The organism is Ruegeria sp. YTSA075 (assembly GCF_059610245.1).
Map to the genome: position 1 here is coordinate 1 of NZ_JBXWNG010000001.1, position 56,019 is coordinate 56,019.

The following is a 56,019-nucleotide window of genomic DNA, read 5'->3' on the forward strand; positions in this document are numbered from 1 at the left end:
GCCTGCTCGCAAACACCGTCACAGCAGCATGCCGCGCAAACAAACTGCCAGAACCCGAAGGCCTGACGGCCTGAGCCGGCGTACTGGGCCCACACCCGGAACCAGATTGCTTAAGACATGATTTACCGCGCCCGCATGACCACGGGCGTGGTATTTCTTTGAAAAGCTTCCCTTGTGAAGTATATAGTGATAAGTATTATTTTCCAGATGGTTACGAGGTACGTCTGCATCTTCGCCAATATGTTTAGTGTTGATACGGCGCGGTGCATTTGAAGATAAGTATGGATACCAAAGTCAGTGAACTCAGAACGGCACTTACCCCTCAGCGCATGTGTGCCGCGTTCATTTTTCTTCCGTTGCTGGCATATGCCTTCCCACCGTTCATGGATACGGGTTTTTCATTTGGATTGCGCCTGCTGTTCTGGGTCGGCGTGATGACAATCGCTTTGGGCGCGATTTGTGTGACCCGGAAGCTTTTGCGAGACAAGCTGATACTGGTGAAACTGCCGCTGCGCGACCTGGCTTTCGCGGCGGTGATCTTGGTGTTTCTGACACCGCTGCTGTGGCTGCTGGCTTGGTGTTTGTTCACCTATACCGGAAAGATGGTGCCCGAGGTTAAATCGGTTGCCGCTTATGGCGCACTGTTTGCCACGGGCCTTGTGCTTGTGCGTCGCGGTGATTTGCATGCTGGCAGCGGGGAACCTATGCCCCCGGAGTTGCCACGTCTGGTCAGGCGATTGCCTGAAGGATTTGAGGGGCAGATTTACCGGCTGACCGTACGGGATCACTATGTGGACGTTGTCACCTCAGACGGTGTCTTTTCGATCCGATCCCGGTTTACCGATGCGATTGCCGAGATGGAGCCTGTGCCGGGCCATTGCTCGCATCGCTCGCACTGGGTCACAGATGCCTCGATTTTGGGTGTTGAAAAGACGGGAGGTAAAACGCTTTTGCGTCTGGTCAATGGCGACCTGGTGCCGGTCAGCCGCAAATATAAGCCGAAGCTGGAAGAAGACGGGCTGATCTAACCCTCGCGTGGCATCGGGATCATCTGCGGGTTGGGCCCGGTTAGAATGGCCATCGCATCCTTTGCCATCAGATCTGACAGGGTGATGTCCGAGCTGCGTAAACCGCCCGTGTAGGTGCCATAGGCGGGCAGAATAAGCCGTTTCTGATCCAACAAGAAAGCCGGGCGCGAAATTGATCGCCCTCGGATAGACAGGCGTACCTTTGGGTGAAAATGGCCTGAGACTTCGCCCTTGGAATTTTCCTCAGCGATGTGTCGGAATACCAGTGGGCCTTTGGCCCATTCTGCCAGATGTGTCCCACCCAATTCGATAGGGCCGGGATCGTGGTTGCCTTCAATCCAGACCCATTCCCGACCGGCCTGCAGCGCTGCGATCTGCAGCTTCTCGGATTCTGCCAAGGTGGTTGAGGCAACCAGATCGTCGAAACTGTCACCCAGGCACAGAACGTTTTGTGCGCCTGTCGCATCCAGATCGGTCGATAGCCGATCCAGCGTATCCCGGCTGTCATAGGGAGGCAGGGTCAACCCGCCGCGCCGCGCCAGCCGTTCGGACTTGCCCAGATGCAGGTCTGAAACACACAGCATCCGCTGCTCCGCCCACCATAACGCACCCGAGGGAAGGGCGCGCAGCGCCTGTCCGCAAAACAAAAAGTCCAAACCGTTCATGGTACGTTCTTTGCTTGATTCCGCGCCACGCGCAAGAGGTTACAACTGGTTCAACCCGGCGGCTTCGAGAAGGCGCGCGCTTTCTTCAGCCAGCAATCGCTCCTCAGCTGCACCTTTGACCGGGATCTTCCCCACCTCCAGAAACAGCGGCGCGGCCAGTGGTGTGATGCGGTCCAGCCGCAGCAGATCAATCCGGTCGCCGATCCGCTCCACCATTGCCTCGATGCGCCCAAAATCAACCAGCCCGCGCATGGCCTCCTCTCGGGTGATCTGCATCAGCAGGTGGCCGGGGTCGTATTTCAGCAGCGTATCGTAGAGGATATCTGACGAAAACGTGGCCTGCCGTCCGCTTTTGCGTTGCCCGCCGGTGTTGCGTTCGATCAGGCCAGCGATTGTGGCCGAGGCACGAAAGGTGCGTTTCATGACGGCATTGCCGGCCAGCCATGTGTCCAAACCCTCTCGTAAAGCGTCGCGTTGGAACAGGGGGCTTGGATCGGTCACGGCATCCAAGCCCCAAATCAAGGTCGCGTAGTCCGTTGCGACAAAACCCAAGGGTGCGAGCCCGGTTTCTTCCATGCGTTTGGTTAGCAGCAAGCCCAAAGTCTGCTGGGCATTGCGTCCCGCGAAGCCGTAAACGCATAGGTGCTCTCGTCCGTCGCTTGGAAAGCTCTCAATCAGCAGGCGATCACGTTGGGGCAGTCGGGATATGTCCCTCTGCAAGGCCAACCAGTCTGCAGTGTGATGAGGCAACTGAGGCCAATCGGGTTGTGCGAACATGCGCAGGATGCGGTCGCTCAGCTGGGTGGAGGTGGCAAATTTCGTCCCTGCGAAGGTGGCAATTTTGGGTTTCTTATCGGCACGACGGCTGACCTCGACCACCATCTCACGCAACCCCTCATAGCGCACGATCTGGCCGCCGATCAGGAAGGTATCGCCAGGGGTGAGAGAGGCAGCAAACGCCTCTTCAACCTCGCCGAGGGGTTTGCCGCCTCGGTTACGCCTGAGCCGAACTTTCAGCGTATCCGTGTCCTGAATCGTGCCAAGGTTCATGCGGATGCGTGCCGCGGCGCGGGGGTCGCGTAACTGCCACAACCCGTCAGGGCGCTGTTGCAGTCTTTGCCACCGATCATAGGCGCGCAGGGCGTAGCCACCGGTAGCGCAGAAATCCAGACAGGCGTCGAATTCCGGGCGGGTCAGCTCGGCAAATGGCCCGGCCGAAGTCATCTCCGCGAACAGCGCATCGGCGTCGAACGGCCCTGCCGCCGCTGCGATCAGGATATGCTGGCACAACACGTCACGGGGGCCTGCGCCGCGTGGTTCTCCGTCCAGTTCATGGGCCTTGGCGGCCTCTAGCGCGGCGACGCATTCCACCACCTCGAACCGATTGGCGGGCACCAACAGGGCCTTGGACGGGGCGTTGTAGCGATGGTTTGCTCGCCCGATCCGCTGCACCAGCCGTTTGACATTCTTGGGGGCACCGATCTGGATAACCAGATCGACATCGCCCCAATCGATCCCTAGATCCAGAGAGCCGGTGCACACGATGGCGCGTAGGTCGCCCCTGACCATAGCTGCCTCGACCCGTTCACGCTGTTGGCGGTCCAGACTGCCATGGTGGATGCCGATGGGCAGGCCTTCATCATTGGCAAGCCATAGATTGTGAAAGAAAATCTCGGCCTGCGCGCGGGTGTTGTGAAAGATCAAAGTTATTTTGTGCTGGCGGATTTGGTCTAGCACCGCGGGGATTGCATAAGCCGCGCCGCCGCCGGACCACGGCGGCATGTCCTCGGTTTCCAACATCGCAATATCAGGATCAGGCCCGGGATCGGCCTGAATGATGCGGCAAGGGTCCGGATGCCGTGCCAGAAAGCGGGCGATGCCTTCGGGGTCTTCGACCGTTGCCGACAGACCCACGCGACGCAGGTTCGGGCACAAGGTCTGCAACCGCGCGAGTGCCAGCATCAACTGATCTCCACGCTTGCTTTCAGCGAGGGCATGGATTTCATCCACGACGACCCGTTGCACCCCTTCAAACATACGCGGCGCATCCTCGTAGGAGGTCAGCAGGGCCAGGCTTTCGGGCGTCGTCAGCAGAATATGCGGTGGGTCTGCCCGCTGGCGTTTCTTCTGGGTGGCCGAGGTGTCGCCAGTGCGATCCTCGATGCGGATTGGCAGGCCGATCTCCTCCACCGGCGCGCGCAGGTTGCGTTTGATGTCCGCTGCCAGAGCCTTCAACGGCGAGACATAGATCGTGTGCAACCCTTGGCGGCCGCCTTCCGCCAGTTCGGCCAGAGAGGGCAGAAACCCGGCCATCGTCTTGCCGCCCCCGGTGGGGGCAATCAGCAAGGTGGCCGCGTCCTGCGCCCGGTCGAACATGTGTTGCTGATGCGGGTGGATGGACCAACCTTTGGCTGAAAACCAATCGGTGATCCGGGCGGGAATCTGCGTCATGGCCGCAGACTAACCGCCCTTGTGTCAGAATGGCACAGCGTTATTTGACGATCTTCTCGTCCTTGACGAACATGTTGGCCCAAGCCCGGTCGATCAGATCGGGGCTCATCTGATAAGGGATGCCCTCGAATTCGCAGATCGAAATCATCTGGTCGATCAGGAAGATCGGCTGGTAGTTCGCATAGATGTTATCGATGGTCGGGTATTTGACCTTGAGCAGATGAACCAGCGCGGCCTCATCCAGTGGCATGCCGCGTTTGCGGGCGACCATGGCGAAGATTTTCAGGAAGTTTTCCTGGTTCGGACCATCGATCTTGATCTTGAAGAAGATCCGGCGCAGGGCGGCTTGGTCAAAGATTTCATTCGGGTGGAAGTTGGTCGAGAAGATAACCAGTGTATCAAACGGCACCTCGAATTTCTCACCCGATTGCAGGCCGAGGATATCCTTGTTTTCTTCCAGTGGAACAATCCAGCGGTTGACCAGCGCCTGTGGCGGTTCTGCCTGACGGCCAAGGTCGTCCACGATGAAGATGCCACCGGTTGATTTCAACTGCAGCGGGGCTTGATAGGTTCGCGCGGTGGGGTTGTAAACCAGATCCAGCATGCTGAGCGACAGTTCACCACCTGTCACCACGGTCGGACGTTCGCACTGAACATAGCGTGAATCGAACCGTTTGCGGCGGCGCAGGCTGTTAGGGTCATCGGCTTCCTGCTCGATTGCTGTGTGCACAATCGGGTCATAGACGGTGATCACCTGACCCGCATATTCGATGGCGTACGGGACATAGACATTGTCGCCCAATGCATCGCGGATACCGTTCGAGATCGAGGACTTACCGTTCCCCGGAGGACCATACATCAGGATTGAGCGCCCTGCGCTGACCGCGGGGCCCAGGTGATCCAGCAGGCTGTCGGGCAGAACCAGATGGCCCATCGCGCTGACCAATTGGTCACGGGTGACCTGAATGTTGCGGATAGACTGACGTTTGACTTGCTCGCGGTACACATCCAGCGGAACAGGCATGGCGCCGAAATACTCTGACTGGCTCAGCGCGTCCAGGGCACGGGCCTTGCCTGCGTCGGTCAGCTGATATCCCATCTCGTTACCGCTATTGGCGTTCAGGGTGCCCGTGGCTTCCAGCAGTTTCTGTTCGCGCGCGATGTCGATCAGTTCCTGTGTGACAGCGCCGGGCAGGCAGATCGCCTCGGCCACTTCGGATACGGTGCTGGCATTCTTGCGAAACACCGTTTTCAGCATAATGTCCCGCATCATCACCAGCGGAAGCTGCATTTCGCCCAATCCCTTAGGCGCAGGAGGGGCCATCACGGCGGAGGTTTGCATATTCATGCGCGGCGCTCGTCTATCCAGAAATCACACACATGCCCGCAGAGGGGCCACTTGCGGGAAATCTGGCCCAGCTTTGTGGCGGGACCAAGGCAGCGGCATGGCGCACAGATGATAGTTTACGATCCGTAAACAGTGCCCAAAATCAGATACATGACCAAAGCCCCGGCCAGGGCGAGGCCCATCGGGAACTTCTTGCCGCGATCCCAGCTTTCCCAATGGGGCGCGATGGTGCGTAATCTGGTATGGCGGGCCAGCCGGTGAGTGGCAACGGCGCCCAGTACCGTTGCCAGCAGTATCGCGATCAGAACACCCAGGTCCTGAATCCAGACAAAGGGCGACGCAGCAGCCAGAAACTTTGCATCACCCGCACCAAAAGCACCGATGGCATTCAAAAGAATGCCCGCTACCAGCACAATAGGCAGATGCAGCAACTGCCAGATATATGGGGAAAAGGCGACCGGGAAGGGACCAAGCGAGCCGCTGATTGCCTCGGTAGACCAAGGGGGTAGGGCGATCAGCCCAACCACCACATAGATCATCGCCAAGGCGACAACCGCATGGTTCTTGATTTTCATATCCCTCATGTCTGTAAAGGCGACATACAGGCAGATCGGCAGGATGAACGGCAAGAACCAGATCGCCGCGCGAATAGGAATTTCCATTTAGGTAGAACTCTCAAGCGCGCGCAGAGATCTGACGGCTTCGTCAAAATGCTGCGGATGGGTCGAGATCGCCTCGCGGAACAGGTTCTTCGCGGTATTGATGTCGCCCTGTTTGACGGCTGAGATACCCATTGTGTTCAACAACTGCGCGCGTTCGACCTGTGACATCGGCACAACAGGCAGGCTGTAATTCCCTTGTGCCGAACGGGCCAGAACCAGGTTATTCTTTGCCGTAAACAAAGAGCTGTCCTGCCGAACGGCGTCGGAAAACAGGCGTTCGGCTTCGGCATACTGGCCCCGGGTCAGTTTGGAGTAGCCCCAGTTGTTCATGACGCTGCCGGGGCGGGTCGTCAGACCCATGGCTGTTTCATAGAAATGATCGGCGCGTTTCCATTCTTTTCTGGAATCAGCCACAACAGCCTCAAGCCGATAGCGCTTGAAGGTTTCATAGGTTGGGGGAACCGAATCCAACACAGTTTTTGCCTGCGCCCAATCGCCATTTCGAACCAGCGCATCCGCATATTCGACCTTATCGGAACTGTTTGTTCCCTTCATGGTCGTCACCCGTTTCCAGGCAGCGCTTGCTTCGGTGGTACGTTTTGCCCGGCCCAGCGAAACGGCCAGTCCACGCTGAAGATCGATTCGGTTGGGGTTCTTGGCGGCGGCGCCCTGAAAATAGGTCACCGCTTCGTTGGGATCTGAGGCGTTCAGAAGAACGTCGTTCAGGTTGGTTTCGTCGATGACGTTCACTTCCTGAAATGTGCGTTCAACCCGTTCTTCGGCGGATTCTTTTTCACACGCGGCCAGAACAAGCCCGCTCAGAAGGAGTGACGGAATCAAGAATTGTTGGCGCATTTTTGCGTCCTTTACTGCTCTTGCCTCGGTTACTGGCGTTTGCGCAGCGTAAATTGCCCGTCGCCGCGCTGTTCCAGTGTATATTCTTCTTCTTGCGGAGCAGTATTAACAGGATTTTCCATTTTTGCGAGTGCTAAGCGCAGATTGTCTCGGATTGCGTCACTTTCGCCATTATCCAGGGCAAAGGCGCGTTGAAACACCTGAGCGGCTTCGGGGTATTTCTGCTGCTCCATCAGCAATACCCCCAGATTGTTCCATGCTATGGGCCATTCGGTATCGTCTTCGACTGCACGCCTTAGCAAAGGTTCTGCCTGGCCCAAACGCCGCAATCCGAGATTGGCAGTACCCAGCGAGGTCAGGACTTGTGGCGTCATCCCCTGGTCAAGTGCGGCGCGGCTAAAGCTTTGCAAGGCAAGCTCATACTCTCCGACGGCCATCAGTCTGTTGCCGGTTGCAATGTTGTCGCTGGTTTGTCCATTGGGATCGACACCTGGCGCGTCCAGCCCGTTGGGCCGACCGATATCATCGCAAGAAACCACCGTGGCTATGACCACGGTGGCTTGAAGCAGTCGGCGAAGTCCGGGCCGGACACACCTGGTATTTGTGTTCATTGGCGCTTTATCCGCGGCCAAAGCTCGAAATGACATTTGCAGAGGGGCCAATCAGAATGATCAACAATGGTGGAACCGTCAGCATCATTGTGACCAGAGTCATTTTCGTAGGCAACTTATTTGCGGCTTCTTCAGCGCGCATGACGCGTTTGTCGCGCATCTCACCGGCATAAACCCGCAGGGCTTCGGCAATCGATGTACCGAATGTGGCCGACTGGATCATCACCGTCACGAAAGAGCTGACATCCTGCACACCACAGCGGGTGCCGAAGTCGCGGAGAACAGTGTCTTTGTCTTTGCCGGCCTTCATTTCATAGGCGACAACTTCGAATTCCTGCGCGATATCCGGATAGGATGATTTCATCTCACCGGCAACGCGGACAATGGCCTGATCCAGAGATTGCCCGGCCTCGACACAGACCAACATCAGGTCAAGCGTGTCAGGGAAGCCGGCGGTGATCGCCTCCTGCCGTTCCGCGACGCGGCGTGTGATCCAGTATTTCGGGATCATATAGCCGATACCGCCGGGCAGCAGGACCCGGATAATCTGCTGCTGGCCGGTGTATTCCTGATCTCCTGCCAACACCGTGATCAACATGACGCCCAGAACAATACCCGAAATACCCAGGGCAAACTGGGCAAAGTGGAAGAAACGCACAGCATCCTTGGACTGATACCCCGCTTGCCGCAGCTTTAGCTGAACGGCCGAATACTCTTCCTGGTCCTTGGGTTCTAGAAAGGTGGCGAACTTCTCAAGCTGCTCGTTCTGGCTGCCGTGGCGCAGCCTGTCCTTCTTGCCTTTCTTCGCCGTTTTGGGTGCGGCTGTTGAACGCTGAAGTTTTTTCAGCGGATCCTCAGGCTGGTTCATCATCAACGAAACAGCAACGCCGATCAGAACAAGGCCCAGAATACCCACAACGATCAGGGGGCCAAACTCACCCAGGTTCTGGGTCAGCAGGTCATTGATATTGTTCAGAAACTCCATGAGACCGCCCTCAGACCTTAATGTTGGTGATGATTTTCATGACGATCAGGTTCAACGTCAGCAGGATACCAACGACAAAACAGGCCGGAATGAACCAGGGATGATCCAGGACGTCGTCATAGTAGCCGGGGTCCTTGACCAGAATAAACACCAGACAGGCGATCGGGAAACCAGACAGGAACTTGCCGGACCACTGCGCCTCGGCCGTGATGGCTTTCACCCGACGGAACAGCCGGAAACGAGCGCGGATAACCTGCGCCAGACCGGCCAGAATTTCCGCAAGGTTACCACCGGATTGCTGCTGAATGCCGACAGCAACAGCCAGGAACCGCAAATCCTGCATATCCAACCGTTCTGCCATGTCTTTCAGCGCCTCGCCGACATCGCGACCATAGGCGCATTCGTCGGCGATCACACCGAACTCGGTTCCCAGCGGGTCCTGAACTTCGTTCGAAACCACCTGAATTGTCGAGACAAACGGGTTGCCCACACGAAGGGACCGGACCATCAGCTCCACGGCATCGGGTAGCTGCTCTTCGATCAGGCTCATCCGTTTTTTGGCTTTGTGGTTAACCCATGCGTAGACGCCCCCAATGCCAATCGCGATTGAAATCGCGATGCGCAGGGTGATTTCTGTGGCAGTGCCAATGCTGAGCCCCATGAACGCGACAACAGAGACCAAGCACATGATCATGATCAGCTGCCGTGGCGAGAATGCAATCGCGGCCTTTTGCGCTTTGTCTGCAAGCAATGAATACAGAGGGATGCTCTGCGATTTCATATGCTGCTGCATTTCCTTACGCAGCTGTTCCAATACCTGTTCGCGGCCGGCACCTTTTTCTAGCATGTCCAGACGGCGATTAACCCGGTTGTTCAGGCTGATGGATTTGCCGAACGCGACAAGATAGATGCCCTCGACCAGGGCAAGGACCCCCACAAATATGGCGACATAGATGATCGCCTCCATAGGCACATTCATACTAAGCTCTCCTACACTGTGGTTGGGTCATAAATCGACGCGGGCAGGTCAAAACCCCACAAACGGAACCGTTCCGAATAGTGGCTGCGTACACCGGTTGCGGTGAAGTGGCCGATGATCTTGTTGTCAGGCGTCAATCCAACACGTTGAAACTTAAAGATTTCCTGCATCGAAATAACGTCGCCTTCCATGCCGGTGATCTCGGTGATCGAGGTCATGCGGCGCGAGCCGTCCTGCAGACGGCTGGCCTGAACGATCAGGTTCACAGCGGATGAGATCTGGCTGCGGACCGCTTTGATCGGCATTTCGATCCCCGCCATCGCGATCATGTTTTCCAGGCGCGAGATACCATCGCGGGCCGAGTTGGCGTGGATCGTGGTCATAGAACCATCATGGCCGGTGTTCATGGCCTGCAACATGTCGATCACCTCGGCGCCACGCGTCTCGCCCACGATGATACGGTCAGGACGCATACGCAGTGCGTTTTTCAGACAGTCGCGTGGGCTGACCTCACCTTTGCCTTCCACGTTGGGCGGGCGGCTTTCCATCCGGCCTACATGGGTTTGTTGCAGCTGAAGTTCCGCCGTATCCTCAATGGTCAGGATGCGCTCGGCATTGTCGATAAAGCTGGACAGGGCGTTCAATGTGGTTGTCTTACCGGAACCTGTACCGCCCGAAACGATCACGTTCAGTCGGGTCGACACCGCGGCCTGCAAATAGACGGCCATTTCTTCGGTAAACGCACCGAAATTGACCAGATCATCGATACCCAGTTTATCTTTCTTAAACTTACGAATCGACACCAATGAGCCGTCCACCGCAATTGGCGGCACCATGGCGTTGAAACGCGACCCATCGGCCAGACGGGCGTCAACATAGGGGTTGGATTCATCAACTCGACGACCCACAGCGGATACGATCTTGTCGATGATCCGCATCAGGTGTTTTTCGTCCTTGAACGTGATGTCACTGATTTCCAGCTTACCGGCGCGTTCCACAAAGATCTGTTGCGGGCCGTTTACCAGAATATCGTTGACAGTGTCGTCCTGAAGCAGCGTTTCCAAGGGGCCAAGGCCTGTAACCTCGTCATAAAGTTCTTTGTTCAGCTGTGTCCGGTCTTCCCGGTTCAGAACAATGCTACGCGCTTCGAGAACTTCGCTGGCGATCGCGCTGATCTCTGAGCGCAGCTCGGATTCGTCCGCGTTTTCCAGTGCGGAAAGATTCAGGTTTTCTAGCAGTTCGCGGTGCAGTTCGATCTTGATTTCGCTCAGCCGCTCTTTGCGTTTGCGATCGCGATCAACACCGACCGCTTCCGCCGCTGCCTTCTGAACCGGCTTACGGGCGATGGCGGTTTGAGTCGGGGTATCTACAGTCGCGGCGTCTGCAGGCGCTTTGGCCGGCGTTTGCACCGGCTGCGCTTCGGGCTGTTTTTTGTATCTTGAAAACACGACTGATCCCCCCTTGGGATGGTTTTATGCGGCCTCGGCGTCACTACTGCCCAGGCTATGAAGTGATTTCGCCAGCTTCGCGAATTCGCGGCGCAGTGGGTTCTTGGCTGCGGCGTTGGCCAATGGCAGGCCGTGATCGCCGCTTTGCATCACAGGTTTTCCGCCATCCGGCAGTTGCAGATCAATGGAAATGCCAAGACTTTCACCCATGCGTTTTACACGGCCTTTACCATTCAGATCGGTGAATTTGGGCGCACGGTTCAGCGCGAAACGCAGTTTTTCGAACGGCAATTCTTCGGCTTGCAGGGCGCGTTTCAGGCGCAATGCGTTTTGGGCAGATCGCATATCCAGCTCGATCATGGCAAAATACACATGGGATGCCTGCAAAACGGTTTCTGACCAGTGAACCAGCGTTTTCGGCATGTCCACGACGACGTAGTCGAAATGCTTGCGCGCCATATCTATGACCCGCTGAATGTCTTCTGGCGTAATCAGATCCAGCGGCACCATGTCGGCCGGCGCAGTCAAAACCTGCAGCTTTTCTTCATAGGTTTGAAGCGCTTGCGAGAAGACTTCATCATCCATGGCTGCTGTGTCAGACAGCATTTCGAACACGGTCTCGCGGCGTGGCAAATCAAGGTAGGTTGAGACTGTGCCGAATTGCAGATCCAGATCGATCAGGCAAACCGTCGGGGCCTCCTTGTCAGACACGTTAGAGAGTTCCCACGCAAGGTTCACGGCCATGGTTGTTGAGCCGACACCTCCGGCCAGGCCATGTACGACGAACATTGCACCTTCTTTGGCATCACCGCCGGCCAACGGAACAGCCGCTGCGTGTGCAGCGGCAACCGGGTCGGGCTGGTTCATGCGTTCGATGGCTTCCTGCAATTCGCCTTCGGGTAGGGGGTAGGGGACAAACTCGTCCGCCCCCTTTCGCAGAAGCTGATGCAAGGATGCGGGTGTGACATCCTCGGCGATCAATACTACTTTGATTTTCTTTTCTTTCGCTTGTGCGATGATTTCGCCCATCAGGGAAAGGTTGTCTTCGTCTTCGCCATCAATGGCCAAGGCCACGAATTGCAGTGAATCGGCTTCGGGTTGACCGAAAAACGCCAATGCCTCGGCAAAACCAAGATCACCCCATCGCTCACCCAGAGCGGCCTCCATATCTTCGATCAACAGATCGAAGTTCTGGACGTCCCGGCTTATCGTGCAGGCCAGAATACCGGTGTTATCGTCATGCGGCGTCGCGCTGGTCATACAAACTACCCTCGTTGAAAGAGGCCAGCATTTCTTGCGGACGAAGATCACGCCGATTGATTTGCTGTCGCCCCTATGCGGTCAATTCAGGCCGCAGGTCACCCAATTGTTGACAATGTCGCTGTGAAGTTGGGCAAGAATTTGGCGCAAAAGAACCAATTGTAGGGAAATGGGCGACGATGTCGCCCATTTCGGGTGTATTATCAACCGTCGGCAGAGGTGCTAGACGATTCTTCAATATAGCTGGGCCGCGTTGCGCTATCGATGTACTCGCGATAGATGATGTCGGCGTACTTGCCATCCAATAGCTGTGATCTGCCGTCAGCAAAGCCCGATACTTCGGTAACAGTGCGACGGTTCCGCCGGTCACGATCCGGCGTGTCAATCAGTGGCCGCGTTTTGCCAAACGAGACCACCGCTTCGAGCCTGGAGCGTGAAATTCCCTGCTGAACCAGATAGTTAACCGCTGCTTGCGCGCGGCGCAGACCAAGGCTCTGGTTGTAGCTGGTCGATCCGACGGCGTCCGTATGACCATAAACGCGGAACCTCGCTTCTGGGAATTGTTTGATCCAGTCAGCCTGACGCCGCAGAATGGCCTGCGCCGAGGCATCCAGTTGCGCGCTGTTGAAGGCAAAGTTGATCTGGACCGGTACGTCTGCAGCGAATCTGCGGCTCAGGATCTGAGCGAATGTCAGCTCGCCATTCATGACCTGAATATTGTTTAGCGTCGCGTTGCCATATGCGCCCTGGTCGAGCTCATATCCAGCCTCGCGCGTACAGGCCGAGATGGCAACCGTAAGACCCAAGGTGATAATCCATTTGTTCATTGGTCTATCCTCCTTATCAATCCAGGACGTAGCCGTAGGAGCTGCCAAAGTCCTGCTTGGCAACCTCGGATGCAGCACCCGCACCTTGGCGATTCGTGCGTGCGACACGGCCCGTGACGAACAGGTCAAAATCGCTGGGTGGTTTGACGCGATCAGTTGGCAACGCAAGGGCTTCGCCGCGTGTTGGGCTGACCAAATGCGCAGTCACGATGATGACAAGCTCGCTCTGTTCACGTTGATAGTCGGCGCTACGGAAAAGCGCGCCCAGGATCGGAACATCGCCCAACCATGGGATCTGGTTGTTTTGATCGGTGAAATTATCCTGGAGTAGACCGGCGATTGCAAAGCTCTCACCATCCCGCAGTTCAATCGTCGTCTTCGCCAGACGCGTGATAAAGCTGGGTACGATGTCGCCATTGATCGTGAAGTTCGAACTTGTATCGATGGCCGATACGGCTGTACCCATTTCCAGGTTGATCAGGTCACCGTCCACCACGCGTGGTGTGAACTTCATTTCAACACCGAACTGTTTAAACTCGATTGCAACGACGCCATCGTCCTGCGGAACTGGGATTGGAACCTCACCACCTGCAAGGAAGGCCGCTTCTTGTCCGGAAAGGGCGGACAGATTGGGCTCCGCCAGATTTCGCACCAAACCTTTTGTTTCCAGTGCCTGAAGCAAAACATTGACCTGTGCCGAACCCACACCGAAGCCGAACAGCAACGTTCCGTCTTGGACCGAAACAGGGGGAACAAGGTTCTGAGGGTTGAAACCACCTGAAACGTCGCCGGCTCCGAAGGAAAGAGATGAAGAAAGCTGTTTCGCAACCGAGCGGTTCATCTCGGCAAAGCGAACTTTTAACATGACTTGCTGAACACCCCCGACCGACATCAGGTTCGATACGCGTTCAGGTGCATAGCGTTCTGCCAATTCAAGCGCACGTGCCAGCTTGGCTGAGCTTGAAACTGTGCCCGACAATACAATGCCGTCATTGGCGGTGCGGACCTCAATCGGCTCGGATGGCAGAATCTGACGCAGACGCTCTTTAAATTCTGTAACATCAGGCGCAACACGAACGCGCACATTTGCCAACAGCATGCCTGCGCCATCAAACAGCGTCAGGGTGGTCATGCCCGGTGTCTTACCCAAAACATAGATAGTCCGGTCTGAAAGCGATGAGATATCCGCAATGCCTGCATTGGCAATGCTAAGCTCGGCAAACGGCTGTTCGCTCTCCACAACGATCGCGCGATTCATCGGAACATCCAGTGTTTCCACCGTGCCCTTCTTTACCACACGAAGGGTTTCGGCCCAGGCGGCATCGCCGACCGGGCCCATAACAAGCGACAACCCCAGCAGGGTTGCGCTGATCCAGGAACGTATTGTCATGTGACCTGCCTCTCCGATCACGCCTCGTTTTTTTGGGTCTGATGCCCGATGGATTACAGAGTGCGCGAAAACCGAATTTATTGCAATAATCAATGGTTTCTGGAATTTTGTTTATGTGGACAATGGGCAACAATGACAAGAAATAGGCCGCGCTTGATGCGCGGCCTGATCTGATAACGTTCTGAATTGACGTCAGTTTGTGCAGGGGATTTGCGTCTCGAACGTGTCGCCGCCTTTTCGGATGCGTGTGGTGCAGACCTGCTCTTTCGCCTTTTCAGGCGCAGGCGCGATTTCTTCGATGCCCAACAGCTTTCTTTGGTCAACTTCGATTGCAGATGCGACCGATTCATCCTGTACACCAACAAGTGCCAAAGACAACCGACCAGTGTTCTGGGCCTGGGCAAGCGCCGCGACTTGCTCGGGTGTTGCAGCAACTGTCACGGTTCGAGCAATTGTCGTTTGCGACACGTCTGAACCTGCAGTCTGATCGACAGCAATCAATTGGATATTCGATTGAATCAAGCGGGTGATGCCACCGGCTGACCCCTCGGCGGTGCCACTCGAACCAGTCCAGTAGATATCAACATTGTCGCCCGGACGCAGGAAACCCGACACGCCCGATGCCACGTCAACGCTGATAGCGAAGGCGCGCATGCCTTTTTCCAAACGCGAGGTCAGGCCAGCCTTTTCGCCCGGCTCTGTGACTTTAACCGCTAGAATCGCTTCGTCTTTTTCCATCGTGCGGAGGATAAAACGTTCCTGCGGTCCAATTTCCGGAAACAGGACTGCCATCTCGGTGAAGGTGCCTTCGGGAATCGCGTTTTCGGGCCAATCGACGGCGCGAACGTCTTCCGGTGTCAGAGCTTCGCCATACTTCAGTGGCCGATTCGACACGTAAACAGTTACCGTGGGGATGACCTCGACCTGAGCATTCGCCAATGCCTCGGCTGCCGCCTGCTTCTGACGGGCCAGCTCGTTCTGGTACTCAGCTATATAGTTGCGCGCCATATAGACAGCGCCCCCCGCCAGAGCCACCCCGACAATCAGAACAAGTCCGAATACCGCTCGCATATTTGTACCTCACTTTTTCGCCGGTCGACTGGTTAGCGACAGTATCACTAATTTTGAACAGCATAATTCCTACAGATCAATTGTGTCGAAATATGGGACAAATTAGTCAATCGCACGGGATTCTTAATACTGTTGCACGAGTAGTTCTCTAACTCCGGCCAGCGAAGGACAGACCTAAACGCAACAAAAAAACGCCCTGCGTAGCTTGCAATGGCGTTTTCTGTTCTGGGTGTAAATGACCGTTGCTAAGTTTGTTTTAGCCGCCGCCCGAGCCGCCGCCATCGCCGGAGCCACCACTTGAACTACCGCCCGAAGACGAACCGCCGCTGGAACTTCCACCAGAGGACGATCCGCCACCCGATGAGGAGCCACCAGCGGTGCCCGCAGCCGTGAAACCGCCAGCATTGTCATTGTCGCCCGTACTGACGGTTGCGGATGTAAGTGCGGTGTTTACGTTCCCGCCGTAGCTGTTGGTCGCAGATGCGATTGCCAGATACAGGGCTGATCCGATGCCAATAATTAAGGCCGTCAACACAACCCAATCAACCGTTACAGCGCCGCCTTCGTCGTGCGAAAACTGCCTGATAAACTTCAACATCTCACCCCTCCGAGCCCATAGCTTGCTACGACCCAGGCACTGAAGTGGGTCGCTTACTCTGTAGTTTCGAGATCATATTTGCGTGATCTGAATGGCGGAAATAGGGCCAAAAATAGCACTTGGTGCCATAGTTTGTGAAAGATTGACTAAAATCATACAGCTAATGGTGCGTGCAGGCAGCCATGTGCGAAATCCATTCCGCCATAGAAAGCTAGCATTTTTCCTCCCACTGCACAGCTCAATCCAGCCGAGCGCTTTGCAAATAAAAAACCGCGCCATGTGTGGCGCGGTTTCAAATCTTAAGACTAAGCGATTGCTTAGTTGGTCGCGGTACCAGCTGTGGTCACACCACCTGCGGCAGAGTTGTCGCCGGTCGAGATGGTTGCACCGTTCAGCGCGGTGTTCACGTCGCCAGCAAGGCCGGTCGCGCCAGCCGAAATCTGCTGGTATGCAACGGCTGCCAGGCCGATGACTGCTGCGGTCAGAACAACCCAGTCAACTGTTACTGCGCCGTCTTCGTCTTTGCGGAAGTTCTTGATGAACTTGATCATGTTACGTCCCTCCTAAAGGATCTAATAAAGTCTGTTGAACCTTGGCGTCTTTCAGAGCTTTCTCTCTCGGTCCGCTCCAGTCCGTCTCGGTATGGGCTTATGTTTGACGGGTACGCGTGGCAGGAATTGGGCCAAACCCATATTTTTTTCTGTTTGATTTAACTTTTTCGATACGAATTGATTAACAGCATGATAACAATAAGAAAAAATATGTGATCACTCCTGTTTCACCGTGCCGGGCGGTGCAAAAAAGCGCCAAATGAGGCGAAATTGCCCCAATTCGCTTTGTTTTTCTGGCCTTGCGAGGCGTTTTGCGGTTCAACTTCCGTAAAAAGAGAGCATGAGGCAGGCAAATGAATCTCCGGGACGCACTTAAATGCGCCGGTGTGTTGGCGTTCCTAACAGTTGGTGTTGCGCCTTTAGGGGCAACCGAACCCGAACCACGTGGTGTATATAAAAGGATAAAGGCGCCGAAACCCGGTGAGCGCCCGCGCGTGACCGTCCAGATTTCGCCGCAAGAGCATGCCTCAAGACCATCCGCGCCCAGCACAGGGGCCGAACTTGTCGTGCCTGAAGTCATCAAGAAAGCCAAAGTTCCGCCAGCCACGGCGCCGAATGTCGGGGTTAAAAGCAACCCCAAGGGCTCATACAAGGCCTTCTGGGATAGAATCTCGCCGGATTTGGCCCAGGCTCGGGCCGGGCGATTGGAAGACGCAATCCAAGCCCTATCGGCGACCAGTGTGAAATCGCCCAGGCTGCAGACGTTGCAGACCATCGCACAGCAACAGGGCGTGGATATTCTGCGCTCAACAGTCGGCACAAACGTCTCGCCCGCTTTGGTGCTTGCTGTGATTGCAGTCGAATCGGCCGGACGCGCCGATGCCGTCAGTTCAGCCGGTGCGCAGGGATTGATGCAGCTGATGCCCGCAACTGCGGCGCGCTTTGGTGTGAATGATAGTTTCCAGCCGGATCAAAACATCGCTGGTGGCGTTAAATACCTGAATTGGCTGATGGAAGAGTTCGGTAACGATCCGATTCTGGTGTTGGCTGGATATAATGCGGGTGAGGGGGCCGTTAAAAAACATAGCGGGGTGCCACCCTATGTTGAAACGCGCGACTACGTTCCCAAGGTTCTGGCCGCGTTTCAGATCGCGCGTGCGCTGTGCGCGACGCCGCCTGATCTGATCTCGGACGGTTGCGTGTTTCAAACCGCCAACTGAAAAAGGCCCGCCACTCAGTGCGGGCCTTTTGTTGAATACGATAACTTAGTCGACGATTTTGGCCTGAGTCGCAGCGCGCATGTCGTCTTCGCTGACACCATCCGCCAGTTCGACGATCTTCAAACCACCCTCGACAACGTCCAGAACGCCCAGGTTTGTGATGATGAGATCCACCACGCCTTTGCCGGTCAGCGGAAGGGTGCATTCTTTCAGAACCTTCGAGTCACCGTGTTTGTTGGTGTGATCCATCACCACGATGACACGCCCAACACCGGCCACCAGATCCATCGCACCGCCCATACCCTTGACCAGCTTGCCAGGGATCATCCAGTTGGCCAGATCGCCTTTCTCGTCCACTTCCATCGCGCCCAGGATCGCTGCAGCGATTTTGCCGCCGCGGATCATGGCAAAGGATGTCGCGCTGTCGAAGTAGGATGTGCGGGACAGTTCGGTGATCGTCTGCTTGCCTGCGTTGATCAGGTCGGGGTCTTCCTCACCTTCGAACGGGAAGGGGCCCATGCCCAGCATACCGTTTTCGGATTGCAGCGTGATGTCCTTGTCACCCACATAGTTCGCCACCAGCGTCGGAATACCGATGCCGAGGTTCACATACATGCCGTCTTCCAGTTCCTCTGCCGCGCGCGCGGCCATTTGGTTCCGATCCCAGGGCATTATGCATCCTCCTTCTTGCGAGTGGTGCGCTGTTCGATACGCTTTTCATGGCTACCTTGGATGATGCGATGCACATAGATGCCGGGCAGATGGATAGAATCCGGGTCCAGTGAACCGCGCGGAACAATCTCTTCCACTTCGGCCACACAAATCTTGCCGCAGGTGGCGGCAGGAACGTTGAAGTTGCGGGCGGTCTTGCGGAACACCAGATTGCCGGTGTCATCGGCCTTCCAGGCCTTCACGATGGCCAGATCGGCAAAGATACCCTCTTCAAGGATGTAGGTCTCACCATTGAAGTCTTTGTGCTCTTTCCCGTTAGCTATCACGGTACCGACGCCGGTTTTGGTGTAGAAACCGGGGATCCCAGCACCACCCGCGCGCATCCGTTCGGCCAGTGTGCCTTGGGGATTGAACTCCAGCTCCAGCTCTCCGCTCAGATATTGGCGCATGAATTCCGCGTTCTCACCGACATAAGAACTGATCATTTTTTTGACCTGTTTGGTCTGCAGCAGGATGCCGATTCCGAAATCATCCACACCGGCATTATTCGACGCAAAGCTCAGGTCTTTGACGCCCGAATCCTTGATTGCCTCAAGCAACAACTCAGGAATGCCGCACAGGCCGAATCCGCCCGCCGCAATCAGCATGCCATCCGACAGCACTCCGTCGAGCGCCTCAGCGGCATTGGCATAGACTTTCTTCATGGAAAACTCCCCCAATGACATGGTGATGGGCAGGTTGTGCCGCCACGTCATTGGGAAGTCAATGAAACCAAGGGGGTGGTGGTATTTCTACCTACCCGGCCGCCTTTTTGGTGGTTTTCTTGGTGGCAGCCTTCTTTTTGGGTGCCGCCTTTTTCTTGGTGCCTTTCTTGGCCGCGCGCTCGTTAACCAGTTCGATGGCCATTTCTTGCGTCACATCTTCGGGCTTGATGTCCTTGGGAATGGTCGCGTTGACCTTTTCCCACTTCACATAAGGGCCATAGCGCCCGTCCAGCACCTGCATCGCGCCGCCATCGGGGTGTTCGCCCAGCTCTTTCAACGGTTTTGCAGCGGCGCGGCGCCCGCGCCCCGGGTTGGCCCGTTTTTCGGCCAGCATCTCGACGGCACGGTTCATGCCGATTTCAAACACATCGTTGGGGTCTTTGAGGTTGGCGTAGACCGGTTTGGCCTCATCCGCTAGCTGATGCATCAGATAGGGCCCGAAGCGACCGAAGTTCGAACTGATCATGCCGCCCTCGGGGTGCGCACCGATCTGGCGGGGCAGGGACAACAGCGTCAGGGCCTTCTCGAGGTCCATGTCATCCTTGCTCCACCCACGTGGGAGCGAAGCACGGGGGGGCTTCTTGTTCTCAGGCGTCGGTTCGCCGCGTTGAACGTAAGGGCCAAACCGTCCGGATTTCAGCCAAATCTCGTCACCAGCATCCTCGCCCAGCAGGCGCTCGTCACCTTCAGCGCCTTCTCCGGCAATCGGACGGGTATAGGTGCATTCGGGATAGTTGCCGCATCCGACGAACCCGCCGGTGCGAGAGGTTTTCAGATGCAATTGCCCTGTCCCGCATTTCGGGCATATACGAGGATCTGACCCGTCTTCGCGTGGCGGATAGAGTTGAGGCGCAAGCGCTTCGTCCAGTTTGTCCAGCACTTCCGAGATCCGAAGTTCTGACGTCTCGCCAATCGCGGCCGAGAAATCACGCCAGAACTTGCCCAGTAGCTCTTTGTAATCGCGCCCGCCTGCGCTGACGTCGTCCAGCTCTTCTTCCAGATTGGCCGTGAACTCATAGCCGACATATTGGCGGAAGAAATTCAGCAAAAAGATCGTGACGATCCGGCCCTTTTCTTCGGGGATTAGCCGGTTCTTGTCTTTACGCACATATTCCCGGTCCTGAATCGTGGTCACGATCGAGGCATAGGTTGAAGGCCGCCCGATCCCCAACTCTTCCATCCGCTTGACCAATGTGGCCTCGGTATAGCGTGGCGGAGGTTGGGTGTGATGCTGCAGGGCCAGAACGGATTCGTTATCGGATAGGATGGCGGCCTTGTCTTCTGCCTTTGAGACCTGATCCTTCAGCGAAGATTTGGCAAATTTCGCCGGATCGCCCTGCATGATCTGTGGCAAGCGCTTTTCATCATCATCGGCCACGTCATCGCGGCCTTCTTCATAAACGCGCATGAAGCCATCGAACAGAACAACCTGACCAGTCGCGCGCAGGCCAACCTGCCCGTCGTCGCTGCCGATCTCAACCGTTGTCCGCTCAAGGCGCGCTGCTGCCATCTGGCACGCGATGGTCCGCTTCCAGATCAGATCATAAAGCTTGCGCTGATCTTCATCGGTGACCTTCAGCGCCTTGGCATCGCGCGTCATATCCGTGGGGCGGATACATTCGTGCGCTTCCTGCGCGTTCTTGGCCTTGTTCTTGTACATACGCGGGCGGTCTGGCACGTATTCGCTGCCATATCTGTCAGCAATCGTGTCGCGAGTGGCAGCCACGGCTTCGGGGGCCATGTCGATGCCGTCGGTCCGCATATAAGTAATGTAGCCCGCCTCATACAGCCGCTGCGCCACTTGCATCGCGTGACGCGCGCCCATGCCGAACTTGCGGCTGGCCTCTTGTTGCAGGGTCGAGGTCATGAAGGGCGCGCTGGGGTTGCGGGCGGCGGGCTTGGCTTCGACCGAGATCACGCTCAGCGCGCGGCTGGTGATCGCCTGAACCGCCAGTTCGGCCTGCGTGGCATTGGCCAGATCGTGTTTGTCCAGTTTCTTGCCCGCTAAGGTGACCAGACGGGCCTCATAGGTCTGGCCGCGTGGGGTTTCGAACAGCGCCCGAACTGACCAGTATTCCACCGGCTTGAAAGCTTCGATCTCCATCTCGCGTTCGACGATCAGGCGCAGACAGACAGATTGTACGCGGCCTGCGGATTTCGCACCGGGCAGCTTGCGCCACAGAACCGGAGACAGGTTGAACCCCACAAGGTAGTCCAGCGCGCGGCGGGCCAGATAGGCCTCGACCAGCGGCATGTCGACCTGGCGTGGGTTCTGCATCGCCTCGGTCACGGCCTCTTTGGTAATGGCATTGAAGGTGACGCGGCTGACCGGCGTGTCTTTCTTGATCGAGCGGCGCTTGGTCAACGCCTCTTGCAAGTGCCAACTGATCGCCTCGCCCTCGCGATCCGGGTCAGTCGCAAGAATCAGCGCGTTGTCTTCTTTCAGCGCATCAGCGATGGCTTTGACATGTTTGCGGCTGTCATTGCCCACTTCCCATGTCATCGAAAATTCATGGTCCGGATCGACCGATCCATCCTTTGGCGGCAGGTCACGAACATGCCCGTAAGAGGCCAAAACCGTGTAGTCCGGACCAAGATACTTATTGATCGTTTTGGCTTTGGCAGGAGATTCTACAACAACTACGGGCATTTAAGAGGAATCCTTGCTCGACAGACTTTGCGCGTTTTATGGCCGTGCAAGATGTGTGCGACAAGATCGAATTGTCAATGCGTTCCTTTGGCGCCAGGGCTGATGTGCCGAATCCCACCATTAAGCACGGATTGAAACAATAGGTTTAGCGGTCAACTGGCCAGTGACAACAGCCCGCCGGGCTGGCGTTGAATCCGTCCCTCCAGCTCCAGATCAACAAGGACCGGTCCGATTTCGCCTGCGCTTGCGGCGATGTCGCGGATCAGCTGGTCTTCGGCTATGGGCGACGGGCCCAGGCGCAGCAATACCTCATCATGCAAATCCGCTGGTTTGGCAGGGGCAGAGTCGATTGTCTCGCCTCCCGTTTCGTTTTGGGGGAACAGATTGGACTGATTTGGTGGCAGCGCGTCGATCACATCTTCTGCGGATCGGACCAGAGTCGCCCCGTCTCGGATCAGCGGGTTACATCCGGCGGCGCGTGCATCGAACGGGTGTCCGGGCACCGCCAGAACCTCGCGCCCTTGATCCAGAGCATCCCGCGCCGTGATCAGGCTGCCGGATTTCGCGGCGGCTTCGACGACAACCACGGCCTGAGCCAGCCCCGATATGATCCGGTTGCGGCGCGGGAAATGTCGCGCCTGTGGGGTTACGCCTATCGGCTGCTCGGACAGCCGCAGGCCCTTGATCGCAATAGTGTGGGCGAGTTCTGTGTTCTCGGCCGGGTAGATGACATCGACACCACCCGCCATGACGGCGATTGTCCCTGTCTCAAGCGACGCCATATGCGCTGCAGTATCAATGCCGCGCGCCAGGCCTGAAACGATGACATGATCCTTTTGCCCCAGCTCTTTCGCCAATCCGCGCGCCATCCGCGCGCCCAATGATGAACAGTTGCGGGCACCAACTATCGCGATGGCGGGTTTATGCAAAAGCGAAACATCGCCAATTGCCCAAAGGATCGGCGGGGCATCATTCAGATCATTCAACGCCTGTGGAAAATCGGCGGCCCCAAGGCACAAAAGCCGCGCTTTTGCGGCTTTTGCGGCCTTGAGCTCCGCCTCAATCACGCCGGGGGGGCAGATTTCATACCCTTCTATCCCGGCAGCGCGTGCCATTTCTGGCAGCGCGGCCAGCGCGTTCTGCGCCGAGCCATGTTCACGCAACAGCCGACGAAACGTCGCCGGACCAACCTTGCGTGAGCGCAACAGACGGAGCCAGGAAAACCGGTCCTCTTCCGTGGTGGGTGGGAGTGGGGGGTGATTGGAAGAAAGCTGCTCTTCGGTCATCCGATGCTCCGCCTGATTGCAAAACTGGTTTACGTCAGGGCGGGTTAACAGCCTGTAAATCGATGAAAATTAGCTGTGTTTCGTTTGTACCCATTGGTACTAAATTGCGTTATCCTCCTGATAACGAGACAAAAAACCCAAGCAGATTTTCTGGGCGCATTTGGCTGGCCGCCCTAGGTGCGCTGCCGCTCAGGCAGGCCGCATTAACCTAGAGCACCCCGGAAACTGATGATTCCGACTCAGGTGGCAGAGCCGCCAACGGTCAACCCGTCCATCAAGACGGTCGGCTGTCCGACACCGACAGGAACCCATTGGCCGTCTTTGCCGCAGGTGCCCATGCCCGGATCCAGTGCCATGTCATTGCCCAACCCTCGAATACGTTTCAGGGCCGAGGGGCCGTCGCCGATCAGGGTGGCGCCTTTTACCGGCGCGCCGATTTTGCCGTTTTCCACCCGGTAGGCCTCGGTGCAGGAAAAGACGAATTTCCCGTTGGTGATGTCCACCTGACCTCCGCCAAAGCCCACGGCCCAGATACCGTCTTTGATTGCCGCGACCAAAGCAGCCGGATCGCCCTGGCCGCCGAGCATGATGGTGTTTGTCATCCGAGGCATCGGCTTATGGGCATAGCTTTGGCGCCGCCCGTTACCGGTAGGCGTGACCCCCATCAGGCGGGCGTTCTGGCGATCCTGCATATAGCCTGTCAGAATGCCGTCTTCGATCAACACAGTGCGTGAACTTGGTGTGCCCTCATCATCCACACTGATCGAGCCGCGCCGATCTGCGATGGTGCCATCGTCCACAACGGTCACGCCCTTTGAGGCAATCTGCTGGCCCATCAACCCGGCAAAGGCCGAGCTGCCCTTGCGGTTAAAATCGCCTTCGAGCCCGTGTCCGATGGCTTCGTGCAGCAGGATGCCGGGCCAGCCGGGACCAAGCGCCACCTCCATCACTCCGGCAGGGGCGGGGATAGCCTCAAGGTTGACCAGCGCGATCCGCAAAGCCTCGCGGGCTTTGCCCTGCCAGTCGACAGGGTCGATCAGCCCACTCAGTCCCACGCGACCTCCGCCGCCGGCCGAGCCGTTTTCGCGGCGACCGTTCTGCTCGACGATGACCGAGATATTCACCCGAGTCATGGGGCGCACGTCGCGTACCAGCACGCCGTCCGGGCGCAAAATCTCGACCTCTTGCACGGTTGCCGCGATTGTGGCGCTAACCTGCACAACGCGCGGGTCCAAATCGCGGGCGAAGGCATCAATCTCACGCAGTGTTTCGATTTTTACTGGAAAGGAAGCGGATTCTATCGGGTCTTCATCTGTATAGAGCCGTGTGTTCGTGGCGCGCGGGGCCTCAGCCAGCGTCCCACCGCCGTCCCCGACCGCAAGGCGCGCGGTTTCGGCTGCCCGTTTCAGCGCCGGGACCGAGACATCGGTGGAATGCGCGTAGCCCGCGACATCGCCCTGGACCGCACGCAAGCCAAACCCCTCGGATGCGTCATAAGATGCGGTGCGCAACCGTCCGTCATCAAAAACAAGTGATTCTGATTTTCGACGCTCGACAAACAGCTCTCCATCCTCGGCCCCGGCGGTTGCCGATTGCAAAATTGCCAGCGCTTCATCCTGCGGAAGGGCGCTTTCAAACGGGCGAAACGGGGCCTGAGTCATGGGGTGGAACCTTTCGGGTTTGATCCAGATCAAAAATAGCGTCTGTTTGACGCAAGCATTTTGCTTTATCTACCAGCAGGAATATGGTTTTTAACGCGGCCAAAGACAACGGGAGAGGTGCGACCGATTCACACCTTTTCGCGAGAGACGCAAAGATCAAACGATCAGGACAGAACATGAAGAATGCTTTGATGCTTTCGGGGTTTATGACAGCCCTCTCCAGCCTTCCCGCCATGGCTCAGGACCTTGAGATCATTGGCAAGCCGGTCGATGGCGGCCTTGGGTTCCAGCCAGCAGCCACCAGCCTTGCTGAAGGTATCCACAAGTTGGACAACATGATTCTGGTGATCATCACCGCCATCTGTATCCTTGTGGCGGCGCTGCTGGTTTACTGCATTGTGCGCTACAATTCGCGCGTCAACCCGACCCCGGCGCGCTTTTCACACTATACCCCGGTCGAGATAGCATGGACCTTGGGTCCGATCGTGATTCTGGTCTTTATTGGTGCCTTCTCGCTACCGGTTCTGTTCAAGCAGCAGGAAATTCCCGAAGGGGACGTGGTGATCAAGGTTGTGGGCAACCAGTGGTACTGGACCTACGAATATGTCGACCATGATTTTGCCTTTGACAGCTATCTGCTGGGCCACCCGGCAACTTTGGACGAAGGTGCCCGCCCTGCAGATGCCGAAGTCACCCCGTTTGTTCTGGATGATGCCATGCGCGCTAAACTGGCCGATGCGGGCTATAGTGATGATGAGTGGCTGCTGGCCACCGACACCGCCGTGGTCGTTCCGGTTGGCAAGGTTGTTGTCATGCAGGTGACCGCCTCTGACGTGATCCATTCCTGGACCATTCCATCCTTCGGCGTGAAACAGGACGGTGTACCCGGACGTTTGGCCGAACTGTGGTTTGAAGCCGAAAAAGAAGGCATCTACTTTGGTCAGTGTTCGGAGCTCTGCGGCAAGGACCACGCCTATATGCCGATCACCGTAAAAGTGGTGAGCGAGGAGGCATATGAAGAGTGGCTGCAAGGTGCCATTGATGAGTATGCGGGGCTGCCGCAAGCCTATCAGGTGGCCTCTAACTGATAGCCATCCGGGTGGGATAAGCCCATCTGCCAAGAACGAGCAGGCTGCGCGGAAAATCGCGCAGTTTTCGCCCTAAAGGACCTGAAATGACCGACGCAAGCATCAATGCCAGCATTGCGACCGCTAAGGCGGACGAGGCCAGCTTTGGCGACTACTTCGCCCTGCTGAAGCCGCGTGTGATGTCGTTGGTTGTCTTCACGGCTCTGGTTGGCCTGCTGGCGGCGCCAACCCCGGTGCATCCCTTTGTGGGCTTCTGCGCGATTCTGTTCATCGCCATCGGTGGCGGCGCCTCCGGTGCGCTGAACATGTGGTGGGATGCGGATATCGACCGCGTCATGAAACGCACTAAGTCCCGACCCATCCCGTCGGGGAAAGTCGACGCAGGCGAAGCACTGGCGCTGGGGCTGACGCTGTCGGGCCTGTCGGTGATCATGCTGGGGCTGGCAACCAATTGGTTTGCAGGCGCGTTTCTGGCCTTCACCATCTTTTTCTATGTCGTCGTTTACACGATGTGGCTGAAGCGCACGACGCCGCAGAATATCGTCATCGGAGGCGCTGCGGGCGCGTTCCCGCCAGTGATTGGCTGGGTCGCCGCGACCGGCACCATGTCTATTGAACCCTGGCTGATGTTCGCGCTGACCTTCATGTGGACGCCACCGCATTTCTGGGCTCTGGCGCTGTTTATGCGTTCGGACTATGACGATGCGGGCGTGCCGATGCTGACCGTGACCCATGGCCGCAAATCGACCCGTTGGCATATCCTGGCCTATACCGTGCTGCTGGCCCTGCTGGCTATCGGCACAGCGTTCTCGGGCATCGGTGGACCGATTTACCTGACGGTTTCCATCATCCTCAACGCCTTGTTCCTGCGCGGCGCCTGGCAGATATCGCGTCGCAGTGAAGACGACGCCGAGGCGGATAACTTCAAGGTTGAACGCTCTTTCTTCAAGTTGTCGCTGCTCTATCTGTTCCTTCACTTCGGTGCCATTCTGGTTGAGGCATTGCTGAAGCCTTACGGTCTGGGAGGTTGGTCATGAGCCTGCGCAAAAGCCACGAATTGCATCAGCGCCGTTTTGGCCGCAATCTTGGCGTCGGCCTGACGCTGGCGGCCTTTATCGTGATCATCTTTGGCCTGACGGTTGTGAAAGTGTCCGGTACCGATTTCGGTATGGCCACGCAGGAGATACAGAACTGATGGCGATGTCTGGTCCTCAGAAAACGGTTTTGCAGACGGTCGGGGTTGTGATCCTGATGGGCAGCCTGGCCTGGGCTGCGGTACCGTTTTACGATTGGTTCTGCCGTGTCACCGGGTTTGGTGGCACGACGGGTGTGGCTGAGGCCGCCCCTGATGACATTCTGGACCGCACGATTACGGTGCGCTTCGACGCCTCCAAAGCCAAGGGTATGGCTTGGGAGTTCAAGCCCGTCGAACGTGAAATGGAAGTGCGCATCGGTGAGACCGGACTGGCCTTCTACGAGGCCTACAATCCAACCGATCGCCCGATTGCCGGGCAGGCATCCTACAATGTGGCGCCTTATTCGGCAGGTGGGTATTTCCAAAAGATCGCTTGTTTCTGCTTTGAGGAACAGGTGCTGCAACCTGGCGAACGGGTTGAGATGCCGGTTACCTTCTTCGTCGACCCTGAACTGGTCGAGGATCTGGAAGCGAAGTATGTGCATACGATCACTCTATCGTATACATTCTACGAAATTGACCTGCCCGAGGGTTATGCAACCCTGGACGTGCAGGCAGATACAAATACGAACTAACGCCTTTAGGTGAGGGACACTGATGGCACACGCAAAAGACCATGACTACCACATTCTAAACCCCTCGATCTGGCCGCTTGTCGGCGCGATTGGTGGGTTTGTGATGCTGTTCGGAGCCGTATTGTGGATGCACGGGGTAACCCCGTGGATGTTCTGGGCTGGCCTTGTAGCCGTTCTTTACACCATGTTTGCCTGGTGGTCCGAAGTGGTGGTCGAAAGCCGTCAGGGCGATCACACCCCAGTTGTGCGCATCGGCCTGCGCTATGGTTTCATCCTGTTCGTGATGTCCGAGGTGATGTTCTTCTTTGCCTGGTTCTGGTCGTTCTTCAAACATCGCATGTACCCGATGTATGACTATGCAGGAACCGAGTACATCCAGCCGGATATTCACGCCGTTGACCCGTTCCACCTGCCGCTGATCAACACTCTGGTCCTGTTGCTGTCGGGGTGTGCGATCACCTGGGCGCACCACGCGCTGGTGCATGACAATGACCGCAAGGCGCTGATCAATGGTCTCGCCATCGGTATTGTTCTGGGCATCGCCTTTACCGCGTTGCAGGCGTTTGAATACTATGAACTGCTGGCGCATGAAGACTGGAAGTTCGGTGGCGACCAATTCTATTCGAACTTCTTCATGGCGACCGGTTTCCACGGTTTCCACGTGATCATCGGAACCATCTTCCTGTCGGTCTGTCTGATCCGGGCGCTCAAGGGTGATTTTACACCTGAAAAGCATGTCGGGTTCGAGGCTGCGGCCTGGTACTGGCACTTCGTGGACGTCGTCTGGCTGTTCCTCTTCTTCGCCGTCTACATCTGGGGTCAGGCCCCGCTGATGTAATGCCGGTGAGGCTGTTCAATTGCAAAAGCCGCCCTTTGGGGCGGCTTTTTCTCTATTCGGGGCGCAAGATTGCGCCCCATACAATTGCGTGGTTGCATTTCGGTGCACGCGCCCCGTAACAAGACGCCGGTTCCTGCAACGAGCGATAGTCTGATATGCGCCGCACTTTGTTTCTGCTGATCTTCGGTCTCGCCGGGTTGGGCGTGCTGGTGTCGCTGGGCATTTGGCAGGTGCAGCGTCTGGCGTGGAAAGAGCGTGTTTTGTCCGTGATCGAAGCGCGCCTCTCTGCCGCCCCGATTGGCCTGCCGTCGCAGATTTCCGAAGGCGAACACAAATACCTGCCGGTCTCGGTTTCTGGAGAAATGGAGCCCGGCGAAATTCACGTTCTGGTTTCGGTCAAGCAAGTTGGGGCAGGGTACCGCATTGTCCAATCCTTCCGCACTGGGGACCGCACCGTTCTGGTGGATCGCGGCTTTGTGCCGACGACTGCCAAGCAGGCCGAGCGTCTGACGGGTCCGATGGAGGTGACAGGCAATCTGCACTGGCCCGACGAGATCGACAGCTATACGCCTGAACCGGATATCGAAGAAAACATCTGGTTTGCACGCGATGTGCCCGCTTTGGCCGCCGCGTTGGGCGCCGAGCCGGTGATGCTGATCGCGCGGTCGCAAACCGACCCGAATGTAACACCGCTGCCGGTCGATACGGCGGGCATCCCGAACGATCATCTGCAATACGCAATCACCTGGTTTGGTCTGGCGCTGGTCTGGGCCGCGATGACCGGGTACTTCCTGTGGCGCAGCCGTGCCAATTCTGAAAGTGACGAGCCATGAAATATATCTCGACCCGTGGGCAGGCGCCCGAACTGACCTTTGAAGAGGCGATGCTGACCGGGCTGGCCCGGGATGGTGGCCTGTACCTGCCTGCCGAGATTCCGGTGATGTCGCAGGATGAGATCGCAGCGCTTGCCGGGCAACCCTATGAAGAGATCGCCTTTCGCGTGATGTGGCCTTATGTCAACGGTTCGTTTGGCGAAGATGAGTTCAAGGCGATCATCGCCCGTGCCTATCAGGGCTTTGGCCACGATGCCCGTGCGCCGTTGAAACAGCTGAACGAGAATCATTTCCTGCTGGAACTTTTCCATGGGCCCACGCTGGCTTTCAAGGATTTCGCCATGCAGCTGATCGGGCAGCTGTTCCAGGTTGCGTTGAACCGGCGCGGGGAACGAGTGACCATTGTGGGCGCGACCAGTGGGGATACTGGCTCGGCTGCGATTGAGGCGTTCCGGGGGTTGGACGCCGTGGATGTCTTTATCTTGTTCCCCCATGGGCGCGTGTCCGAGGTGCAGCGCCGGCAGATGACCACGCCTTCGGACAGCAATGTTCATGCGTTGGCCGTGGATGGCGATTTTGACGATTGTCAGGCCGCGTTGAAGGATATGTTCAACGATTTCGATTTTCGCGATGGCGTGAAACTGGCTGGCGTGAATTCGATCAACTTTGCGCGGGTATTGGCGCAGATCGTCTATTATTTCTCGGCAGCTGTCAGCCTGGGCGCACCGCGTCGCAAGGTCAGTTTTACCGTGCCCACCGGCAATTTCGGCGACATCTTCGCGGGCTATCTGGCCAAGCGCATGGGCCTGCCCATCGACCGTCTGGTAGTGGCGACCAACCAGAATGACATCCTGCACCGCTGCCTGTCGGGTGAGGGGTATTTCAAGGGCGCTACCATCCCCTCGATCAGCCCGTCGATGGATATTCAGGTCAGCTCGAACTTTGAACGTGCGCTTTATTATGCCTATGGCGAGGATGGCGGCGCCATAGCGCAGTTGATGGACGAACTGAAGACCGGTGGTTTCAACGTTAGCCAGGGCGCGATGGAAGCACTGCGCGAGAGCTTCGATTCGGGCCGTGTGTCCGAGGACGAAACGCTGGAGACGATCAAAAATACGTTAGCTCACAGCTCCGAACTGGTCTGTCCACACACTGCTGTGGGTATCAAGGTTGCAGAGGAACATCGTGCTGCGGATGTGCCGATGATTACCTTAGCCACGGCCCACCCCGCGAAATTCCCCGCGGCGGTCGAGAAGGCGAGCGGGGAACATCCGCCTCTTCCATCCCGCATGTCTGATCTGTATGAACGTCCAGAACGGGTGACCCGGATTGCCAATGATCTGGGGGCCCTTGAGGATCATATCAAAGGGCATATCGCTGAGTGACTGTCAGACAAGATCAGCTGAAGAACGGCTTTCGTATCGTCAGTGAACATATGCCGGGGCTGCAATCGGCGGCCATCGGCATCTGGGTGACCGCCGGCGGGCGGCATGAGCGGATTGAGCAGAACGGGATTGCGCATTTCCTTGAACATATGGCGTTCAAGGGAACCGAGCGTCGTTCCGCGCTACAAATCGCTGAGGCGATTGAGGATGTGGGCGGGTATATCAACGCCTATACCTCGCGCGAGGTGACGGCCTATTACGCGCGTGTTCTGAAGGATGATGTGGCGCTGGCGATTGATGTGATCGGTGACATCGTTCTGAACCCGGTGTTTGATCCGCGTGAGATCGAGGTTGAACGTGGCGTTATCCTGCAAGAGATCGGGCAGGCCTATGACACGCCCGACGATGTGATTTTTGACTGGCTGCAAGAGCAGAGCTATCACAATCAGCCGCTTGGTCGGACGATCCTTGGCCCGACGGAACGTGTCAGCGCGTTTTCGCGCGAGGACCTATCGGGTTTTGTGGCCGAGCATTACGGGCCGGAACAGATGATCCTATCTGCGGCGGGTGCGGTGGATCACGATCTGCTGATGAAACTGGCCGCAGAAATGTTTGGTCATCTGCAACCACGAAGAGGTTTGATCCCAGAGGCAGCCCGGTTTACCGGCGGTGAGGCGCGGCAGGAAAAAGATCTGGAGCAGGCGCATTTTGCGCTGGCGCTGGAAAGCCCCGGCTATCGCGATGACGCGATCTATACGGCGCAGATTTATTCGACCGCCCTGGGCGGGGGCATGTCCTCGCGCCTGTTCCAGGAGGTGCGGGAAACGCGCGGGCTGTGTTACACGATTTTTGCCCAGACCGGGGCATATGCGGATACTGGTACGACGACGATCTATGCCGGTACTTCGGCGGACCAGGTGGGAGAGTTGGCAACCATCACCATCGACGAGATGAAGCGCGCGGCAGAGGATATGAGTGCTGAAGAGGTCGCCAGAGCGCGCGCGCAGATGAAAGCCGGGATGCTGATGGGTCTGGAAAGCCCCTCGAACCGGGCCGAGCGTCTGGCGCGGTTGGTTCAGATTTGGGGCCGGGTGCCCTCGCTTGAGGATACCGTTGCAAAGATCGATGCCGTCGGCACCGAGGATGTGCGGCTTTTTGCTGAGCAAATGGCGGCACATGCGCCAGCGGCTCTGGCGCTGTATGGTCCGGTCTCGGGCGCGCCCTCTTTGTCTGATCTGCAGGAGAGGCGTGCGGCGTGATGCTGTTGGGCAGACGCAAGCTGAAACTCGAAACCGAGCGGCTGAGCTTGCGACCGCCCGTGCATTCCGATTTCAGCGCCTGGACCGCGCTGCGCCGGGCATCGAAAGACTATCTGACGCCATGGGAGCCGATTTGGGCTAAGGATCACCTGAGCCGCAAGTCCTTTACCAACCGGGTCTATTGGGCTCAACGTTCTGTCGCCAGTGGAACTGCGATTCCGCTGTTTCTGTTTCGGCGCGAAGATGACGTGCTGATCGGAGCGATCACGCTGGACAATATCCGGCGCGGCCCGGCTCAGGCAGGAACACTTGGGTATTGGACCGGCCAGGCCTTTGCCCGCAACGGGTATATGCGCGAAGCGATTGGCGCGATTGTGCATCACGCCTTCACACGGCTGGATCTGAGCCGGATCGAGGCGGCTTGCTTGCCCGAAAACGCGGCCTCTCGGGGGTTGCTGGAAAGTTCCGGATTCAAATACGAAGGCGTTGCGCAATCGTATTTGCAGATTGATGGACGGTGGCGGACGCATGTTTTGTATGCCAGCTTACGTTCGGACCGGCGCGGCAAGACCGACGCGGGATAGGGGGCTCTGCCCCCATCGCGGCGGGCCGCGACTCCCCCGGGATATTTTTGGCCAGATGAAGCAGGCGATCGGTTGCGTGAGACCGGTGGTGTTTCGCGTGGATTAGACGGCTCAGCGAAAACGCATGACTTGGTGGCGTTCTGCGCTACAGTTAGGTCATGCGCTGGTTGGTTGCAGCATTGATGGTGGCTTCAGGTGGGGCGTTTGCGCAGGAGCGGCGGCCGAGCCACTGCATCGCCATAGCGGATGCCGCACCTGGGATCGCGTTTGTTCACAAGGCCGCCTGGCAGGATCCTGTGCCGGTGTATTCGGTGCGGATCAGCTATGTGGCGCATGCGTCGTTTTTGATTCAAACGCGGGGCGGCTTGAATGCTGTCACAGATTTCACGGGTTTCATTGGGAGCGCCGATCTGATTCCGGACGTTGTCACGATGAACCACGCGCATAGTACACATTGGACCGCAAACCCGGACCCTGCAATCCCACATGTCTTGCCGGGATGGGGTGAGTTTGGTGAAGGCATTGATCATCACCTTGATTTGGGTGAAATGCTGGTGCGGAATGTTTCTACCGATATTCGGTCTGCCTATGGCGGGGTTGAGGAGCGGGGGAATTCGATCTTTGTGTTCGAAGTTGAGGGCCTGTGCATCGGCCATTTGGGGCATCTGCATCATGTGCCATCAGACGCGCAATTCGCGGCCCTTGGGCGGCTGGATGTGGTCATGGCAGCTGTGGATGGGGGCACGACCATGCCTTTGCCGGATATGATCACGGTTCTGAAGCGGTTGGAAAGCTCGGTCATTATCCCGATGCATTGGTTTTCCGGTTTCTCGCTGGATCGGTTCCTGGTGGATATCCGGGGTGAATTCCCGGTTGTACGCGAGGGCGTCTCAGAGATCACCGTCTCACTGCGCTCGTTGCCGGATCGGCCAACCGTTGTGGTGCTTGAACCGGAATATCTGATTGACCTGGAATAAGGCTTGTGGGTGCAGCGCACGTTGGGCAAGTAAGAGTTATGACCCTGAACCCTGCTGATGACAGAATTGCTGACCTGATCCGGGCCTCTGTGGGCATTGATGTGCTGCGCCCGATCTCAGAACGGTATCTGGAAGAGCCGCGCGGTCGTTTTGCCGGGCAGGCGGGGCTGCTGGCGTTGCCGCGCACGGTTGAAGAGGTATCTGCGCTTATCCGCTTGGCGTCTGACGAGGCGGTTGCCGTTCTGCCGTATGGTGGAGGCACAGGTTTGGTTGGTGGGCAGGTGATGAGCGATGGTCCAGCGCCGCTGTTGGTGTCACTGGAACGCATGACCGCGATCCGAGATGTCTATCCCACAGAAAACGTCATGATCGTCGAAGCAGGCGCCATTCTGTCGGATGCTCAAGCCGCGGCTGAGGCGGTAGATCGGTTGTTTCCCTTGTCGCTGGCCGCGCAGGGCTCTTGCCGGATTGGTGGCAACCTTGCGACCAACGCCGGTGGCGTCAATGTGCTGCGCTATGGGAACGCCCGCGATCTTTGTCTCGGTCTTGAGGCCGTGCTACCAAATGGGGAGATCTGGCATGGTCTCAGCCGATTACGAAAGGACAACACGGGTTACGATCTGCGCAACCTTCTGATTGGGTCCGAAGGAACGTTGGGGATTATTACGGCGGCGTCACTGAAGCTGTATCCGCAACCTGCGGCAACTGGGACGGCGATGTTTCAGGTGGCCTCCCCTGCGGCTGCGATTGACCTGCTCGCCGTTGCGAGGGATCAGGTGGGCGAGACGGTCAGCACATTCGAGCTGATCCATCGGCAGGGGTTTGACTTTCTGGCTGAGGTTTTGCCGGATGTGCGTCAACCCTTTGAAACCACACCGGATTGGTCGGTTTTGATCGAATTGGGGTTGCCAAAGGGGCAGGATCCCGTTGAGGTGCTGGAGGCTCTGTTCAGTACCGCAAACGCAAGCGGCCTGGTCAATGGCGGGGTGGTGGCGCAAAGCGAAACGCAGCGCCTGGAACTTTGGGCCGTTCGTGAACGTATTCCCGAAGCCAATCGCCTGATTGGGTCGGTGTCCAGCCACGACATTTCTGTGCCGATCTCGGCAATCCCTGAGTTCATTCAGCACGGGGCCGAGATCATCAGCGCATTGGGACCGTTCCGTATCAATTGTTTTGGTCATCTGGGGGATGGCAATCTGCACTACAATGTTTTTCCACCCAAAGGGCAAAGCCGGTCGGACTTTGAAGACGATCGCGTGGTGGTCAAACAGGCCGTACACGAGCTTGTCCATGCTTTTGAGGGCTCGGTGAGTGCAGAACATGGGATCGGGCGTTTGAAGACAGATGATCTGGAACGGTTTTCCGACCCAACCAAACTGTCCACCATGCGCGCGATCAAGGCCGCCTTAGATCCTAAAGGGATCATGAACCCGGGCGCGGTTCTAAAGATGTGATCACGGCCCAGATAAGACCGGGCCGTGATCCGTAATTGCTTACGACTCCGGCAGGATCACCTTGTCGATGACATGGATGACGCCGTTTGACGTTTCAATGTCGGCCTGAACCACATTTGCGTCATTGACCATAACGCCCGAATCCAGATCGATGGTGATGTCGCCGCCTTGAACGGTGGCTGCAGTCATGTCGTCAGACAGATCGCCAGACATCACTTTGCCTGGAACAACGTGATAGGTCAGAACTGCCACCAGTTGGTCTTTGTTTTCTGGCTTCAGCAGGTCAGCAACCGTGCCCTCGGGCAGGGCTGCAAAGGCCTCATCTGTTGGGGCAAACACTGTGAACGGGCCTTCGCCTTTCAGCGTATCGACCAGTTCGGCGGCTTGCACAGCGGCAACGAGTGTTTCAAAGCCGCCAGCGGCGACAGCGGTGTCCACGATGTCTTTGCCGTGACCATCGGCCATGGCCGAGGTGCTGAAAAGGATTGTTGCAACACTTGCGGCGGCGAATTTGCGGAACATGACGTAGTCTCCCTAAGTTGGGATGCTCTCAGTAGCATCACACGGAATACGGTCATCAATGGAAACAGATCAAAGCAAACGCGCAAAGAATTGGCTTGAAAACAGCCTTGTCCGGGCTAAGCCCGCGCCCTTTCAGATTTCCACTCAAAAATATGTGATTTCTTTCGGGTCAGAGCCCGTCGAATTCGCACAGGACATGTACATCCATGCCCATCTCTTCCAGCACTTTTCGGCCGCCAAGTTCGGGCAGATCGATAATGAACGAGCATGAGACGATCTCGCCTCCCAACCGTTCGATCAACTTGATCCCGGCAGCAGCGGTGCCGCCGGTGGCCAGCAGATCGTCGACCACTAGGATTTTTTCACCCGGTTGGATGGCGTCATCGTGAATCTCTACGATGGCCTCGCCATATTCCAGCTTGTAGTCCTGACTGATTGTGGTGCCGGGCAGCTTGCCCTTTTTGCGAATGGGCACAAAGCCAACGCTCAGCTGATGCGCAATCGCGCCGCCCAGAATGAATCCGCGTGCTTCAAGACCGACGACTTTATCAATGCGTTCACCTGCATAAGGGTGCAGCATTTGGTCGATGGCCATGCGAAAGCCACGTGGGTCGGCAAACAGCGTTGTCACATCGCGGAACATGATCCCTTCATGTGGGAAATCGACAATGGTCCGGATGTAATCTTTGACCGTTTTGGTTCTGGACATGAGGCAACCCTTTGGCGACAAAACACCCGGCGGTGTTTGGCCTATCGGGGCCGACCATGCAAGATAAGACTGCGTGATTGTGCCTATTTGCGGCTTTTGGAAATGGCGTTTGGCAGGCTGTAGTAGCGGTACAATGAAGCCGGTAGCCACGACAGGTGTGGTTTGCGCCAATTGCGCTGATCTCTCAAAAGAAATGCCTGGGCGGTTTGAAGGTTCATTGCCATATTCCTTTTTTTGTTGTTAGGTGCACGATATCTACAACCTCTATGCTGTGTATATACATTGCATCGCACAGAGAATCAAGGTTTTGACGGGAATAAGACGCGTGGCGAAGAAAGACGGTAAAGGTTCTGTTAAGAAAAACAGTCAATTAGTGTTGCGTCTGGATAAGGATGAACGCGATGCGTTTGTTGAACTGTGCAAAGAGCTGGACACTTCGGCCGCACGCGAAATTCGCCGCTTCATTCGCGGTTTCATGAAAGAAAACGCCGAAGACTAGCCTAGGCTGGGCGGCGCAGGACAGCGGTCGCCAGCCCCATTCCGATCAACGAGACCCCACCGAAACGCGTCAAAGCGGTGATCACTCCTGCGCGTCCAACCATCATCCGCAACCGATCTGCCAGCAACGCATAGGCCAGCGCATTCAGTGCGGCGAGCCCGACAAATGTGGCGATCAGAATAGCGAATTGCGGGCTCAGCGGGTCTGTGGGGCGTATGAATTGCGGGACAAAAGCAATGAAGAATGCGATGGATTTCGGGTTCAGGGCCGTGACAGCGGCAGCGTGCCCAAAAACGCTGCGCGCGGTCACATCGCGGCCAGTTTCCGCAGGGGCCAACCCGGCGGACGGTGCGCTGCGCAGCAGCTTGATCCCAAGCCAAACCAGATAGGCTGCGCCGATCCACTTCAGAATGGAAAAGAGCGTGGCCGACGCCAGCACCAAAGCGCCCAAGCCCAATAGCGAGGCGGTCATGGCAATCAAATCGCCCAAAGCCACCCCGGTGGCCGAAGCCACTGCCACGCTGCGGCCTTTGGACAAAGCATAGCTGAGCACAAGCAGAACGGTCGGTCCTGGGATCAAAAGCAGGGCGGTGGATGCGGCAACGAAAGCCAGCCAAAGGTCGAGGGACATGGTCGTTTCTCACAGTTGTTGTCGCTGGTTAGGGGCAAAGATGCATGCGCTCAGGGCCTGTATTCAAGATCGCACCAGGACAATAGCGCCCTCGGATTCGATTTTTGGGCGCGAATGTGATAATATTGCTCTGTTTTTAAGAAAGGAATTAATATGAAATTGTTCTCTAAGGCGCTGATTTGCGCAGTGTTAACCTTTGTTCCAACCGTTTCTTTCGCTTCCTGCGGTGAGGGTAAATATGCTTGCGGCAGCGGTTTTTGCTGCCCGAGTTCATAGGTGATCTGATGACACGCAGACTTGCGGCTCGATTGTCCGTGTTTGTCTTGATTGCGTGCCTGTTTGTTGCCGGTTGGTTTGTATTCTTCATACTGTCTGATGTGCACAAGGGCGATGTGATCAAATATCACGGAATGAATGTACAGCTAACCGCAGCCCCGTTTGAAGCAGGAGACCTTGTTCGTGTTTCTGCGGATGGGCAGCGAATGACGCGGTTATGTCAGATGAATATCTCAACGGGGGATAAGAATACTTATTACAAAAACAGTGAATACGTTAACGGGCTGAAAGAAACGTTGCCTGGGTTTGTCAAACTGGTCGAACGTACGCACGCTCGCTTTTCTGGCGACGAGATTGAACCTGATTTGCAGGAGTTTGAAGGCAGTCAACGCATTCGGTTTACCGGTACTGTATCTCGCCTCGAAAGAGATGACGTGATGCCGCATACCGAGGATAGCTGTGCCTGCGAACTGGCCCGTGCGCTGATGGCCAGAGCCAAAGTGTGCATCGTGACGAACTCATTGATCGAAACTCAACTGCTCTCACACGAGCAGGCCCTTGTTCCGGGGCGTGAGCGCATCCAGCGTGTCACGATTGGAGTAAAGTTCCGTTCTGATGGGATTTCGGTTGGGGACTTCTCGCAACTCTCCCATTGCCGCGGAGTGAACCCCGAGGCGCGTCTCGATCCAAACCCAAAATGCCCGGACAGTTATGGGCAAACAATGGATGTGCGGGTTCGTGACTTCCTGAACGTGATCCGCGAGAAGGACTTGCTGACCGCAATGGCGTCGAACTAACGTGAGACAGGTGGCAGGGCCAGGGTCATAGAACCCGGCCTGCCACCGCATCCAGCTTGAACAGCAAGGCAGGATCACGCTTCTCTGGCGCTGTCAGGATCGCATATTCCAGCGCCCTGTCGCAGCCATGCGGGCAGGGCGCACGCCCAGCCCCTAACAAAGCGGGCAGGCCTTTGACCAAAGCGCGGCCTTTTTCGGCATTTCCGGTTAGGGTTGCGATGATGGCCGTCACATCGACCTCGCCATGGTCAGGATGCCAACTGTCATAGTCCGTAACCATCGCAATTGAGGCATAGCAGAGCTCGGCCTCACGAGCTAATTTCGCTTCAGGCATATTGGTCATGCCGATCACATCACAACCCCATTGTTCGCGATACATCTTGGATTCGGCAAGTGTTGAGAACTGTGGCCCCTCCATCGCCAGATAGGTACCGCCGCGGTGGATGGTGATGCCTGCGGACTTACCGGCGGCCTCACACGCATCGCTGAGCCTTGGGCACGTCGGGTGGGCAACGCTCACATGCGCCACGCAACCTGTGCCAAAGAAGCTTTTCTCGCGCGCAAACGTCCGGTCAATGAACTGATCAACGATCACGAAGTCACCGGGCGCCATCTGCTCACGAAACGATCCGCAGGCCGAGACCGAGATGACATCAGTCACCTTTAGACGCTTCAGTGCGTCAATATTCGCACGATAGGGCACCTCGGTTGGCGAATGCACGTGCCCACGTCCGTGACGAGGCAGAAAGGCCATCTCGACGCCGTCCAGCGACCCGGTCAGGATCTGATCCGATGGGGCGCCCCATGGGGTGTCAACCGATACCCATTCTGCGTTTTCCAGCCCATCGATGTCATAAATGCCTGATCCCCCGATGACGGCGATTTTGGTTTGGGTCACGTTTGGCCTCCGCTGCGAAAATCTGATACCCGATTTCTGCGGGGCGGCGGGCGAATTGGCAAGTGCAGTCAACCGTTTGTGTGCGACATCGAGCAAACCTTACCTAGCTATGCGTCAAGCGCATATCGGATTCCCGCTGATGTGGTATCTCAACCGGACCTTAACCGGTAGAAGGCCCCTTTCGCGCGAACATAATGATCCACAGGACCGTCCCATGCCCCGAGCCATGCTGGCAAGCTTTGCCAACCGTATAGCCAAACCTGATCTGCGTTGGGTACCGGATGAGGGGTTGACCGTCTCGCGCCTGCGGATCGAGCTGTTGTCAGGTCTGACCGTTGCGCTGGCTCTGGTTCCCGAAGCGGTGGCCTTTGCCTTTGTTGCGGGAGTTCACCCACTGGTCGGCCTCTACGCGGCCTTTTTGGTTGGCCTGATCACCGCCCTGATCGGTGGTCGCCCCGGTATGATCTCGGGTGCAACGGGGGCTTTGGCTGTCGTCATGGTGGCCTTGGTCGCGCAGCATGGGGTCGAGTATCTGTTCGCGACCGTTGTTCTGATGGGCATCTTGCAGGTCATCGCTGGTGCCATGCACTGGGGCCGCTTCATTCGCCTTGTGCCGCATCCGGTGATGCTGGGCTTTGTGAACGGTCTGGCGATTGTGATCTTTCTGGCCCAGATGGGCCAGTTCAAAGTACCCGGCACCATGGAAAACACCGGCCACGGGATGAGCGGCGGTGAATGGCTGTCGGGGATGCAGCTTTATACCATGCTGGGTCTTGTGGCGCTGACCATGGCGGTGATCTGGGCGATGCCGCGTGTCACGCGCATCATCCCCGCGCCTCTGGCAGGCATCCTGGTTGTTGCGGCGCTTGTGATCGGTTTCGGTCTGGATGTTCCGCGCGTTGGCGATCTGGCGTCAATTGAGGGCGGTCTGCCTGCCTTTCACATTCCGATGGTTCCGCTGAACTGGGAAACCTTTGAGATCATCCTGCCCTATGCGGTCATTCTGGCGGCCATCGGTCTGATCGAATCCCTGCTGACCCTGAACCTTGTGGGCGAGATCACGGGCAAACGCGGCGGGGCCTCGCAGGAGTGTATCGCCCAGGGCGCATCAAATATCGTAACTGGCTTTTTCGGCGGCATGGGCGGCTGCGCGATGATAGGGCAATCGATGATCAACGTGAAATCCGGCGGTCGTACGCGGATTGCCGGGATCGCGGCGGCTTTGTTCCTGCTGATCTTTATTCTATTTGCCTCGCCGCTGATCGAACAAATCCCGCTGGCTGCGCTGGTTGGCGTGATGTTCATGGTGGTGATTGGCACCTTCGCCTGGAACTCATTCAAGATCATGCGAAAGGTGCCGTTGACGGATGCCTTTGTCATCGTGCTGGTCACGGTTGTGACGGTAATGGAAGACCTTGCGGTTGCGGTCGTTGTCGGCGTGATCGTCTCGGCGCTGGCCTATGCCTGGAACAACGCAAAGCGCATCCATGCTGTTACCCGCGACTCGGAGACTGAAAAAGGGGCCAAGGTTTATGAAATCCAAGGCCCGTTGTTTTTCGGATCATCTGACGGTTTCGTTGAACTGTTCGATGTGTCAAACGACCCCGATATCGTGGTTGTGGATTTCGCCGAGAGCCGGGTGGTGGATCAATCCGCTCTGCAGGCCATCGAAAACATCGCTGGCAAGTACGAAGCTGCCGGCAAACGCGTCATGCTGCGCCATCTCAGCCGCGACTGCCACAGGCTGCTCAATAAGGCGGGTCACCTGATGGTCGATAGCGACGATGACCCGGACTATGGTCTGGCCGTGGATTACTCTGTCCGAACCGGAATTCTGGGCGGGCACTGATCCAAAAAGGCGGCCATTGTGGCCGCCTTTTTCTTAACGCGCGATACGTTCCAACGCATCAACATCGCCTGATACTAGCGCATCTTCGGCACGCGCGATCTGCTCGGCGGGCCAATTCCACCACTCCAAGGCAAGCAGCCGCTCGATGATGTCGGACGGAAACCTGAACTTCCGAACCTCGGCAGGGTTACCCGTTGCGATGCCATATGGCGGGATCGTCCCGCGCACCACCGATCCGGCACCGATGATTGCCCCGTCCCCGATCCTCGCACCCGGCAGGATCAGGGCACCGTAACCGATCCAGACATCATTGCCGATTACGGTGTCTCGCGTGTCTGGCTGATACTCCAACAGCTTCTCTGGATCAAAAACCGGGAAGGGATAGCACGTCACCCCATCCATCGCATGGTTGGCAGATGACGTTATGAAGCGGGTGCCATGGGCGATTTGACAGAATTTTCCGATCACGAGTCGTTCGCGCGAAAACGGAAATAGAAACGGAGCCAGGCGGGCGGCCCAATCCGTTGGCGCGTCGAAATCCGAGGCATAGCTGTAGTCACCTGCAACAATGCAAGGATGATCGATAGCCTGGTTCAGGAACACAGTCCCCGGATGTTCGGTTCCATTGGGCAGGGTCACCGGGTATCGGCGTGAGGCGTGGGGCAGGGGCATTATTCATCGGGCCTAGATAGGCTGAACACCTCGGATACCACGGAATAGTCGCGGTATCCAAGTCGTGCCAGGGGTTGAAACGAGGTCACGTCGAACTTGCCATCCTTCATACAGTCATCGCGCAAATGCACGCCGATAACCTCGCCGAAAACAACTCGGTTTGCTTCGCCTGGCAGGGTGACGATCTGGGTCAGTTTGCATTCAAGCGCCGCGGGGACATTGGCGACCCGCGCACAGGGGATGGTTTCGCATTCTTCCGGCGTGAGGCCCGCATGGTGAAACTCATCCGTGTCTTTCGGTAGTGCGGCAGAGCTTGCGTTCATGGCATCCTGATGGGCCTGAGCCACAATGTTCACGCAGAACACACCGGTTGCTTCGATATTGGCAACGCTGTCTTTGGTACCATCCTGATCCGGCTTAGACGCCGTTGAGGCGAACATAACCTGCGGCGGGGTATAGGCGACGGCGTTGAAGAAGGAATAAGGGGCCAGATTGTTGATACCATCAGCACTGCGCGTTGAAATCCACCCGATCGGGCGCGGGGTGACGATGGCGTTGAAAGGATTATGCGGCAGTCCGTGGCCGTCTTCGGGGCGATAGAACATCTGATCTCCAAGCGTTTGCCCAAGGCGTATCGAAGTGCTAGGGCGAATGCCAGCAAGGAAAAGAGGGCAGGCGTGCAGCAATTCGGGATCAGGCCGGAAGAGCCGGACGATTGGTGGGAGGTTGAAGCCCTTTATGACCTGTGCTTTGCGCCAGGTCGGGAGGCACTGTCTTCCTATCGCTTGCGCGACGATGTTCCGCCTGTTTCCGGGCTGTCTCTGATCGCGCGCGATGGGCAGGGCATTCTGGCGGGTGCTATCAGGTTCTGGCCGGTCCATATCGGCACAGACGATGCGCTGTTATTGGGGCCGGTCGCCGTGCACCCGACGCGCCAAGGCGAAGGTTTGGGTGGGTTTCTAATCCACGCCGGTCTCGAGGCCGGGCGCGATCTGGGATGGCAGCGCGTCATGCTGGTGGGCGATGAACCGTACTATTCCCGGTTCGGCTTCGCCCGGTTGAGAGGTGTCGAGATGCCGCCTCCAACGAATCCGGATCGTATTCTGGGGTTGGATTTGAGCCCTGACGGATGGGATAATGTGGCGGGTTTCGTCACAAGATGGACACGCTGACCTATTGAAACTCTGACTGCAAACCCCGATCTGTTCAAAGAACGGAGGGATCAGATGCAGGACGTGGTTCTTGTTGAAGACATAGATGCCGAGGCAGAGTTGGACCGCTTGGCGCAGCATTATAGAACCGCGGGCGGTGCCGGGGTTCGACTGCTGAATGCACTGGGTGGGTCGGCTGAATCCCTGATCGACCAACTGCCTGATCCCGTACGCCAGGGTCTAACCGGAGCAACCGAGAGCGCACTTTGGTTGGCCATTCGGGCTGCGCAAGGGTCAAGGCGTGCTGTTCCGGATCAAGCACCTTGGGTGAATACAGCAGTTACCACCGCAATGGGCGCGGCCGGTGGCATTGGTGGCTTGTCGACGTCATTGGTCGAACTGCCAGCAACCACGGCGATGTTGTTGCGTTCCATCCAGGGAGCGGCCGCGCGCGAAGGCTTTGACCCGGCTGAGGAAAACGTCAAATTCGATTGCGTTCGTGTTTTGTCGGCAGCAGGCCCATTGTCATATGATGATGGGGCTGATTTGGGGTTCTTTTCCGTTCGACTGACGCTGACCGGACCAGCCATGCAGCGCCTGATCGCAGCGGTTGCGCCGCGGCTATCGATCGTTCTGGGGCAAAAACTTGCCGCGCAGTCTGTGCCGGTTCTAGGAGCATTGGCTGGTGGTGGAACCAACTATATCTATACCCGCTACTATCAGCAGATCGCACATGTACATTTTGGTCTGCGTCGGCTGGCGATTGACGCTGATATTCCGCACGACCAGCTGGTTCGGATGCTGTCATCTAGGATGTAGCTTGGCACCGGGAACCTTGGCTTGAACCGCATGATGTGGTATCAAAGGTCACTAGGGCCGCAAAATAAGATAAGAATAGCGGCTTCGCAGACAGGCTTGAACCTCTTGTGAAAGGGATGTCGTGATAGACGCCGGACTTTCATCCGATTTATGGCATGGTACGGAAAAGCTTGCGATTTTGCCGCAGGTATCCGCTTTGTGTTATCGGATAGAGCGCGGCCAACCCGAAGTTCTTTTGATAACAACACGACAGACCCGGCGTTGGATCATCCCCAAAGGTTGGTTGATGCCTGGACTGACAGCATCCGAAGCCGCGGCGCGGGAAGCCTGGGAAGAGGCAGGTGTCGTCGGAAAATGCGGTGACCAATCGCTGGGACAGTTCCCTTTCATAAAGATGCGACCCAGAAAGGGGCCGGTTCTGTGTATGGTCGATGTTTACCCGCTATACGTGAGAACCGTGGCCCAGGAGTTTCCGGAAAAAGGGCAGCGCAAGCGGCAATGGTGCTCTCTTAAGAAAGCGGCATCCAAGGTGGCCTCGCCCGAACTTGCCACCATTTTGCGTGCCTTTAAGTCGCGCCTGCATTGATACGCCTTACGTAGGGCTTGATATTGCCTTGCTGGTCGGTATCTATTCGGCCATCGCTTTTTTGGGTGAAAAATGATTCAATACGCGTTGAAATGCGTCGAAGGCCACACATTCGACAGTTGGTTCCAGTCAGCCGAAGCATTTGACAAGCTGGCAGCTGCTGGCCTTGTGACCTGTGCGGTCTGCGGATGTTCGCAGGTGGAAAAAGCGATCATGACACCTCGGGTACGCCCCGCGCGCAAGGCCGCGCCAAAACCCGAGGCATCGCCGCCCGCCAGTTCCAATGAGATCAGCGTGGCGACTCCCGCACCTGAAATTGAGAAAGCTCTGGCCGAGCTGCGCCGTAAGGTTGAGGAGAACTCGGACTATGTCGGTAAAGATTTTGCCAGCGAGGCCCGGAAGATTCATTTGGGCGAGGCACCCGAACGGTCGATCTATGGTGAGGCAAAGCCTGATGAGGCGAAAGCGCTGATAGAAGATGGCGTGCCCGTTGCACCATTGCCCTTTATGCCCAGCAGAAAGACGAATTGACCCATGCATGTTCTGATCACCGGGGCTAATCGTGGTATCGGCAAGGCCCTGGCAGATCGGTATCGCGCCGACGGGCATAGTGTCACCGGCACGGCCCGAGACAACAGTGCAGAGATACTGCTGGATGTCTCGGACACCGCGCATCATCAGGCCATGGCGCAGCAGCTACAGGGGCAGCCTCTGGACCTGTTGATCTGCAACGCTGGCGTCTATCTTGACAAGGGGCAGGGCCTTGAGGGCTATCCGGCTGACATGTGGGCGCAGAGTTTTGCGACGAATGTCACCGGGGTGTTCCTGACCGTTCAAGCTTTGCTGCCGAACATACGGGCCGCTGGCGGAAGGATCGCCATTCTCTCCTCGCAAATGGCGTCACATACCCGTGCGCCGGGCGGCAGCTACATCTATCGCGCGTCGAAGGCGGCAGCGCTGAATCTGGGGCGCAATCTGGCAACGGATCTGAAGGCCGACGGGGTAGCCGTCGGGATTTACCATCCGGGCTGGGTGCAGACGGATATGGGCGGATCGTCAGCGGATATTCATGTGGATCAGGCCGTTTCGGGCCTCATCAAACGCTTTGGCGCGCTCTCATTGGACAATACCGGCTGCTTTGAAACTTATGACGGCCAGCCGCACGCTTACTGAGCGCTCAGTGCCGCCTTGGGAAGCTCGTAAACCTCTCCGGGTTCGATGAAGATGATCAACAGATCACCGCGTGTTTCATAGCTGAGTTTCGAAGGCGAACTACTGGAATCCGGTACGCCATCGGTGAAATAGATGTTGCGCACCTCGCCATTGCCCAAGGCCACTGCCAGGGTGGCGCTGCCATCATCGCGGCGGCGAAGTTCTGCATTGCAGCTTTGCAGCGGGTCACCGGCATTGGCCGCGCACGGGACAGTGCCCAAAGCGTTCTGACCATCGGTTCCGGCCACGCTTGCATCCTGCGCCAAGGCGGGAGAGCACAGAACGGCGAAGGCGGCGGCAAAGCGGAGCATGAGTAACCTCTTGGAATGATTGCGAAGGGCAGGCTGACATTGTACCCGCGGATTGTAAAGCGGCTCTGCGTCGCAGGCAAAGCCTGATTGCGGCCTTGCCCTTGATCCCCCCCTCGCATATGAGGCACGGAACTAACAGCCCAAGGCACGGAGACAGTTGGCCTCATGCCCGTACTCGTGATGAAATTCGGTGGCACATCGGTTGCCAATCTTGATCGCATCCGCCGCGTGGCAAAGCGCGTGGGCGTTGAGGTGGCCAAGGGATATGACGTGATCGTCATTGTTTCGGCCATGTCCGGTAAAACGAATGAACTGGTGGGCTGGGTCAACGAAACCTCTCCCTTGTTCGATGCGCGAGAATATGACGCGGTGGTGTCTTCGGGTGAGAATGTGACGGCAGGCCTGATGGCATTGACGCTGCAGGAAATGGATATCCCGGCACGCAGCTGGCAAGGCTGGCAGGTGCCGTTGCTGACCAATGGCGCCCATTCCTCAGCGCGGATCGAGGAGATCCCGACTGACAACCTCAACCAGAAGTTTGGTGAGGGCATGAAAGTGGCCGTTGTGGCCGGGTTCCAGGGCCTGAGCCCTGAAGGGCGTATCACAACGCTGGGCCGGGGTGGGTCAGACACAACTGCCGTGGCGTTTGCCGCCGCTTTCGAGGCTGAGCGCTGTGACATCTACACGGATGTGGATGGGGTTTACACGACGGACCCGCGTATCTGTGAGAAGGCGCGCAAGCTTGAGAAAATCTCGTTCGAGGAAATGCTCGAACTGGCCTCTCTTGGCGCAAAGGTTCTGCAGACCCGCTCGGTCGAGTTGGCGATGCGCTATAAGGTGCGCCTGCGGGTGCTGTCCAGTTTCGAAGAACAATCCGACAATGCAGGCACGCTGGTCTGCGACGAGGAGGATATCATGGAATCCAATGTTGTGGCCGGTGTGGCCTATTCCCGCGACGAAGCCAAGATGACTGTGGTGTCGGTGGCTGACCGCCCGGGGATCGCGTCGATCATCTTTACCGCGCTCAGTGATGAGGGCGTCAATGTCGACATGATCGTACAGAATATTTCGGACGAAGGGCGCACGGACATGACATTCTCATGCCCAACCGATCAGGTGGCGCGCGCTGAAAAAGCGCTGCTGGCGATCAAGGATGCGGGAGATCTGAACTATGCCGAACTGGTTGCTGATAATGACGTCTGCAAGGTCTCGGTGGTTGGAATTGGGATGCGCTCTCAGTCCGGTGTTGCGGCCAAAATGTTCAAGATACTCTCGGATGAGGGGATCAACATTAAGGTCATTACAACCTCTGAGATAAAAATTTCCGTTCTGGTGGATCGGAAATACATGGAACTTGCTGTTCAGGCACTGCATGATGCCTTTGAACTGGACAAGGCGGCCTGAGCACATCAGCCAAGGATCTCGCCTGACACACTAAATTGGTTGGGCCATGGCAGACGGCACCGAAACAGAATCCCGCAAGCTGCTGGGGCGGCTGCGCGAAGAAATGGCGAGCGAGGCCGCCGGTCAGGAAAGGCTTGACCGGATCACTCATCTGATCGCGGATAGCATTCGGTGCGAGGTCTGCTCGATCTATCTGTTCCGTGATGAAGAAACGCTGGAGCTGTGTGCGTCTGAGGGGCTGTCCCCGGAGGCGGTTCACAAAACCCGCATGCGCATGGGCGAAGGGTTGGTTGGCCGTGTGGCCAAGTACAGCAAAGTGGTCAACACGGCTGACGCGCCCTCGGCCAAGGGGTTCCGCTATATGCCGGAAACCGGCGAGGAACGGTACTCGTCTTTCCTGGGTGTGCCCGTTCAACGACTAGGCCAGAAGCTGGGCGTTCTGGTCGTTCAGTCGCGTGAGGCGCGCGAGTTTTCCGCCGATGAGGTCTATGCGCTGGAAGTCGTCGCCATGGTGTTGGCTGAAATGGCCGAACTGGGCGCGTTCGTCGGTGAAGGGGCTGCACTCTCGCCGTTGCACCAGCAATCCGTGCTGCTGCGGGGCGGACCGGCACAGGAAGGATCGGCCGAAGGGCATGTCTGGTTGCATGAGCCGCGCGTTGTTGTCACCAACCCGATTGCCGATGATCCACATCGCGAGCGGGAGCGGCTGATCGAGGCGGTCGAAGAACTGCGCGTTGGCGTCGACAAGATGCTGGAGATTTCCCAGGGCGGGGATTCTGACCAGTTGAAAGTACTGGAAGCCTACAGGATGTTTGCCAATTCCAAAGGCTGGATGCGCCGGATGGAAGAAGACATCGCTTTGGGCCTGAGCGCTGAAGCGGCGGTTGAGAAAGAGCAATCACAGGCGCGGGCCCGTATGGGGCAGGTGACCGATCCGTATCTGCGAGAGCGTCTGGCCGATCTGGATGACTTGTCCAACCGCCTGCTGCGAATCCTGACAGGGCAGGGTAAGACTGACAGTTCAGACCTGCCACCTGATCCGATTCTAGTTGCGCGCAATATAGGCCCCGGTGATTTGCTGGAATATGGCCGCTCGCTGAAAGGGATCGTGCTCGAGGAAGGATCTGTGGGCAGCCATGCGACCATCGTTGCGCGAGCGTTGGCGATCCCATTGGTTGTCCATGTGGGGCGCATCACGACCGAGGCGCTGAATGGTGACCATATTCTGGTTGATGGCGACCAAGGTGTTGTGCACCTGCGCCCCGAGGATACGGTGGTCAGCGCCTTCCGCGACAAGATCGCCATGCAGGCCAAAGCGCAGGAACGCTATGCTTCGATCCGCGAAACACCATGCGTGACGCAGGACGGCGCGCGGATGAACCTGGTGATGAACGCGGGCCTGATGGCAGACCTGCCGTCGCTGAATAACTCGGGGGCCGAAGGGGTTGGGTTGTTCCGCACCGAGCTTCAGTTTCTTATCCGAAACCAGATGCCGAAGCGGTCCGAGTTGGTGACACAGTACCAGCGCGTACTGGATGCAGCAGGCGACAAACGTGTGGTGTTCCGCACACTGGATATCGGGTCAGACAAAGTACTGCCCTATATGAAACATGTGGCCGAACCGAACCCGGCCCTTGGCTGGCGCGCGATCCGCGTGGGTCTGGACAAGCGCGGCGTGATGCGCATGCAGTTGCAGGCGCTGATCCGTGCCGCGAATGGGCGGCCCCTGACCGTTATGTTTCCCTTCGTCGCGCAGGCCGATGAGTACCGTGAAGCCCGATGGGAGGTCAACAAGACCATCGAGCGGGAAAAGCGGCTGGGTCATGCGCTGCCCGAAACGCTGGAAGTTGGTGCGATGCTTGAGACACCGTCTTTGGGGTTTGCTCCGCAGAAGTTCTTTGACGAGGTCGATTTCATTTCCATTGGTGGGAACGACCTGAAACAGTTCTTCTTTGCAGCCGATCGCGAAAACGAGCTAGTGCGCAGGCGGTATGACACCCTGAATGTCAGCTTCCTCAGCTTTATCGAACGCGTGGTTGAACGATGCGATATCTCCGATACGCCGCTCAGTTTCTGCGGTGAGGATGCGGGCCGGCCCGTTGAAGCCCTGTGCCTGGCGGCGATGGGAATTCGTACATTGTCGATGCGTCCAGCCTCGATTGGTCCGGTGAAAAGCCTGTTGTTGCGTTCGAACCTTCAGGAGGTGCGCAAGATCATCGCCGATGCGCGCCACCGGGGCGAACAATCCGTTCGACCTTCGGTGATGGAATGGTTGCGCAGCCAGGGCTAGCCGGAAAACCTGGGGCTTTGCGCAAATCCATACTTGATTTCTTGGGTCTATCTTCTTATTACGGCCACAAATGTTAGCGATAACATTCTCATGATGGCAGTGTCACCTTCCCAAAGCATGGGTCATGATAGGCTGGCATAGGTGGATGCAAAAGGAACCAGGCCATGGTCTCACGTGTAATTCCAGTCGATCCGTTCGACCTAGTGCTGTTCGGCGCGACGGGCGATCTGGCGCAGCGCAAGATCCTGCCAGGGCTATATCACCGATTTGAGGTTGGTCAGATGCCCGAAAATGCGCGTATCATCGGTACGGCGCGTTCGGACATGGACAGTGAAGGGTTTCGCAAACAACTGCGCGCGTCGATGGATGAGTTTGCCCCTAAATATGACAAGGGCATTTTGGACCGGTTCCTGTCACGTGTCGACTATGTCCCGGTGGATGCGCTGGGCGATGCAGGTTGGCCTGATTTGGCGAAAACGCTGCGTTCTGACGCGGTGCGCGCTTTCTATCTGTCGGTAGGCCCCAGCTTGTTTTCGGGCATTGCACAACGTCTGCACGATCATGGGTTGGCCACACCAGACAGCCGGATCGTGGTGGAAAAACCCTTTGGTCATGATCTGGTCTCGGCCAAGGCGTTGAACGAAGGGTTGCGCGCCTGTTTTGAAGAGCATCAGATCTATCGTATCGACCACTATCTGGGCAAAGAAACCGTGCAGAACCTGATGGCCTTGCGCTTTGCCAACTCTTTGTTCGAACCGCTCTGGAATGCCACCCATGTCGATCACGTCCAGATCACCGTGGCCGAAACTGTTGGTGTCGAGGGGCGCGGCGCTTACTATGATCAATCCGGCGCGATGCGGGATATGATCCAGAACCACCTGGTGCAATTGCTGTGTCTGACGGCGATGGAGCCACCTTCGAAATTCGCACCCAACGCGGTGCGGGATGAAAAGGTCAAAGTGATCGAAGCGCTTGAGCCCGTCGAGCCCAAGGATATCGCACGCGGTCAATATCGCACCGAAAAGGGCGGCGATGGATATCTGGATCACGTGGGCAATCCCGCCAGCCGCACCGAAAGCTATATCGCGCTGAAGGCGCATATCGGCAATTGGCGCTGGGCTGGGGTGCCGTTCTACCTGCGCACGGGCAAACGCCTGCGGGCGCGTGAATCCGAGATCGCCGTGTTCTTCCGCGACCCGCCCCATACGATTTTCCCCAACGTAGGTCCTTTGCACGGCAACGTGCTGGTGATCCGCCTGCAACCGGATGAGGGCATCACCCTGCGCACCACCATTAAGGAACCGGGGCAGGGCGGTTTCCGTCTGTCAGACGTAGCGCTGGATATGAGCTTTGCCGACGCGCTGGGCGATGATGGTCAGTCCCCCGATGCATATGAACGCCTGATCATGGACGTGATCCGTGGGGATCAGACCTTGTTCATGCGCGGGGATGAGGCCGAGGCCGCCTGGGCCTGGGTCGATCCCATCATTCACGGCTGGGAACAGCGCGGCGACAAACCTGCGAAATACGATCAGGGCAGTTCAGGGCCCGAAGAAGCATTGATGCTGATGCATCGCGATGGACGCCGCTGGCGCCAGATCGGAGGGTAATCATGGTCAACACTGTTATCTCCAACGTTACCAAGCGCATCGTCGATCGTAGCGCCGATCTGCGCGGTCCACATCTGGACCGGATGGAACAGGCCAAATCCAAGGGCCCGGCGCGCGCGCATCTGTCCTGCAGTGGACAAGCCCATGCCTATGCTGGTGCGGGCGAAGATCAGCAATCGATGGCCACTGGCACAGCTGGGAACCTCGGCATCGTCACGGCCTACAACGATATGCTGTCCGCGCACCAGCCGTTCGAACGCTACCCGGCCCTGATCCGCGATGCGATCCGCGCAGCAGGCGGCACCGCGCAGGTCGCGGGCGGCGTGCCCGCCATGTGCGACGGCGTCACCCAGGGCGAAGCCGGGATGGAACTCTCGCTGTTCTCGCGGGACGTGATCGCCTTGGCGACAGGCGTAGCGCTGAGTCATAACACCTATGACGCCGCCGTGTTTCTGGGCGTCTGTGACAAGATTGTCCCTGGCCTGGTCATCGGCGCGCAGGCCTTTGGTCACCTGCCAGCCGTCTTCCTGCCCGCAGGTCCTATGACCAGCGGTTTGCCCAATGATGAAAAGGCCAATATCCGTCAGAAATTCGCCGCCGGAGAAGTTGGCCGCGATGAACTGATGAAGGCTGAGATGGCCGCCTATCACGGCCCCGGCACTTGCACCTTCTACGGCACCGCCAATTCCAATCAAATGCTGATGGAGTTCATGGGCCTGCACCTGCCGGGTTCCAGCTTCGTCAATCCCAACACGCCTCTGCGCGATGCCCTGACCGAGGAAGGCGCACGCCGTTCCCTGTCTCTCAGCGCGCTGGGCAATCACTACACGCCGGTTTGTCAGATCCTTGATGAACGCGCTTTCGTCAATGGTATCGTTGGCTTGATGGCCACGGGCGGGTCGACCAACCTGCTGATCCACCTGATCGCCATGGCGCGCGCGGGCGGTATCGTTTTGGATTGGCAGGATTTTTCCGACATCTCCGCCGTGGTACCTCTGGTTGCGCGGGTCTATCCCAACGGTTTGGCCGATGTGAACCACTTTCATGCCGCCGGGGGCTTGGGCTTTACGATCAGCACGCTGCTTGACGATGGGCTGTTGCACCCCGACACGCTGACCGTTGCGGGGCAGGGGCTGCACAACTACACCAAGGAACCCAAGCTGAAAGACGGCGACTTGGTCTGGGAAGAGGGTGCTGGCCACAGCCTGAATGAAAAGATCGTCCGCCCCGCCAAGGACCCGTTCCAGCCTACCGGTGGCCTGTCGCGCCTGACGGGAAATCTGGGTACGGGCGTCATGAAGGTCTCGGCCGTGGCACCAGAACACCAAGTGGTTGAAGCGCCCGTCCGTGTGTTCCACGACCAGAACGACGTCAAAGCCGCCTTCAAGGCCGGAGAGTTCACCGATGACATTATCGTCGTTGTTCGGTTCCAGGGCCCGAAGGCCAACGGTATGCCCGAGCTGCATTCGCTGACACCGATGCTATCGATCCTTCAGGGCCGCGGCCAAAAGGTCGCTCTGGTCACCGATGGCCGTATGTCAGGCGCGTCGGGCAAGGTTCCCGCAGCCATCCATGTCTGCCCCGAGGCGCTGGATGGTGGCGCCATCGGCTATCTTCAAGACGGCGATCTGTTGCGCGTTGACGCCGTAAAGGGAGAGCTGGAAATTCTCACCCCCGGCGTCCTCGACCGCAGCCCAGCGACCGCTGATCTGTCTTCCAACCAGCACGGCGTTGGCCGAGACCTCTTCGGTGCGTTCCGCCAAAATGTCGGCTCCGCCGACACTGGTGCCAGTATTTTCGGAGTTTAACTCATGTCCAAAACCCAACGCACCCGCGAGATCTGCGCGCTAGCCCCCATCGTTCCGGTACTGGTCGTGGATGACGCCGCCCACGCCCGCCCGTTGGCCGAGGCGCTCGTTGCAGGCGGTCTTCCCGCGCTCGAAGTCACTTTGCGCACCCCTGCCGCACTCGATGCAATTCGCGCTATGGCCGAAGTGCCCGGTGGTGTCGTCGGCGCCGGCACACTGGTCACCCCTGACGATGTTCGCGCTGCCAAAGAGGCTGGCGCGCAATTCGGTGTCTCACCCGGTGCGACCGATACCCTGATCGCCGCCTGCGAAGCCGAAGGCCTGCCGCTTCTGCCCGGAGCGGCCACTGCAAGCGAAGCCATGGCCCTGCTGGAAAAGGGGTATGATATGCTGAAATTCTTCCCCGCCGAAGCCTCGGGCGGAGCCTCCGCACTGAAAGCCATCGGCGCGCCGCTGCCGCAAATCAGTTTTTGCCCCACGGGCGGTGTATCGCCTTCAAACGCGCGCGACTACCTGTCTCTCTCCAACGTAATCTGCGCAGGTGGCAGCTGGGTTGCACCCAAGCAGATGGTCCAAAACGGCGATTGGTCCGGGGTCGAAACCCTTGCGCGCGAGGCCGCTGGCCTGACGGATTGACGCCGCAAGGCGAAACGCTAGGGTAGGCCACAAGTTAAGCAGGTTGCCCTCATGAAAAACCAACACTCCCTCGCACATGGGCGCGAGTATTTGGCCATTCCCGGCCCTTCGGTCATGCCTGACGCGGTGCTGCAGGCCATGCACCGCCCGTCGCCCAACATCTACGACGGCGAGCTGATCGAGATGATGCCTGCGCTGACGCAGGACCTAAAGCGGGTGGCTCGCACCAACCACAATGTCGCCATCTACATCGCCAATGGTCACGGCACATGGGAGGCCGCTCTGTCGAACGTGATCGCGCCCGACGAAACCGTTCTGGCCCCGGCCTCTGGTCGTTTCACCTATGGCTGGGCCGAGATGGCCGAAGGGATCGGCGCCAAGGTCAAAACGATTGATTTTGGCACATCTTCTCCGTGGGATTTTGACCAAATTGCGGATGTTCTGCGCGCCGACCAAGCACATGAGATCAAGGCAGTTCTTGCCGTCCATGTGGATACATCCAGCTCGATCCGTAATGATATCCCAGCCTTGCGCGCGCTGCTGGACGAGTTGAACCATCCGGCGCTGCTTATGGCGGATTGCATTGCCTCACTCGGGTGCGACCGGTTCGAAATGGACGCTTGGGGCGTCGATGTGACAGTCACCGCCTGCCAAAAAGGGCTGATGACACCGCCCGGCATGGGCTTTGTCTTCTTTAACGACAAAGCGCAGGCAAAACGGGCCGCAATGCCTCGTGTCTCGCTCTATTGGGACTGGCAACCGCGCGCCAATCCTGAATTGTTCTACCAATACTTTGACGGCACCGCGCCGACTCATCACCTCTACGGCCTGCGCGCCGCGCTTGATCTCATTCACGCGGAAGGTATCGAAAACGTTTGGGCGCGCCACGAACACCTCGCCAAAGCGATCTGGGCCGCCTGCAAGGTCTGGGCGGAGGGCGGTGCTCTCCATTTCAATGTCACCGATCCGGCCTTTCGCAGTCATGCGGTCACCGCCCTGCGCCTGACCGAAGGGCGTGGCACAGCGCTGCGCAACTTTACAGAAAACCACCTCGGGCTGACGCTCGGCATAGGATTGGGGATGGAGGACTGGGACGGCTGTTTCCGCCTCGGCCATATGGGTCATGTAAACGCTCAGATGGTCATGGCGATGTTGGGCGGTGTGGAGACCGCCATGGCGGCCTTGAACATCCCGCGCGGCGCTGGTGCGCTTGAGGCCGCGGCGGCAACCTTGGCCGAGCCGACCTGATCCCCTTCATCTGGCCATAAATATCTCGGGGGAGGCGCGCGCAGTGCGGCGGGGGCAGAGCCCCCTGCCTCAACCGGATGACCCTTTCGGTCGCGCAGCCTGCAGCGCGATCGGCAAAGCCCTGGAAAAGGCCGTTAAATCATCTTCGGTACCGCAACTGATGCGGATACACCGGTTCTGCGGCGCAACAAATGGCATCCGAACAAAGATGCCTTGCGCCACGAGGGATGCCAACACCGCCTTGGCAAAATCGCCATCTTCACCGCAATCAATTGCGACGAAATTTGTGGCCGAAGGCAAAGCGATCAGCCCGTTCTCTTGTGCAATCACGCCAATGCGGCTGCGCGCGGTTTCAATGCGGTTTTGCACCTCACTCAGCCAAGCTTGATCTGTTAGCGCGGCCAGTGCCCCCGCTTGGGCAGCGCGGTTCATGCCAAAGTGATTGCGTATCTTGTTAAAGGCCAGAATCAACTCGGGCGCACCAATCGCGTAGCCAACCCGCGCGCCTGCCATGCCATAGGCCTTTGAAAATGTGCGCATCCGGATGACGCGCGGATCATCTGCTTGCACCGGAGCTGCTGTGCCTTCTGGGGCGCATTCCACATAGGCCTCGTCCAACACCAGCAGACAGCCTTCAGGCAGGGCGTTCATCGTAGCGGCAATATCTGCGCCACTGTGCCAGCTGCCCATTGGGTTATCAGGATTGGCCATATAAACCAGCTTGGCGTCAACCTCGGTTGCCTTTGCAAACAAGGCCTTTAGGTCTTCGTGATCCCCAGCATAGGGCACCTTGTACAAAACGCCGCCATAGCCCGCGACGTGGTAGTTAAAGGTCGGATAAGCCCCTTCCGAGGTCACAACCGTATCGCCTGGCTCGACAATCAGGCGCGCCAGGTATCCCAGCAACCCGTCGATCCCTTC

Annotated in this window: 55 protein-coding genes (1 of these 55 only partly in view); 27 read left to right on the forward strand and 28 right to left on the reverse strand. The window is 57.5% G+C overall.

Annotation, left to right across the window (positions count from 1 at the left end; translation table 11 throughout):
• Nucleotides 1–281 precede the first annotated feature (281 nt).
• Complete coding sequence (locus AC2FGE_RS00005; RefSeq protein ID WP_496817170.1) at nucleotides 282–1,028, forward strand: LytTR family DNA-binding domain-containing protein; 747 nt, start codon at nucleotides 282–284, stop codon at nucleotides 1,026–1,028.
• Here AC2FGE_RS00005 and pdeM read toward each other — a convergent pair.
• The 15 genes from pdeM to AC2FGE_RS00080 form a co-directional block, all read right to left on the reverse strand.
• Nucleotides 1,025–1,693 (reverse strand): ligase-associated DNA damage response endonuclease PdeM, encoded by a 669-nt coding sequence (pdeM, locus tag AC2FGE_RS00010; RefSeq protein WP_496817171.1) that lies wholly within the window; start codon nucleotides 1,691–1,693, stop codon nucleotides 1,025–1,027. The two genes, AC2FGE_RS00005 and pdeM, sit on opposite strands and share 4 nt — an antisense overlap.
• Nucleotides 1,694–1,732: 39 nt before the next feature.
• The gene (locus AC2FGE_RS00015; protein WP_496817172.1) at nucleotides 1,733–4,144 is read right to left on the reverse strand and encodes a ligase-associated DNA damage response DEXH box helicase; all 2,412 of its coding nucleotides are present in this window, start codon (nucleotides 4,142–4,144) and stop codon (nucleotides 1,733–1,735) included.
• Between the two features lie 40 nt (nucleotides 4,145–4,184).
• Nucleotides 4,185–5,492, reverse strand: coding sequence for a DUF8689 domain-containing protein (locus AC2FGE_RS00020; RefSeq protein ID WP_496817173.1), 1,308 nt, complete (start codon nucleotides 5,490–5,492; stop codon nucleotides 4,185–4,187).
• A 116-nt stretch (nucleotides 5,493–5,608) separates the two neighbouring features.
• Nucleotides 5,609–6,154: a prepilin peptidase gene (locus tag AC2FGE_RS00025; RefSeq protein WP_496817174.1), complete on the reverse strand. Its 546-nt coding sequence runs from the start codon at nucleotides 6,152–6,154 to the stop codon at nucleotides 5,609–5,611.
• Nucleotides 6,155–7,009, reverse strand: coding sequence for a tetratricopeptide repeat protein (locus AC2FGE_RS00030; protein ID WP_496817175.1), 855 nt, complete (start codon nucleotides 7,007–7,009; stop codon nucleotides 6,155–6,157).
• A 29-nt stretch (nucleotides 7,010–7,038) separates the two neighbouring features.
• Entirely contained in the window at nucleotides 7,039–7,563 is a 525-nt protein-coding gene (locus AC2FGE_RS00035) for a tetratricopeptide repeat protein (RefSeq protein ID WP_496817176.1), read from the reverse strand.
• A 64-nt stretch (nucleotides 7,564–7,627) separates the two neighbouring features.
• A complete protein-coding gene (locus tag AC2FGE_RS00040; protein WP_496817177.1) occupies nucleotides 7,628–8,605 on the reverse strand; it encodes a type II secretion system F family protein in 978 nt (325 codons plus the stop codon).
• A 10-nt stretch (nucleotides 8,606–8,615) separates the two neighbouring features.
• Entirely contained in the window at nucleotides 8,616–9,584 is a 969-nt protein-coding gene (locus tag AC2FGE_RS00045) for a type II secretion system F family protein (RefSeq protein WP_496817178.1), read from the reverse strand.
• 11 nt (nucleotides 9,585–9,595) lie between these two features.
• Complete coding sequence (locus AC2FGE_RS00050; RefSeq protein WP_496817179.1) at nucleotides 9,596–11,032, reverse strand: TadA family conjugal transfer-associated ATPase; 1,437 nt, start codon at nucleotides 11,030–11,032, stop codon at nucleotides 9,596–9,598.
• 24 nt (nucleotides 11,033–11,056) lie between these two features.
• A complete protein-coding gene (locus AC2FGE_RS00055; protein ID WP_496817180.1) occupies nucleotides 11,057–12,292 on the reverse strand; it encodes a CpaE/TadZ family protein in 1,236 nt (411 codons plus the stop codon).
• A gap of 203 nt (nucleotides 12,293–12,495) precedes the next feature.
• Nucleotides 12,496–13,119 (reverse strand): OmpA family protein, encoded by a 624-nt coding sequence (locus AC2FGE_RS00060; protein WP_496817181.1) that lies wholly within the window; start codon nucleotides 13,117–13,119, stop codon nucleotides 12,496–12,498.
• A 16-nt stretch (nucleotides 13,120–13,135) separates the two neighbouring features.
• A complete protein-coding gene (locus AC2FGE_RS00065; RefSeq protein WP_496817182.1) occupies nucleotides 13,136–14,509 on the reverse strand; it encodes a type II and III secretion system protein family protein in 1,374 nt (457 codons plus the stop codon).
• A 192-nt stretch (nucleotides 14,510–14,701) separates the two neighbouring features.
• A complete protein-coding gene (gene cpaB, locus AC2FGE_RS00070) occupies nucleotides 14,702–15,580 on the reverse strand; it encodes a Flp pilus assembly protein CpaB (protein ID WP_496817183.1) in 879 nt (292 codons plus the stop codon).
• A gap of 256 nt (nucleotides 15,581–15,836) precedes the next feature.
• Complete coding sequence (locus AC2FGE_RS00075; protein WP_496817184.1) at nucleotides 15,837–16,178, reverse strand: hypothetical protein; 342 nt, start codon at nucleotides 16,176–16,178, stop codon at nucleotides 15,837–15,839.
• A 317-nt stretch (nucleotides 16,179–16,495) separates the two neighbouring features.
• Complete coding sequence (locus AC2FGE_RS00080; RefSeq protein ID WP_496817185.1) at nucleotides 16,496–16,729, reverse strand: Flp family type IVb pilin; 234 nt, start codon at nucleotides 16,727–16,729, stop codon at nucleotides 16,496–16,498.
• Between the two features lie 353 nt (nucleotides 16,730–17,082).
• Between AC2FGE_RS00080 and AC2FGE_RS00085 the strand changes: the two genes are divergently transcribed.
• Nucleotides 17,083–17,949, forward strand: coding sequence for a lytic transglycosylase domain-containing protein (locus tag AC2FGE_RS00085; protein WP_496817186.1), 867 nt, complete (start codon nucleotides 17,083–17,085; stop codon nucleotides 17,947–17,949).
• Nucleotides 17,950–17,994: 45 nt separating this feature from the next.
• Here the strand turns inward: AC2FGE_RS00085 and AC2FGE_RS00090 are convergent, their stop codons facing one another.
• The 5 genes from AC2FGE_RS00090 to tldD form a co-directional block, all read right to left on the reverse strand.
• Entirely contained in the window at nucleotides 17,995–18,621 is a 627-nt protein-coding gene (locus AC2FGE_RS00090) for a 3-oxoacid CoA-transferase subunit B (protein WP_353013721.1), read from the reverse strand.
• Nucleotides 18,621–19,325, reverse strand: coding sequence for a CoA transferase subunit A (locus tag AC2FGE_RS00095; RefSeq protein WP_496817187.1), 705 nt, complete (start codon nucleotides 19,323–19,325; stop codon nucleotides 18,621–18,623). The genes AC2FGE_RS00090 and AC2FGE_RS00095 overlap by 1 nt, the downstream gene beginning before the upstream one ends.
• Before the next feature lie 91 nt (nucleotides 19,326–19,416).
• Entirely contained in the window at nucleotides 19,417–22,035 is a 2,619-nt protein-coding gene (gene topA / locus AC2FGE_RS00100) for a type I DNA topoisomerase (protein WP_496817188.1), read from the reverse strand.
• Between the two features lie 152 nt (nucleotides 22,036–22,187).
• Complete coding sequence (gene dprA / locus AC2FGE_RS00105) at nucleotides 22,188–23,321, reverse strand: DNA-processing protein DprA (RefSeq protein WP_496817189.1); 1,134 nt, start codon at nucleotides 23,319–23,321, stop codon at nucleotides 22,188–22,190.
• A gap of 239 nt (nucleotides 23,322–23,560) precedes the next feature.
• Nucleotides 23,561–24,982 carry a metalloprotease TldD gene (tldD, locus tag AC2FGE_RS00110; RefSeq protein WP_496817190.1) on the reverse strand — a complete coding sequence of 474 codons (1,422 nt, stop codon included), beginning with the start codon at nucleotides 24,980–24,982 and terminating at the stop codon, nucleotides 23,561–23,563.
• 176 nt (nucleotides 24,983–25,158) lie between these two features.
• On the opposite strand from tldD, the gene coxB reads away from it, so the two are divergent.
• The 11 genes from coxB (at nucleotide 25,159) to AC2FGE_RS00165 (ending at nucleotide 35,170) form a co-directional block, all read left to right on the forward strand.
• Complete coding sequence (coxB, locus tag AC2FGE_RS00115) at nucleotides 25,159–26,070, forward strand: cytochrome c oxidase subunit II (protein WP_496817191.1); 912 nt, start codon at nucleotides 25,159–25,161, stop codon at nucleotides 26,068–26,070.
• 86 nt (nucleotides 26,071–26,156) lie between these two features.
• A complete protein-coding gene (gene cyoE, locus AC2FGE_RS00120; protein WP_496817192.1) occupies nucleotides 26,157–27,107 on the forward strand; it encodes a heme o synthase in 951 nt (316 codons plus the stop codon).
• Nucleotides 27,104–27,265 (forward strand): cytochrome c oxidase system small membrane protein, encoded by a 162-nt coding sequence (locus AC2FGE_RS00125; RefSeq protein WP_496817193.1) that lies wholly within the window; start codon nucleotides 27,104–27,106, stop codon nucleotides 27,263–27,265. Before cyoE ends, AC2FGE_RS00125 begins: the two co-directional genes overlap by 4 nt.
• Nucleotides 27,265–27,840 (forward strand): cytochrome c oxidase assembly protein, encoded by a 576-nt coding sequence (locus AC2FGE_RS00130; RefSeq protein WP_496817194.1) that lies wholly within the window; start codon nucleotides 27,265–27,267, stop codon nucleotides 27,838–27,840. The genes AC2FGE_RS00125 and AC2FGE_RS00130 overlap by 1 nt, the downstream gene beginning before the upstream one ends.
• 22 nt (nucleotides 27,841–27,862) lie before the next feature.
• On the forward strand, nucleotides 27,863–28,678 hold the full coding sequence (locus AC2FGE_RS00135) for a cytochrome c oxidase subunit 3 (protein ID WP_496817195.1): 816 nt from the start codon (nucleotides 27,863–27,865) through the stop codon (nucleotides 28,676–28,678).
• A gap of 155 nt (nucleotides 28,679–28,833) precedes the next feature.
• The gene (locus AC2FGE_RS00140; RefSeq protein WP_496817196.1) at nucleotides 28,834–29,511 is read left to right on the forward strand and encodes an SURF1 family protein; all 678 of its coding nucleotides are present in this window, start codon (nucleotides 28,834–28,836) and stop codon (nucleotides 29,509–29,511) included.
• Nucleotides 29,508–30,896 (forward strand): threonine synthase, encoded by a 1,389-nt coding sequence (gene thrC, locus AC2FGE_RS00145; RefSeq protein WP_496817197.1) that lies wholly within the window; start codon nucleotides 29,508–29,510, stop codon nucleotides 30,894–30,896. The genes AC2FGE_RS00140 and thrC overlap by 4 nt, the downstream gene beginning before the upstream one ends.
• Nucleotides 30,893–32,155 carry a M16 family metallopeptidase gene (locus tag AC2FGE_RS00150; protein ID WP_496817198.1) on the forward strand — a complete coding sequence of 421 codons (1,263 nt, stop codon included), beginning with the start codon at nucleotides 30,893–30,895 and terminating at the stop codon, nucleotides 32,153–32,155. The genes thrC and AC2FGE_RS00150 overlap by 4 nt, the downstream gene beginning before the upstream one ends.
• Entirely contained in the window at nucleotides 32,155–32,739 is a 585-nt protein-coding gene (locus AC2FGE_RS00155; protein WP_496817199.1) for a GNAT family N-acetyltransferase, read from the forward strand. Before AC2FGE_RS00150 ends, AC2FGE_RS00155 begins: the two co-directional genes overlap by 1 nt.
• A gap of 158 nt (nucleotides 32,740–32,897) precedes the next feature.
• On the forward strand, nucleotides 32,898–33,716 hold the full coding sequence (locus AC2FGE_RS00160; RefSeq protein WP_496817200.1) for an MBL fold metallo-hydrolase: 819 nt from the start codon (nucleotides 32,898–32,900) through the stop codon (nucleotides 33,714–33,716).
• A 38-nt stretch (nucleotides 33,717–33,754) separates the two neighbouring features.
• Nucleotides 33,755–35,170 (forward strand): FAD-binding oxidoreductase, encoded by a 1,416-nt coding sequence (locus tag AC2FGE_RS00165; protein WP_496817201.1) that lies wholly within the window; start codon nucleotides 33,755–33,757, stop codon nucleotides 35,168–35,170.
• 39 nt (nucleotides 35,171–35,209) lie between these two features.
• Here AC2FGE_RS00165 and AC2FGE_RS00170 read toward each other — a convergent pair whose 3' ends face one another.
• The gene (locus AC2FGE_RS00170; protein WP_496817202.1) at nucleotides 35,210–35,692 is read right to left on the reverse strand and encodes a fasciclin domain-containing protein; all 483 of its coding nucleotides are present in this window, start codon (nucleotides 35,690–35,692) and stop codon (nucleotides 35,210–35,212) included.
• A 169-nt stretch (nucleotides 35,693–35,861) separates the two neighbouring features.
• Entirely contained in the window at nucleotides 35,862–36,401 is a 540-nt protein-coding gene (locus AC2FGE_RS00175; RefSeq protein WP_496817203.1) for an adenine phosphoribosyltransferase, read from the reverse strand.
• Between the two features lie 325 nt (nucleotides 36,402–36,726).
• Between AC2FGE_RS00175 and AC2FGE_RS00180 the strand changes: the two genes are divergently transcribed.
• Complete coding sequence (locus tag AC2FGE_RS00180; protein WP_496817204.1) at nucleotides 36,727–36,900, forward strand: hypothetical protein; 174 nt, start codon at nucleotides 36,727–36,729, stop codon at nucleotides 36,898–36,900.
• A gap of 1 nt (nucleotide 36,901) precedes the next feature.
• Here AC2FGE_RS00180 and AC2FGE_RS00185 read toward each other — a convergent pair whose 3' ends face one another.
• Nucleotides 36,902–37,531, reverse strand: a complete 630-nt coding sequence (locus tag AC2FGE_RS00185; protein ID WP_496817205.1) for a LysE family translocator — start codon at nucleotides 37,529–37,531, stop codon at nucleotides 36,902–36,904.
• Between the two features lie 284 nt (nucleotides 37,532–37,815).
• Between AC2FGE_RS00185 and AC2FGE_RS00190 the strand changes: the two genes are divergently transcribed.
• On the forward strand, nucleotides 37,816–38,604 hold the full coding sequence (locus AC2FGE_RS00190) for a hypothetical protein (RefSeq protein ID WP_496817206.1): 789 nt from the start codon (nucleotides 37,816–37,818) through the stop codon (nucleotides 38,602–38,604).
• A gap of 25 nt (nucleotides 38,605–38,629) precedes the next feature.
• Here the strand turns inward: AC2FGE_RS00190 and AC2FGE_RS00195 are convergent, their stop codons facing one another.
• Nucleotides 38,630–39,502 carry an S-methyl-5'-thioadenosine phosphorylase gene (locus AC2FGE_RS00195; RefSeq protein WP_496817207.1) on the reverse strand — a complete coding sequence of 291 codons (873 nt, stop codon included), beginning with the start codon at nucleotides 39,500–39,502 and terminating at the stop codon, nucleotides 38,630–38,632.
• A gap of 214 nt (nucleotides 39,503–39,716) precedes the next feature.
• On the opposite strand from AC2FGE_RS00195, the gene AC2FGE_RS00200 reads away from it, so the two are divergent.
• Entirely contained in the window at nucleotides 39,717–41,351 is a 1,635-nt protein-coding gene (locus AC2FGE_RS00200) for a SulP family inorganic anion transporter (RefSeq protein WP_496817208.1), read from the forward strand.
• Nucleotides 41,352–41,384: 33 nt separating this feature from the next.
• Here AC2FGE_RS00200 and AC2FGE_RS00205 read toward each other — a convergent pair whose 3' ends face one another.
• Together AC2FGE_RS00205 and AC2FGE_RS00210 are read right to left on the reverse strand one after the other, a co-directional pair.
• Entirely contained in the window at nucleotides 41,385–42,023 is a 639-nt protein-coding gene (locus AC2FGE_RS00205; RefSeq protein WP_496817209.1) for a CatB-related O-acetyltransferase, read from the reverse strand.
• Nucleotides 42,023–42,628, reverse strand: a complete 606-nt coding sequence (locus AC2FGE_RS00210; protein ID WP_496817210.1) for a flavin reductase family protein — start codon at nucleotides 42,626–42,628, stop codon at nucleotides 42,023–42,025. The genes AC2FGE_RS00205 and AC2FGE_RS00210 overlap by 1 nt, the downstream gene beginning before the upstream one ends.
• Before the next feature lie 72 nt (nucleotides 42,629–42,700).
• Between AC2FGE_RS00210 and AC2FGE_RS00215 the strand changes: the two genes are divergently transcribed.
• The 5 genes from AC2FGE_RS00215 to AC2FGE_RS00235 all read left to right on the forward strand — a co-directional run bounded on the left by AC2FGE_RS00215 (nucleotide 42,701) and on the right by AC2FGE_RS00235 (nucleotide 45,752).
• The gene (locus AC2FGE_RS00215; RefSeq protein WP_496817211.1) at nucleotides 42,701–43,195 is read left to right on the forward strand and encodes a GNAT family N-acetyltransferase; all 495 of its coding nucleotides are present in this window, start codon (nucleotides 42,701–42,703) and stop codon (nucleotides 43,193–43,195) included.
• Nucleotides 43,196–43,249: 54 nt separating this feature from the next.
• Nucleotides 43,250–43,993 (forward strand): EcsC family protein, encoded by a 744-nt coding sequence (locus tag AC2FGE_RS00220; protein ID WP_496817212.1) that lies wholly within the window; start codon nucleotides 43,250–43,252, stop codon nucleotides 43,991–43,993.
• A gap of 121 nt (nucleotides 43,994–44,114) precedes the next feature.
• Nucleotides 44,115–44,579, forward strand: a complete 465-nt coding sequence (locus AC2FGE_RS00225) for an NUDIX hydrolase (protein ID WP_496817213.1) — start codon at nucleotides 44,115–44,117, stop codon at nucleotides 44,577–44,579.
• A gap of 72 nt (nucleotides 44,580–44,651) precedes the next feature.
• Entirely contained in the window at nucleotides 44,652–45,110 is a 459-nt protein-coding gene (locus AC2FGE_RS00230; protein WP_496817214.1) for a DUF1178 family protein, read from the forward strand.
• Between the two features lie 3 nt (nucleotides 45,111–45,113).
• Nucleotides 45,114–45,752, forward strand: coding sequence for an SDR family NAD(P)-dependent oxidoreductase (locus AC2FGE_RS00235; protein ID WP_496817215.1), 639 nt, complete (start codon nucleotides 45,114–45,116; stop codon nucleotides 45,750–45,752).
• Here AC2FGE_RS00235 and AC2FGE_RS00240 read toward each other — a convergent pair.
• Nucleotides 45,746–46,102: a hypothetical protein gene (locus tag AC2FGE_RS00240; protein ID WP_496817216.1), complete on the reverse strand. Its 357-nt coding sequence runs from the start codon at nucleotides 46,100–46,102 to the stop codon at nucleotides 45,746–45,748. The genes AC2FGE_RS00235 and AC2FGE_RS00240 overlap by 7 nt on opposite strands.
• Before the next feature lie 165 nt (nucleotides 46,103–46,267).
• Here AC2FGE_RS00240 and AC2FGE_RS00245 point away from each other — a divergent pair, with 165 nt between their 5' ends.
• The 6 genes from AC2FGE_RS00245 (at nucleotide 46,268) to AC2FGE_RS00270 (ending at nucleotide 55,098) form a co-directional block, all read left to right on the forward strand.
• Entirely contained in the window at nucleotides 46,268–47,506 is a 1,239-nt protein-coding gene (locus AC2FGE_RS00245; protein WP_496817217.1) for an aspartate kinase, read from the forward strand.
• 46 nt (nucleotides 47,507–47,552) lie between these two features.
• Nucleotides 47,553–49,796, forward strand: coding sequence for a phosphoenolpyruvate--protein phosphotransferase (gene ptsP, locus AC2FGE_RS00250; protein ID WP_496817218.1), 2,244 nt, complete (start codon nucleotides 47,553–47,555; stop codon nucleotides 49,794–49,796).
• Nucleotides 49,797–49,960: 164 nt separating this feature from the next.
• Nucleotides 49,961–51,406, forward strand: a complete 1,446-nt coding sequence (gene zwf / locus AC2FGE_RS00255) for a glucose-6-phosphate dehydrogenase (protein WP_496817219.1) — start codon at nucleotides 49,961–49,963, stop codon at nucleotides 51,404–51,406.
• 2 nt (nucleotides 51,407–51,408) lie between these two features.
• Nucleotides 51,409–53,214 (forward strand): phosphogluconate dehydratase, encoded by a 1,806-nt coding sequence (edd, locus tag AC2FGE_RS00260; RefSeq protein ID WP_496817220.1) that lies wholly within the window; start codon nucleotides 51,409–51,411, stop codon nucleotides 53,212–53,214.
• A gap of 3 nt (nucleotides 53,215–53,217) precedes the next feature.
• The gene (locus AC2FGE_RS00265; RefSeq protein WP_496817221.1) at nucleotides 53,218–53,850 is read left to right on the forward strand and encodes a bifunctional 4-hydroxy-2-oxoglutarate aldolase/2-dehydro-3-deoxy-phosphogluconate aldolase; all 633 of its coding nucleotides are present in this window, start codon (nucleotides 53,218–53,220) and stop codon (nucleotides 53,848–53,850) included.
• 51 nt (nucleotides 53,851–53,901) lie between these two features.
• Nucleotides 53,902–55,098, forward strand: coding sequence for a pyridoxal-phosphate-dependent aminotransferase family protein (locus AC2FGE_RS00270; protein WP_496817222.1), 1,197 nt, complete (start codon nucleotides 53,902–53,904; stop codon nucleotides 55,096–55,098).
• 69 nt (nucleotides 55,099–55,167) lie between these two features.
• Here AC2FGE_RS00270 and AC2FGE_RS00275 read toward each other — a convergent pair whose 3' ends face one another.
• A protein-coding gene (locus tag AC2FGE_RS00275) for a pyridoxal phosphate-dependent aminotransferase (protein WP_496817223.1) crosses the window boundary here: on the reverse strand, nucleotides 55,168–56,019 show its 3' portion. It continues 270 nt past the right edge of the window; only the last 852 of its 1,122 coding nucleotides appear in the window; its start codon lies beyond the right edge, outside the window — the gene reads right to left on this strand; its stop codon occupies nucleotides 55,168–55,170.

What these genes read in the sequence shown, in the direction of transcription:
- AC2FGE_RS00160 (WP_496817200.1), top strand. Translation starts at nt 32,898, where the DNA reads ATGCGCTGGTTGGTTGCAGCATTGATGGTGGCTTCAGGTGGGGCGTTT.
- pdeM (WP_496817171.1), bottom strand. Translation starts at nt 1,693, where the DNA reads ATGAACGGTTTGGACTTTTTGTTTTGCGGACAGGCGCTGCGCGCCCTT.
- AC2FGE_RS00040 (WP_496817177.1), bottom strand. Translation starts at nt 8,605, where the DNA reads ATGGAGTTTCTGAACAATATCAATGACCTGCTGACCCAGAACCTGGGT.
- AC2FGE_RS00060 (WP_496817181.1), bottom strand. Translation starts at nt 13,119, where the DNA reads ATGAACAAATGGATTATCACCTTGGGTCTTACGGTTGCCATCTCGGCC.
- AC2FGE_RS00205 (WP_496817209.1), bottom strand. Translation starts at nt 42,023, where the DNA reads ATGCCCCTGCCCCACGCCTCACGCCGATACCCGGTGACCCTGCCCAAT.
- AC2FGE_RS00185 (WP_496817205.1), bottom strand. Translation starts at nt 37,531, where the DNA reads ATGTCCCTCGACCTTTGGCTGGCTTTCGTTGCCGCATCCACCGCCCTG.
- edd (WP_496817220.1), top strand. Translation starts at nt 51,409, where the DNA reads ATGGTCAACACTGTTATCTCCAACGTTACCAAGCGCATCGTCGATCGT.
- AC2FGE_RS00155 (WP_496817199.1), top strand. Translation starts at nt 32,155, where the DNA reads ATGCTGTTGGGCAGACGCAAGCTGAAACTCGAAACCGAGCGGCTGAGC.
- dprA (WP_496817189.1), bottom strand. Translation starts at nt 23,321, where the DNA reads ATGACCGAAGAGCAGCTTTCTTCCAATCACCCCCCACTCCCACCCACC.
- AC2FGE_RS00170 (WP_496817202.1), bottom strand. Translation starts at nt 35,692, where the DNA reads ATGTTCCGCAAATTCGCCGCCGCAAGTGTTGCAACAATCCTTTTCAGC.
- AC2FGE_RS00030 (WP_496817175.1), bottom strand. Translation starts at nt 7,009, where the DNA reads ATGCGCCAACAATTCTTGATTCCGTCACTCCTTCTGAGCGGGCTTGTT.
- ptsP (WP_496817218.1), top strand. Translation starts at nt 47,553, where the DNA reads ATGGCAGACGGCACCGAAACAGAATCCCGCAAGCTGCTGGGGCGGCTG.
- AC2FGE_RS00245 (WP_496817217.1), top strand. Translation starts at nt 46,268, where the DNA reads ATGCCCGTACTCGTGATGAAATTCGGTGGCACATCGGTTGCCAATCTT.
- thrC (WP_496817197.1), top strand. Translation starts at nt 29,508, where the DNA reads ATGAAATATATCTCGACCCGTGGGCAGGCGCCCGAACTGACCTTTGAA.
- AC2FGE_RS00080 (WP_496817185.1), bottom strand. Translation starts at nt 16,729, where the DNA reads ATGATCAAGTTCATCAAGAACTTCCGCAAAGACGAAGACGGCGCAGTA.
- cyoE (WP_496817192.1), top strand. Translation starts at nt 26,157, where the DNA reads ATGACCGACGCAAGCATCAATGCCAGCATTGCGACCGCTAAGGCGGAC.
- AC2FGE_RS00140 (WP_496817196.1), top strand. Translation starts at nt 28,834, where the DNA reads ATGCGCCGCACTTTGTTTCTGCTGATCTTCGGTCTCGCCGGGTTGGGC.
- AC2FGE_RS00005 (WP_496817170.1), top strand. Translation starts at nt 282, where the DNA reads ATGGATACCAAAGTCAGTGAACTCAGAACGGCACTTACCCCTCAGCGC.
- tldD (WP_496817190.1), bottom strand. Translation starts at nt 24,982, where the DNA reads ATGACTCAGGCCCCGTTTCGCCCGTTTGAAAGCGCCCTTCCGCAGGAT.
- AC2FGE_RS00015 (WP_496817172.1), bottom strand. Translation starts at nt 4,144, where the DNA reads ATGACGCAGATTCCCGCCCGGATCACCGATTGGTTTTCAGCCAAAGGT.
- AC2FGE_RS00270 (WP_496817222.1), top strand. Translation starts at nt 53,902, where the DNA reads ATGAAAAACCAACACTCCCTCGCACATGGGCGCGAGTATTTGGCCATT.
- AC2FGE_RS00210 (WP_496817210.1), bottom strand. Translation starts at nt 42,628, where the DNA reads ATGTTCTATCGCCCCGAAGACGGCCACGGACTGCCGCATAATCCTTTC.
- AC2FGE_RS00020 (WP_496817173.1), bottom strand. Translation starts at nt 5,492, where the DNA reads ATGAATATGCAAACCTCCGCCGTGATGGCCCCTCCTGCGCCTAAGGGA.
- AC2FGE_RS00045 (WP_496817178.1), bottom strand. Translation starts at nt 9,584, where the DNA reads ATGAATGTGCCTATGGAGGCGATCATCTATGTCGCCATATTTGTGGGG.
- AC2FGE_RS00065 (WP_496817182.1), bottom strand. Translation starts at nt 14,509, where the DNA reads ATGACAATACGTTCCTGGATCAGCGCAACCCTGCTGGGGTTGTCGCTT.
- coxB (WP_496817191.1), top strand. Translation starts at nt 25,159, where the DNA reads ATGAAGAATGCTTTGATGCTTTCGGGGTTTATGACAGCCCTCTCCAGC.
- AC2FGE_RS00125 (WP_496817193.1), top strand. Translation starts at nt 27,104, where the DNA reads ATGAGCCTGCGCAAAAGCCACGAATTGCATCAGCGCCGTTTTGGCCGC.
- zwf (WP_496817219.1), top strand. Translation starts at nt 49,961, where the DNA reads ATGGTCTCACGTGTAATTCCAGTCGATCCGTTCGACCTAGTGCTGTTC.
- AC2FGE_RS00200 (WP_496817208.1), top strand. Translation starts at nt 39,717, where the DNA reads ATGCCCCGAGCCATGCTGGCAAGCTTTGCCAACCGTATAGCCAAACCT.
- AC2FGE_RS00095 (WP_496817187.1), bottom strand. Translation starts at nt 19,325, where the DNA reads ATGAAGAAAGTCTATGCCAATGCCGCTGAGGCGCTCGACGGAGTGCTG.
- AC2FGE_RS00085 (WP_496817186.1), top strand. Translation starts at nt 17,083, where the DNA reads ATGAATCTCCGGGACGCACTTAAATGCGCCGGTGTGTTGGCGTTCCTA.
- AC2FGE_RS00055 (WP_496817180.1), bottom strand. Translation starts at nt 12,292, where the DNA reads ATGACCAGCGCGACGCCGCATGACGATAACACCGGTATTCTGGCCTGC.
- AC2FGE_RS00135 (WP_496817195.1), top strand. Translation starts at nt 27,863, where the DNA reads ATGGCACACGCAAAAGACCATGACTACCACATTCTAAACCCCTCGATC.
- AC2FGE_RS00090 (WP_353013721.1), bottom strand. Translation starts at nt 18,621, where the DNA reads ATGCCCTGGGATCGGAACCAAATGGCCGCGCGCGCGGCAGAGGAACTG.
- AC2FGE_RS00230 (WP_496817214.1), top strand. Translation starts at nt 44,652, where the DNA reads ATGATTCAATACGCGTTGAAATGCGTCGAAGGCCACACATTCGACAGT.
- AC2FGE_RS00175 (WP_496817203.1), bottom strand. Translation starts at nt 36,401, where the DNA reads ATGTCCAGAACCAAAACGGTCAAAGATTACATCCGGACCATTGTCGAT.
- AC2FGE_RS00265 (WP_496817221.1), top strand. Translation starts at nt 53,218, where the DNA reads ATGTCCAAAACCCAACGCACCCGCGAGATCTGCGCGCTAGCCCCCATC.
- AC2FGE_RS00235 (WP_496817215.1), top strand. Translation starts at nt 45,114, where the DNA reads ATGCATGTTCTGATCACCGGGGCTAATCGTGGTATCGGCAAGGCCCTG.
- cpaB (WP_496817183.1), bottom strand. Translation starts at nt 15,580, where the DNA reads ATGCGAGCGGTATTCGGACTTGTTCTGATTGTCGGGGTGGCTCTGGCG.
- AC2FGE_RS00165 (WP_496817201.1), top strand. Translation starts at nt 33,755, where the DNA reads ATGACCCTGAACCCTGCTGATGACAGAATTGCTGACCTGATCCGGGCC.
- AC2FGE_RS00025 (WP_496817174.1), bottom strand. Translation starts at nt 6,154, where the DNA reads ATGGAAATTCCTATTCGCGCGGCGATCTGGTTCTTGCCGTTCATCCTG.
- AC2FGE_RS00130 (WP_496817194.1), top strand. Translation starts at nt 27,265, where the DNA reads ATGGCGATGTCTGGTCCTCAGAAAACGGTTTTGCAGACGGTCGGGGTT.
- AC2FGE_RS00240 (WP_496817216.1), bottom strand. Translation starts at nt 46,102, where the DNA reads ATGCTCCGCTTTGCCGCCGCCTTCGCCGTTCTGTGCTCTCCCGCCTTG.
- AC2FGE_RS00075 (WP_496817184.1), bottom strand. Translation starts at nt 16,178, where the DNA reads ATGTTGAAGTTTATCAGGCAGTTTTCGCACGACGAAGGCGGCGCTGTA.
- topA (WP_496817188.1), bottom strand. Translation starts at nt 22,035, where the DNA reads ATGCCCGTAGTTGTTGTAGAATCTCCTGCCAAAGCCAAAACGATCAAT.
- AC2FGE_RS00190 (WP_496817206.1), top strand. Translation starts at nt 37,816, where the DNA reads ATGACACGCAGACTTGCGGCTCGATTGTCCGTGTTTGTCTTGATTGCG.
- AC2FGE_RS00220 (WP_496817212.1), top strand. Translation starts at nt 43,250, where the DNA reads ATGCAGGACGTGGTTCTTGTTGAAGACATAGATGCCGAGGCAGAGTTG.